48 protein-coding genes and 2 pseudogenes (2 of these 50 cut by a window edge) are annotated in these 57,671 nt (G+C 34.6%); 39 read left to right on the forward strand and 11 right to left on the reverse strand.

Annotation, left to right across the window (positions count from 1 at the left end; all coding sequences use genetic code 11):
- The 10 genes and pseudogenes from H4J73_RS10880 to H4J73_RS10925 form a co-directional block, all read left to right on the forward strand.
- Positions 1-1,155: the 3' portion of an AMP-binding protein gene (locus H4J73_RS10880; protein ID WP_182180955.1), read on the forward strand. 504 nt of this gene lie to the left of the window's left edge; the window shows 1,155 of its 1,659 coding nt (coding positions 505-1,659); its start codon lies beyond the left edge, outside the window; its stop codon occupies positions 1,153-1,155.
- 151 nt (positions 1,156-1,306) lie between these two features.
- Positions 1,307-1,732, forward strand: a complete 426-nt coding sequence (locus H4J73_RS10885) for a DoxX family protein (protein WP_182180954.1) — start codon at positions 1,307-1,309, stop codon at positions 1,730-1,732.
- Between the two features lie 106 nt (positions 1,733-1,838).
- The gene (locus tag H4J73_RS10890) at positions 1,839-2,963 is read left to right on the forward strand and encodes a zinc-binding dehydrogenase (protein ID WP_182180953.1); all 1,125 of its coding nucleotides are present in this window, start codon (positions 1,839-1,841) and stop codon (positions 2,961-2,963) included.
- Between the two features lie 228 nt (positions 2,964-3,191).
- Complete coding sequence (locus tag H4J73_RS10895; protein WP_182180952.1) at positions 3,192-4,250, forward strand: patatin-like phospholipase family protein; 1,059 nt, start codon at positions 3,192-3,194, stop codon at positions 4,248-4,250.
- 120 nt (positions 4,251-4,370) lie between these two features.
- Positions 4,371-5,060, forward strand: a complete 690-nt coding sequence (locus tag H4J73_RS10900) for a hypothetical protein (RefSeq protein ID WP_259366686.1) — start codon at positions 4,371-4,373, stop codon at positions 5,058-5,060.
- Between the two features lie 233 nt (positions 5,061-5,293).
- Positions 5,294-5,782: pseudogene (locus H4J73_RS10905) on the forward strand (AAA family ATPase); the annotation flags it as partial.
- A gap of 92 nt (positions 5,783-5,874) precedes the next feature.
- A complete protein-coding gene (locus tag H4J73_RS10910; protein WP_182223544.1) occupies positions 5,875-7,311 on the forward strand; it encodes a site-specific integrase in 1,437 nt (478 codons plus the stop codon).
- 4 nt (positions 7,312-7,315) lie between these two features.
- A complete protein-coding gene (locus tag H4J73_RS10915; protein WP_182223543.1) occupies positions 7,316-9,718 on the forward strand; it encodes a hypothetical protein in 2,403 nt (800 codons plus the stop codon).
- A complete protein-coding gene (locus H4J73_RS10920; protein WP_182223542.1) occupies positions 9,711-11,861 on the forward strand; it encodes a hypothetical protein in 2,151 nt (716 codons plus the stop codon). Before H4J73_RS10915 ends, H4J73_RS10920 begins: the two co-directional genes overlap by 8 nt.
- Positions 11,862-11,871: 10 nt before the next feature.
- Positions 11,872-12,399 (forward strand): hypothetical protein, encoded by a 528-nt coding sequence (locus H4J73_RS10925; RefSeq protein ID WP_182223541.1) that lies wholly within the window; start codon positions 11,872-11,874, stop codon positions 12,397-12,399.
- A 788-nt stretch (positions 12,400-13,187) separates the two neighbouring features.
- Here the strand turns inward: H4J73_RS10925 and H4J73_RS10930 are convergent.
- Complete coding sequence (locus H4J73_RS10930) at positions 13,188-13,433, reverse strand: helix-turn-helix domain-containing protein (protein ID WP_182223540.1); 246 nt, start codon at positions 13,431-13,433, stop codon at positions 13,188-13,190.
- A 118-nt stretch (positions 13,434-13,551) separates the two neighbouring features.
- Between H4J73_RS10930 and H4J73_RS10935 the strand changes: the two genes are divergently transcribed.
- From H4J73_RS10935 to H4J73_RS10950, 4 genes are all read left to right on the forward strand, one after another.
- Positions 13,552-13,941 (forward strand): hypothetical protein, encoded by a 390-nt coding sequence (locus H4J73_RS10935; protein WP_182223539.1) that lies wholly within the window; start codon positions 13,552-13,554, stop codon positions 13,939-13,941.
- A 588-nt stretch (positions 13,942-14,529) separates the two neighbouring features.
- Positions 14,530-15,381, forward strand: coding sequence for a tyrosine-type recombinase/integrase (locus tag H4J73_RS10940; RefSeq protein WP_182223538.1), 852 nt, complete (start codon positions 14,530-14,532; stop codon positions 15,379-15,381).
- Positions 15,378-16,511, forward strand: coding sequence for an IS91 family transposase (locus H4J73_RS10945; RefSeq protein WP_182223537.1), 1,134 nt, complete (start codon positions 15,378-15,380; stop codon positions 16,509-16,511). The genes H4J73_RS10940 and H4J73_RS10945 overlap by 4 nt, the downstream gene beginning before the upstream one ends.
- 297 nt (positions 16,512-16,808) lie before the next feature.
- The gene (locus tag H4J73_RS10950) at positions 16,809-17,597 is read left to right on the forward strand and encodes a trypsin-like serine protease (RefSeq protein WP_182223536.1); all 789 of its coding nucleotides are present in this window, start codon (positions 16,809-16,811) and stop codon (positions 17,595-17,597) included.
- Positions 17,598-17,629: 32 nt separating this feature from the next.
- Here H4J73_RS10950 and H4J73_RS10955 read toward each other — a convergent pair whose 3' ends face one another.
- Positions 17,630-18,892 carry an IS110 family transposase gene (locus tag H4J73_RS10955; protein ID WP_182223535.1) on the reverse strand — a complete coding sequence of 421 codons (1,263 nt, stop codon included), beginning with the start codon at positions 18,890-18,892 and terminating at the stop codon, positions 17,630-17,632.
- 365 nt (positions 18,893-19,257) lie between these two features.
- Here H4J73_RS10955 and H4J73_RS10960 point away from each other — a divergent pair, with 365 nt between their 5' ends.
- Complete coding sequence (locus H4J73_RS10960; RefSeq protein WP_182223534.1) at positions 19,258-20,127, forward strand: hypothetical protein; 870 nt, start codon at positions 19,258-19,260, stop codon at positions 20,125-20,127.
- A gap of 438 nt (positions 20,128-20,565) precedes the next feature.
- On the opposite strand, the gene H4J73_RS10965 is transcribed toward H4J73_RS10960, so the two are convergent.
- Positions 20,566-21,495 (reverse strand): alpha/beta fold hydrolase, encoded by a 930-nt coding sequence (locus H4J73_RS10965; protein WP_182223533.1) that lies wholly within the window; start codon positions 21,493-21,495, stop codon positions 20,566-20,568.
- 423 nt (positions 21,496-21,918) lie between these two features.
- Between H4J73_RS10965 and H4J73_RS10970 the strand changes: the two genes are divergently transcribed.
- Positions 21,919-22,710: a DUF3800 domain-containing protein gene (locus H4J73_RS10970; protein WP_182223532.1), complete on the forward strand. Its 792-nt coding sequence runs from the start codon at positions 21,919-21,921 to the stop codon at positions 22,708-22,710.
- A gap of 248 nt (positions 22,711-22,958) precedes the next feature.
- On the opposite strand, the gene H4J73_RS10975 is transcribed toward H4J73_RS10970, so the two are convergent.
- Entirely contained in the window at positions 22,959-24,401 is a 1,443-nt protein-coding gene (locus H4J73_RS10975) for an IS1182 family transposase (protein ID WP_182223531.1), read from the reverse strand.
- Between the two features lie 656 nt (positions 24,402-25,057).
- Here H4J73_RS10975 and H4J73_RS10980 point away from each other — a divergent pair.
- Positions 25,058-26,716, forward strand: a complete 1,659-nt coding sequence (locus tag H4J73_RS10980) for a hypothetical protein (RefSeq protein ID WP_182223530.1) — start codon at positions 25,058-25,060, stop codon at positions 26,714-26,716.
- Between the two features lie 12 nt (positions 26,717-26,728).
- Positions 26,729-28,207 carry a toll/interleukin-1 receptor domain-containing protein gene (locus H4J73_RS10985; RefSeq protein WP_182223529.1) on the forward strand — a complete coding sequence of 493 codons (1,479 nt, stop codon included), beginning with the start codon at positions 26,729-26,731 and terminating at the stop codon, positions 28,205-28,207.
- A gap of 433 nt (positions 28,208-28,640) precedes the next feature.
- Here the strand turns inward: H4J73_RS10985 and H4J73_RS10990 are convergent, their stop codons facing one another.
- From H4J73_RS10990 to H4J73_RS11000, 3 genes are read right to left on the reverse strand one after another with little or no spacing between them, the layout of a single operon-like run.
- On the reverse strand, positions 28,641-29,438 hold the full coding sequence (locus H4J73_RS10990) for an ImmA/IrrE family metallo-endopeptidase (RefSeq protein ID WP_182223528.1): 798 nt from the start codon (positions 29,436-29,438) through the stop codon (positions 28,641-28,643).
- On the reverse strand, positions 29,431-29,841 hold the full coding sequence (locus H4J73_RS10995; RefSeq protein ID WP_182223527.1) for a hypothetical protein: 411 nt from the start codon (positions 29,839-29,841) through the stop codon (positions 29,431-29,433). The genes H4J73_RS10990 and H4J73_RS10995 overlap by 8 nt, the downstream gene beginning before the upstream one ends.
- Complete coding sequence (locus H4J73_RS11000) at positions 29,838-30,407, reverse strand: hypothetical protein (RefSeq protein WP_182223526.1); 570 nt, start codon at positions 30,405-30,407, stop codon at positions 29,838-29,840. Before H4J73_RS11000 ends, H4J73_RS10995 begins: the two co-directional genes overlap by 4 nt.
- Before the next feature lie 329 nt (positions 30,408-30,736).
- On the opposite strand from H4J73_RS11000, the gene H4J73_RS11005 reads away from it, so the two are divergent.
- From H4J73_RS11005 to H4J73_RS11060, 12 genes and pseudogenes are all read left to right on the forward strand, one after another.
- Complete coding sequence (locus H4J73_RS11005) at positions 30,737-31,771, forward strand: nucleotidyltransferase (protein ID WP_182223525.1); 1,035 nt, start codon at positions 30,737-30,739, stop codon at positions 31,769-31,771.
- Complete coding sequence (locus H4J73_RS11010) at positions 31,771-33,495, forward strand: ThiF family adenylyltransferase (RefSeq protein WP_182223524.1); 1,725 nt, start codon at positions 31,771-31,773, stop codon at positions 33,493-33,495. Before H4J73_RS11005 ends, H4J73_RS11010 begins: the two co-directional genes overlap by 1 nt.
- On the forward strand, positions 33,482-33,772 hold the full coding sequence (locus H4J73_RS11015; protein WP_182223523.1) for a hypothetical protein: 291 nt from the start codon (positions 33,482-33,484) through the stop codon (positions 33,770-33,772). Before H4J73_RS11010 ends, H4J73_RS11015 begins: the two co-directional genes overlap by 14 nt.
- Before the next feature lie 12 nt (positions 33,773-33,784).
- Positions 33,785-33,967: pseudogene (locus H4J73_RS21010) on the forward strand (hypothetical protein); the annotation flags it as partial.
- Positions 33,960-35,546, forward strand: a complete 1,587-nt coding sequence (locus H4J73_RS11025) for an SAVED domain-containing protein (protein WP_182223522.1) — start codon at positions 33,960-33,962, stop codon at positions 35,544-35,546. The pseudogene H4J73_RS21010 and the gene H4J73_RS11025, both read left to right, overlap by 8 nt.
- Before the next feature lie 68 nt (positions 35,547-35,614).
- A complete protein-coding gene (locus tag H4J73_RS11030) occupies positions 35,615-36,415 on the forward strand; it encodes a hypothetical protein (RefSeq protein ID WP_182223521.1) in 801 nt (266 codons plus the stop codon).
- Positions 36,405-39,290, forward strand: coding sequence for a hypothetical protein (locus tag H4J73_RS11035; protein WP_182223520.1), 2,886 nt, complete (start codon positions 36,405-36,407; stop codon positions 39,288-39,290). Before H4J73_RS11030 ends, H4J73_RS11035 begins: the two co-directional genes overlap by 11 nt.
- The gene (locus H4J73_RS11040; protein ID WP_182223519.1) at positions 39,290-40,660 is read left to right on the forward strand and encodes a hypothetical protein; all 1,371 of its coding nucleotides are present in this window, start codon (positions 39,290-39,292) and stop codon (positions 40,658-40,660) included. The genes H4J73_RS11035 and H4J73_RS11040 overlap by 1 nt, the downstream gene beginning before the upstream one ends.
- Complete coding sequence (locus H4J73_RS11045; RefSeq protein ID WP_182223518.1) at positions 40,653-41,213, forward strand: condensin complex protein MksE; 561 nt, start codon at positions 40,653-40,655, stop codon at positions 41,211-41,213. The genes H4J73_RS11040 and H4J73_RS11045 overlap by 8 nt, the downstream gene beginning before the upstream one ends.
- 70 nt (positions 41,214-41,283) lie before the next feature.
- Entirely contained in the window at positions 41,284-41,514 is a 231-nt protein-coding gene (locus H4J73_RS11050; protein WP_182223517.1) for a hypothetical protein, read from the forward strand.
- A gap of 138 nt (positions 41,515-41,652) precedes the next feature.
- Positions 41,653-42,582, forward strand: coding sequence for a hypothetical protein (locus H4J73_RS11055; RefSeq protein WP_182223516.1), 930 nt, complete (start codon positions 41,653-41,655; stop codon positions 42,580-42,582).
- An 80-nt stretch (positions 42,583-42,662) separates the two neighbouring features.
- Entirely contained in the window at positions 42,663-42,938 is a 276-nt protein-coding gene (locus tag H4J73_RS11060) for an HU family DNA-binding protein (protein ID WP_182223515.1), read from the forward strand.
- 113 nt (positions 42,939-43,051) lie between these two features.
- Here the strand turns inward: H4J73_RS11060 and H4J73_RS11065 are convergent, their stop codons facing one another.
- The 3 genes from H4J73_RS11065 to H4J73_RS11075 are packed head-to-tail and all read right to left on the reverse strand — an operon-like array spanning position 43,052 to position 47,305.
- Positions 43,052-45,076, reverse strand: coding sequence for a hypothetical protein (locus H4J73_RS11065; protein ID WP_182223514.1), 2,025 nt, complete (start codon positions 45,074-45,076; stop codon positions 43,052-43,054).
- Positions 45,003-45,686: a hypothetical protein gene (locus H4J73_RS11070; RefSeq protein ID WP_182223513.1), complete on the reverse strand. Its 684-nt coding sequence runs from the start codon at positions 45,684-45,686 to the stop codon at positions 45,003-45,005. Before H4J73_RS11070 ends, H4J73_RS11065 begins: the two co-directional genes overlap by 74 nt.
- Positions 45,683-47,305, reverse strand: a complete 1,623-nt coding sequence (locus tag H4J73_RS11075; protein WP_182223512.1) for a VPA1262 family N-terminal domain-containing protein — start codon at positions 47,303-47,305, stop codon at positions 45,683-45,685. The genes H4J73_RS11070 and H4J73_RS11075 overlap by 4 nt, the downstream gene beginning before the upstream one ends.
- A gap of 426 nt (positions 47,306-47,731) precedes the next feature.
- Between H4J73_RS11075 and H4J73_RS11080 the strand changes: the two genes are divergently transcribed.
- From H4J73_RS11080 to H4J73_RS11100, 5 genes are all read left to right on the forward strand, one after another.
- Positions 47,732-48,865, forward strand: a complete 1,134-nt coding sequence (locus H4J73_RS11080) for a ComEC/Rec2 family competence protein (RefSeq protein ID WP_182223511.1) — start codon at positions 47,732-47,734, stop codon at positions 48,863-48,865.
- A gap of 61 nt (positions 48,866-48,926) precedes the next feature.
- Complete coding sequence (locus H4J73_RS11085) at positions 48,927-49,217, forward strand: hypothetical protein (RefSeq protein ID WP_182223510.1); 291 nt, start codon at positions 48,927-48,929, stop codon at positions 49,215-49,217.
- A 12-nt stretch (positions 49,218-49,229) separates the two neighbouring features.
- Positions 49,230-50,243: a hypothetical protein gene (locus H4J73_RS11090; RefSeq protein ID WP_182223509.1), complete on the forward strand. Its 1,014-nt coding sequence runs from the start codon at positions 49,230-49,232 to the stop codon at positions 50,241-50,243.
- 299 nt (positions 50,244-50,542) lie between these two features.
- A complete protein-coding gene (locus H4J73_RS11095) occupies positions 50,543-50,905 on the forward strand; it encodes a hypothetical protein (RefSeq protein ID WP_182223508.1) in 363 nt (120 codons plus the stop codon).
- A gap of 41 nt (positions 50,906-50,946) precedes the next feature.
- Positions 50,947-52,173 carry a radical SAM protein gene (locus tag H4J73_RS11100; RefSeq protein WP_182223507.1) on the forward strand — a complete coding sequence of 409 codons (1,227 nt, stop codon included), beginning with the start codon at positions 50,947-50,949 and terminating at the stop codon, positions 52,171-52,173.
- A gap of 8 nt (positions 52,174-52,181) precedes the next feature.
- Here H4J73_RS11100 and H4J73_RS11105 read toward each other — a convergent pair whose 3' ends face one another.
- On the reverse strand, positions 52,182-53,099 hold the full coding sequence (locus H4J73_RS11105; RefSeq protein WP_182223506.1) for a JmjC domain-containing protein: 918 nt from the start codon (positions 53,097-53,099) through the stop codon (positions 52,182-52,184).
- An 826-nt stretch (positions 53,100-53,925) separates the two neighbouring features.
- On the opposite strand from H4J73_RS11105, the gene H4J73_RS11110 reads away from it, so the two are divergent.
- The 4 genes from H4J73_RS11110 to H4J73_RS20790 all read left to right on the forward strand — a co-directional run.
- Positions 53,926-54,339, forward strand: coding sequence for a LexA family transcriptional regulator (locus tag H4J73_RS11110; RefSeq protein ID WP_182223505.1), 414 nt, complete (start codon positions 53,926-53,928; stop codon positions 54,337-54,339).
- On the forward strand, positions 54,327-55,583 hold the full coding sequence (locus H4J73_RS11115; protein ID WP_182223504.1) for a Y-family DNA polymerase: 1,257 nt from the start codon (positions 54,327-54,329) through the stop codon (positions 55,581-55,583). Before H4J73_RS11110 ends, H4J73_RS11115 begins: the two co-directional genes overlap by 13 nt.
- Positions 55,584-55,751: 168 nt before the next feature.
- A complete protein-coding gene (locus H4J73_RS11120; RefSeq protein ID WP_182223503.1) occupies positions 55,752-56,474 on the forward strand; it encodes an NYN domain-containing protein in 723 nt (240 codons plus the stop codon).
- A gap of 150 nt (positions 56,475-56,624) precedes the next feature.
- Positions 56,625-57,671: the beginning of a TerB N-terminal domain-containing protein gene (locus H4J73_RS20790; protein ID WP_220460673.1), read on the forward strand. It continues 1,116 nt past the right edge of the window; the window shows 1,047 of its 2,163 coding nt (coding positions 1-1,047); it begins with the start codon at positions 56,625-56,627; the stop codon falls past the right edge of the window.

Below are 57,671 nucleotides of genomic sequence, written 5' to 3' on the forward strand. Positions count from 1 at the left end.
CTTAGGTATGTAAAAAAACAGGTGCCAAGTTTTAATTTTCCTCAAGCCGTCAGATTTAATAAAGCGATGGAAACAGGTGCTAGCTTAAGTTTTACTCCGGTCGAGGTTACCGGAGCTGATCTGGCCTTTTTGCAATATACTGGCGGTACCACGGGGCCATCAAAAGGGGTCATGTTAACGCACCGTAATATGGTTGCTAATCTTGAACAATCTAATGCAGCAACCAAGAATGTCTATGATGTTGGTCAAGAATTCATGGTTACCGCGCTGCCGCTTTATCATGTCTATGCGCTAACCTCTAATTGTTTATGTTTTTTGCCCTTTGGTGGTACTAATCTTTTAATTACCAACCCCAGAGATATGGCGGGCTTTGTTAAAGAGCTGGCTAAATATCCTTTTACAGTTATCACCGGTGTAAATACCTTATTCAATGCGTTATTGCATACCCCAGGATTTGACCAACTAGATTTCACGCCTTTAAAGCTTGGTTTTGGCGGTGGCATGTCTGTACAGCGGCCGGTTGCAGAGCTTTGGGAGAAGGTCACAAAAACCCGCTTACTAGAAGGTTATGGCCTGACAGAATGTGCACCTTTAGTGACCATGAGCCCTTATAACCAAGCAAGCTTTAATGGGTCAATTGGTGTGCCTGTTTCTTCTACCGATATTCGCCTAATGGATGATAACGGCAAAGAAGTTGCACTTGGTGAGCCGGGTGAAATGTGGGTCAAAGGCCCACAAGTAATGGCCGGTTATTACAACCGTCAAGAGGCAACGGATGAAGTCTTAAAAGATGGGTGGTTAGCCACGGGTGATATTGCCACGATGGATGAGAATGGCTTTTTCAAAATTGTTGATCGCAAGAAAGATATGATTATTGTTTCTGGTTTTAATGTCTTTCCCAATGAAATTGAAGAAGTGCTTGTAATGCATGGTGGGGTACTTGAAGCCGCTGCTATTGGTGTACCTCATGAATCAACGGGTGAGGCGGTCAAAGTTTTCATTGTACGTAAAGACCCGGAATTAGTTGAACAAGATATTCTAGACCATTGTCATGAACAGTTAACAAACTATAAACGGCCTAAGTTGGTGGAATTTATTGATGAGCTACCAAAGACCAATGTCGGTAAAGTATTACGCAAAGCGCTACGTACATAAACGAAAGCTCAGTAACGTAAATTGCTCACTTACGCGGGCTATAAATAAGTCATAAAGGTATGTTAGTGTGGCCTCAATCAAACGTTGAGGCCAATCGCCTTAAAAATTGATAGCAAGTTAACACCGGTTGATACATAAAAAGGATTTACTCTTGAGTATTATTGAAAATAGCTGCCTTTTGCTGGGCCGTTTTTTAATGGGAAGCTATTTCATTCTTCCTGCTGTTAGTAAAATCAACAAATTTGACGGCACAATGACCTATATGGAACAGCATAATGTTCCCATGGTCTCAGTATTATTAGTGGTGACTATTATCATTCAATTGGTTGCAGGTGCTGCGATTATTGTTGGATTCAAAGGAAAAATAGCGGCGTTTATATTAGCAGGTCTAACCTTGGTCATTAGCTTATATATGCATAACTTTTGGGTAATGGAAGAAGGTTTAGCACGTAGTCATGAATTGCAAAATCTATTCAAAAATATGGGTATTATGGCAGGTTTATTAATGATCACGGGGTTAGGTACGGGCAAATATAGTATCGACCAACATAACACTATTCAAAGTGATGGGTATTAAGCCATTAACCTATGTCCGTATTGCTAACTTTAGCCCTGTAGGGCCAATGAAATTAGCGCTATAAACGATTATCATAAAAACGATCACAGATGGAGATCACGCGATAATGAAAACGTCAAAACAACTATTTACCCTTATTTCTAATGAGGGACAACTTGAAATATCTTTAAAGACCCTCGATGTACCTCAACCTAAAGCACATGAAGTCATTGTTCGCATTGAAGCTGCTCCTATTAATCCATCAGATATGTGGCCAATGTTTGGTCCGGCTAATTTGGCGGAAGCAGTACTTAGCGAAGATAAATCAACATTTAGTGCGCCGGTACATAAAGGTATTTTACCACGTATTAAATCACGTTTAGACCAAGTGCTACCTATTGGTAATGAAGGTGCGGGTACTGTGATAGCTGCTGGTGACAGTGAGGCTGCACAATCGTTAATGGGAAAAACAGTCGCCATATTGACGGGGGGCACCTATGCTCAATATTGTTGCGTACCAGTACAAGCGTGTATTGTGCACAAAGAGAGTACGTCTGCGATTAATGCTGCGTCTTCATTTGTAAACCCTTTGACCGCATTAGGTATGGTAGAAACCATGCGTATGGAAGGTCATACAGCCTTAGTGCATACAGCGGCAGCATCGAGTTTAGGGCAAATGCTGAATAAAATTTGTCTCGCACAAGACATATCACTGGTTAATATTGTTAGAAATCAGCAACAGGCCGAGATACTTAAAGAGATTGGCGCGACCTATATTTGCGACTCTTCAAGTAAAACCTTCAAAGCGGATCTTTATCAAGCGATTAACGAAACAGGGGCAACTCTAGCTTTTGATGCTATTGGCGGCGGCGAGATTGTCAGCGATATTCTTACCGCGATGGAACAATCAGGTAGTAAAGACGCGGTAGGTTTTAATACTTATGGCTCTGAATCTAACAAACAAGTTTATATTTATGGCGGTTTAGACTTCTCGCCAAGTATTTTAAATCGTGCTTATGGCATGACGTGGGGCATAGGCGGCTGGTTACTGATGAGATTTTTAGCTAAGTTGCAACCCCAGCAAATTGTTAAGTTACAACAACAAGTGGCTAATGAAATCACCACAACCTTTGCCTGTACCTTTACTGAAGAGCTAAGCTTTGAACAAGCGATGACCCCAGCAATTGTTTTGCAATACAACGCGAAAAAAACGGGTGGAAAATACTTGATTAACCCCAATAAAAACTTATAACTTGGTTGCAGGAAACTCTAATTATCTTGTTATAGTTTCCTTATTTCTCTCGACCTACTTGTTATATATTTCTCAGCGATCCCTTACTTTGTATTCTTTAAAAGAATAATGAGCCATAAGTACTATTCATTTGTTTAATTTATTTCTAACGTTTACCCTACATTATCCTTATAATAATGGTTGTGATTATTACCTAAAAGCAAATGACTCAATAAGATGCCACACAATATGTTAGAAATTTATGCTGGCGAATCAGCCTTAAAGACGATTAAAGAAAAAGGATTTTCACCTGAGTTATTTACCTCTTTTTTAGGGGCAAGTGGTGGCCCTAAATGGTTTACTTTATATGGTTTAGATAAGTACCTCTTTAGTGAATTTTTTAACAATAAAGAACAAGACTTAAATCTTATTGGTTCAAGTGTAGGTGCATTTAGAAATGCCTGTTTTGCGCAAAAAGATCCACTTGCTGCGATAGAACGTTTAGCCAAAAATTATTATGAAACCACCTATACGGATAAAGCTAAATCTGAAGAGGTTAGTCAAAAAGCCGTAGCAATGATGGACGCTGTTTTTGGTGAAACGGGCGAACAAGAAATAATTGATAATCTTCATTTTAAAGCACATTTTATCGTCGCTAAATGTAATGGTTTTGTTGGCTCTAAAAATAAACTTTTACAAGGGATCGGTCTAGCCAAAAGTTATGTGAATAACCGTATTAGTCGCCCGCGATTAAACAGCCAGTACGAGCGTTTTATTTTTCAGTCGAGCCACAGCGACCTGCAGCTCGATGATCCCGATAAAATTTCCACCACACGTGTTTCATTTTCAATAGCAAACATTCGTAACGCGTTACTCGCTTCAGGTTCAATTCCTATGGTAATGGAAGGTATTAACCATATTGAGAACACACCTAAAGGTATGTATCGAGATGGTGGTATTGTTGATTATCACTTTGATTTTGCCATTAAGAATCTAGGGTTAACGCTTTATCCTCATTTTAGCTCAACGCTTAAAGCGGGTTGGTTTGATAAAAATTTATCAAGAAAAGTTAGGCTGAAGCATTATGACAATACGGTGCTGATCTGTCCTTCAGCAAAATTTATTGATGCCTTACCTCATCATAAAATACCTGACAGAAAAGACTTTGTTGTGATGACGCGAGAGCAGCGCATGTTATATTGGCAACAAGTGATGACTGACAGCGAAAAACTCGCTGAATCGTTCGACCAGTTTTACCAAAATCAAGATATAAGCCAGATAAAAAACATCAAGCAGTTGTTGGCTTAGTTTTTAAATGAGTGCCCATTTACTACTTAAATTAACCGCTAAATGGGCACTAAAAAAAGTATCTCAAATAAGAATAAAGTTACCCCCTAAACGAGCACTTTAATTAACATGGAAATAAATATGTCCCCAAAAATTTTACATACTTTGATGCGCAGTGTAGTGCTGATTTTTTTAGTCTCGTTATCTGTTCATGCCGAAACAGAAGATACCCCTCAAGTCAATGTAGTCGTCGGTGCTCATGACAGTAAAGTGGCCAATAAGGCTGCAGAATCTATGAAAGTGAATGTTGATGAAAATAGTTTTCAATGTATAAGAAAAATGTCACCGGTAAGGCATTTTTATGTTGATAATCTTTTGGGTGATATACAAAGCACTATGGCTGCCGCTAATGCACCAGAAGGCGCTAAGTATCCTGTTGGCTCAGTTGTACAACTTGTTCCCACAGAAGCCATGGTTAAGCGAGAAAAAGGCACCTTTCCTGCAACCGGCGATTGGGAGTTCTTTGAACTTGAAGTAAATGAAGAGGGTTCAACCATAGGAAAACGTGGTTTTGTTGATGTCGTGAATCGTTTCGGTGGTAATTGTTTTTCATGTCATGCACCCGCTCGTGAACCTTGGGATTTTATTTGTGAATCAGGCCATGGCTGTGAAACCATTCCTATTGATCATAAAATGACGGGGGCACTTCAGCGTTCAGACCCACGCTGCGAAGTTGCCGTTCCTGAAGATGGCGACTGGATGGCACTTTTCAAACTTAAGAGCATGGTCAGTATTGGTTTAACTAAAAAATGGTTTGAAGATACATTTTAACGTAACCGCATGGCTTTCATTTAGTCATGGTATGACTAAAGGTCAGTATGTGATCGTTAGCTCAATTGTTGACGAAGTAGACATTGTAGTGGTGATAACCTACGCGAATTCCCTAGATAGCTAACGGGCAACGCGGCACTTAACGGAATACCCGTTGCCATTAAAGTCGCATAGATGATAATTTATGCGACGATAACTTATTAGTAAATATTTAAGCCCAAGAGAGTAATGAAATGTTTAACAGTACAGAAAATTATATTGCATCAGACGAACTTCGCTTAGCAGTTAACGCGGCAATTACCCTAGAAAAACCACTGTTGATTAAAGGAGAGCCTGGTACAGGTAAAACTCAGTTAGCCGAAGAATTAGCAAAATCTCTCCATTGTAAATTATATCAATGGCATATTAAATCGACGACTAAAGCACAGCAGGGCTTATACGAATATGATGCAGTATCACGATTAAGAGACAGCCAGTTAGGTGATAAACGTGTGCACGATATCGGAAATTATATTGTAAAAGGTAAACTCTGGCAGGCGTTTGAAGAAGAACAACGTCCCATTTTATTGATTGATGAAATAGACAAAGCGGATATAGAGTTTCCTAATGATCTCCTGCAAGAATTAGATAAAATGGAGTTTTATGTTTATGAAACTCAGCAAATCATTAAAGCGAAACAACGTCCGATCATCATTATTACCTCAAATAATGAAAAAGAGCTACTATGTGCATAAAATTAAGACTGAGAATGTTCGTATTTGATTTTTAAAATATATGACCTAAAATAAGACTAAACTTACGAATGGTCAGTCTTATGGAAGAACCAGATTTTTATAATTTAATAATACCAGTTAAACCCCGTCCTAAAATTATTCAGTCACTGGATAAAAGTACTGGTGTAATTGATATGGAAGTTGTTAAGTCAATTGTAAAACCCCGCAACCTGACCATCATTGTTCAACCCAATTCTTTACCACTTTATCCTCATAATCAATTTCTTTATTCATTATTGAAAGAAGGCAAAGATTCAACAGCCACTGAAGCTCAAGCTTTAATGGCATTTGAACGATTTTTGGCTCCACATAATAAAACATACAAATCACTTACAGAAGATCAAGAAGAAGGAGCACCTTGGTTATTTGCAGATTATCTGTTGGATAATTTGAAAGTTGTAAATCCTGCAACAGGTTTGGTATTAGAAAACCCTAACGGTTACTCTATTTCAACTGCTAGGAGCTATATTGATGTTGTTATAAAATTTTATAAGTGGCTTCACTCAAGTGGTCTCTTTTTTATTAGTGAAACTCATAAACCATTTGAATTTAAGACGGTTACTTTAAGGCGAGGCCAGAAAGTAAATCAGCACGACATTCTTGCACATCTAAATAATAAAAAATTAGCATTATCAGTACAAACAACTGATTTGAAAAAACGTTTCCCGAAGGTGGAGTCAACGCCTGAGCATATGAAATTAAAACCAATGACAGAAGATGATAAAGACATTTTCATCGAACATCTAAAAATTAAATATAGTAAAGGATTTAAAAAAATTAAATCGTTAATGTATAGATTAACCGTAGAAACAGGGCTAAGGATAGAAGAATTAGTAACTTTTCCAGATTCAGGTATCCATTTTCCAATGGAGGGTGCAGACGAAATACCTTTTTTAATATCGCTAGCTAACGGATGTCAGACAAAATTTGATAAACCAAGAATCATTAATATTCCATATGATTTAATGTTGGAACTAGATGTATACCTCAATCGTGACGATAGAAAGGTACAGTTAAATAAAGGAGTAAATAAATTAAAAGGTGAATATAAAAAGAAAGTTACAGCTCGCAAAGAGTATATAGAAAAATATGGATTAGCTAATGCTCCAGAGGAGCCAGTTCCTGTTCATGATGATTATGAACATGGGAGATTATTCATTAGTGCAAGGGGTCTGCCTTACTCAGTATCTACTATTCAATCAGAATTAAGTGTGATTAGAGAAAATATTAAAATGGAATACCCCCACTGGTATTATCGTATACATGATTTACGCTCGACATTTGCGACTCATTGGCTAAAGAAAGAAGCAGAAAAAAGAGGAATCCTATTCGATATTTTAATGCAGGAGCTTGCGGATTTAATGGGGCATGAGTCAACTGTAACCACCCAAAAATATATTACTTTCATGAGAGACAAAGCTGCAAAATTACTCTTTTCTCATAAGAAAAATAAGCTAGCACAAGACGCTTTGGCGTAGAACGATGTCAGAATTTAGAAAAAGCCCATTAACCAGAAATGCTTTAGCGGAAGCACCAATTAAACTAAGAGAAAATGATCTTAGTGATATAGGTCTTATGACACAGCATCTAAAGCTGTCTGATAAAACAACACCAACATTAGATTTTTGGAAATTTATAGGTGGTAATAAATCACCTGCTAGAAGAATGAATACGTACAGAATTGCTAATGCAGTTAAGCAAAAATTAGATGACAAAGGATCGCATGACACAATTTATAATGGTTATTCCTCATTTGTTGTATATTTCGATTACTGCGAATGTAAAGGTAAAGAGCCATTTTCTCTTACAGGATATAGATCATATTTGGGACGAAATGGTGAATTAGTTAGGCTGGTAAACCTTGCTCGTACACCTTTAGATTATCTTTATCTATATAAAAATGGTGATGAAGTAGGTTTGAACTCTAGTTCAGCTAGTTATAGAGCTGGTTATATCCGTCAATATTTGACTGCTGCTGGCATGTATGAACCGTTGTGGGATAGAGACTTGCCAAAGTTTGAATCTAATCCCAACCCAACTAAGGCATATCGTCAAAATGAATATAAAATATTACTTAGGCGACTGCAATTTGTGTTCTTTTCATTATCCAGTCAACTTATTGCAGCCAAAAATAACGGTGAAGGTCTCCCTCATGTTTCAGTTGTTATTGATGAATTAGACAATGGCGAAGTCCTATCTGTTGAATTAGGTATAAACAATAAAGCAAATATTGGAGAAGTTATTTACCAGTCACCATTCAATATGGCGATGATTTCTGCGTTTTATTTATTTTGCCACTACAGTAATTTTAACTCGTCATCTATTGTAGATTTATGTCACCCAATTGAATTTGATTCCCATCGTGACAAAAAATTAAATAGAACAACTAGATTCGCGAATATTAAGGCATGGAAATCGAGATCAAAAAAAGTTGTTGAAGGTACTTTTTCTGAAGAGCCAGGAAAGCTTGAAGAGAACATTACAACAATAGAAATAGATAAAAGAGACGGTTTAGCATTCATTCACGCTTTAAATGAGCTTTCAACACTTTACTATCCAAGTAGTAAACAAGAGCATCATTCTCCATTATTTTTCAATTTGGGAGTAGATAGACAATTCAAAAATTTCAATCTACGCCAATCTACGAGCAATTTGATTAAAATTTTAAACATTTATTCAGATAAAAAAATTCTTCATACAGATTATTTAATAGAACGGTTTAGGGAAGTTCTACATACAAAAGAACTAACAGAAATGTTTGAACGTGACGGTATTGTGGTCAAAAAAGTTAACAAAGTTGGCCCAAGAGAGTACCGGAGAACTTTAACTCGTCTTGCTTATGCTGTTATTCGGTCATTAACGAATATTGAGCTAAAAGGCATGTATATGCCCCTTAGCTATTCAAAGGTTAACGATAAAGGCTCAGTTAAAGTCTCTTTCAAATATAATAATGGCAAACAAGGGAGTTTTAATATTCAAAACCTATTCGTGTCTTTTTTTTACGAACTTGAGTCTTATTCACGAGGAGTTAATGATTATGTTCCAGCTAAAAACCATCCTAACCAAAAGTTATCACCTTTCCTTTTGCCTCTAGGCAAAAGGAATAATACTTACCAGTGGAAAGAAGAAGAGCTTTATATTCGCCCAATACTCAAGAAAATAGGTATATATCTAGGCGATTATTTACTTGATATAAATGCCATGCGCATTCGAGCAACAGCATCAAATAATAACATTAATCCTGACGATGGTGGATTAGAGGTTGCGACTTCTTTACTTCAAAATACAGTAGAAACTCTTCAGAAGCATTACGTTGATGGGGAACCGACTCAAAACCAGGTGATTGCAAACCAAGCAATTGAAGTTTTAGAAGAGATAACAAAAGGTGCATCTCTGGAGGAAGCTAAATCAATAGTGATGAATAGCCGGAATATTGATGTATTGGAATACGATGAATGGAAGGCATTGAGACAACCAACAAACATAAATGGAATACTGTGCGATGGAAAACCATCAGGAAAAGCTAAAAAAGAACATCGAGCTTCTCAGAAAGCGTCTGAGTCTATATTAGGCCAGAATGCTGAAATTTCATGTTATCAATATGATATGTGTACAGGCTGTAACAGTGCAAAGTTAGTGGATGATGTTAACAGTGTATACAAGCTCCTTTCTTATGTAGAACTTCTCGAAGAATCATCAAGCAGTTTTCCTGAAAGACAATTAGAACTGAGTGAAAAAGCAGAAGAACTTTTATTATTAGCTGAAACAAATATTTCAGATTCGGTTTTTGAAATGGCTGAGGACAAACTAGCCATTGAAGGGCGCTACTTCTTACATAATAGTAACTACTTAAATTCAATGGAGACTGTAATCTACAATGCTTAAACTTGATGATGCTAACCAAAATCAGTTATTTCACGAGAATAATAGTTCCGATGATACAGATAATTATTATAGAGATGATCTCCTTCCGTTGATGAAAGCTGGTAACTGGGATGCGGTGAAATCCTCAGTTGCCTTTAAGCTTTCAGATAAAGAAACTTTATTTAGTGAAGATACTTGGGTCATTCCAAATATTATGGACATTGATTCGAAATTACATTTCCTGCTTGCTGGAAAGAGAGTGGAAAGTAATATTACCAATCAAATAAAAGCTTTTTCATTAGCATGTATTTTAACAGGAGGTGAAGAGTTAAGTGGGGAATCCATTCGCGGTGCTGTAAGTCCTCTAATGAAGGTAGCAAAAGCCCTTATTGAAGATGGTTATAACAGTTTTGAAGCTATTGATGACGAGTACGCACTTGGTTTACCAGAGAGCAACCCAGAACTTTTTGAAACCAAAGTTGTAATGAGTGCTCTCAACCGAATGATTGATTATTATGAAGAGCTTCCATTTCAAATTAATTTTAGCAAACTGGACGCGCGTAAACTTGGTGTAGTACTTAAAGATACACAACAAAACTTAGTGATTCCTCCGCGTTTTTTCACTCAAATGATTAATGTGTTTTCTGCTGATATTCAACCTTTGATTAAATACCAAGTTCAATTAGAAAAAGAAATTGAGCGAATGATAAAACTTGAACATCAGCTATTTGTATATAGACTTAGACAATTTCGTAAAGGAGTGATCCCAGCAATAACTACTTTTAAGAGTGGCTTTGCAAAGTTAGAAAAGCATTTTATTGAGAAAGGGATAACTCTAGTAGATAATTTAAGAAGCGAAGAGTCAAATCCTGAAGAATGGATGCAAACTTTTATGGAGATCAAGCCTTCTGTTCGAATCAGTTCTGCTTATTTTATTTATTCAAAACAATGGCAACACAAAGAATTTACCGTAGGTGATCAAAGTCTCAAAACAATTGGGCAGTTCAAGACTTTTCTTACTGAACTTGATATGAAATGCAAAGTTCTTTGTTTACTGTTAAGTGGTATGCGTGTAGACGAACTTAATGCCATGCATCCAAAGTATGGTGCTCAAAGCTATACATATAATAATCAAGAAATTCATATTTTTACTACTCGGCAGTCGAAAATAAAACAAGGAGTCCAAACGAAAGAAGATATTTTTGCTACAACGAAAACAGGACATATTGCTTTTAATCTTATGTCTGTCATTCATCGACCATTTTTGAAACGAGCAGAAGATGGAAGTTCATATTTTGTGTCTCTAAAGCAGACTATATACCCGAAAGTAATATGTAAATCAACTTGGTCAAATACTTTCAGAAAGGCGGTAAATAGATGGTTGTTAAAACATAATGATATTAAGCTTTCTGCGGAAGATGCTAGCTTCCTACATATTACTAATCCAAAAAATAAGAATATTAAAGAAGGAAATTTATTTAAATTCACAAACCATCAAACGAGACGCTCTTTCGCTTTTTATCTTATCGGTTATGAACTAATGGCATTTCCCCAATTAAAGCAACAACTGTCGCATTTGAGTTCTGCAATGACACGTCATTATGCTAACAATGCAACTTATTGGGGAAGCCTAAGAATGGAAGTTGACAATGAACGTACATCACAAAAGTCAGAGATACTGGCTAGAGTTTACAATAGAATTGTTAATAATGAACGAATAGCAGGCGGTAAAGGAAAGGCCCTTAAAACTTTAGCTGGAAACAACAACTATTTTGAGGATGGAGACAATTCAAGGTTGTTAGAAGCTAGTTATTGGCAAAAAATGATCAGAACTGGAAAAAGCCATATTCATGCAATTGCTCCAGGTATGTATTGTACAAACTCTAATTGTGATATGCGTATTAATATAATTCTTGAAGAGTGTATTGATTGCGAATTTGACGTGATACTAGAAGGAATGTACGCAGAAGGTAAACGTGTAAATGCGAGTAAAAATCTGGCTTCACTGGATGAAATGGGGGAGTTAACGCACAGTGTTGCCTCTCAATTGGTTATGCAAATAAAAAGTTGTGAGATTATTTTAAAAGAATTAAATATCCCATTTTCACCGATGGTGATTCCAGAACATATAAATAATTTGCTAATTAAAACTATGAATATTTGAGTAACATATCATGAGCTTAAGAGATATTAAAAAAGAGAAAACTGCCAAAAGAGCAAGGGAAGCGATACAACGTATCATAAATGGTATTCCAACAAATAAAGAGCTAAAAAATAGAAATAAGCTCAAACTAAATCAAAGCACCGTTGAAAAAGAGGCAGGTCTTGGTGTTAGTGCTCTAAAACATCACGGTGATATACTTAAAGAAATTGATGGCATTAACTCGCCAATAACAGAGACGACATTAGACACTTTAGATAGTAACTCGAATGAAAGTGAGAAAGTTTATTTACTGAACAAAAAAATAGAAACGCTTAAAAGTCAAAAGAAAGCTGCTATCACAGCTAAAAAAGCAGCTATTGATCTAAATAAAGAGTATTCGGCTGAGATTGAAAAATTAAAATACGACAACAAGGCTCTTCATAGCCACCACGCTCAAGTAGTATCAGCTATGTTTGAGATTATTCCACTTGATAAGTTAGGTCAGTTTGTCTCTAAAGTAAACTTAGGACAAAATGATAATGTGATACCCATTAAATAACGTAAGGTTGATAGATTTACATTTATAAAGCATTAGGCATTAGTGTTCTTTTTCTATTAAGTTTAGTTCATTGTAAAAACAAGTATAAATCACATTGAGACAAGCTCAACTAATTTTTTCTATTTCTATTCTGTTTATTAACTTGAATGCAGGGGTCATTTTTGCGACTTATTCGATTGATAACAAATTGTTATTGCTGATAGCACTTCAACCAAGCGCAGATTTCAAATACTACTTATGTTGAGGTTTATTAAATTAAGCCAAAAAGCATCTAAGAATAGATGCATAAAATATGAAATATTTGGGAAATAATATAACTGTTAAGTAATTTCAATTATATGTTCACTCACGCAAGCGTGAAATAATTTCTATTTGGTATGTCATGTAGCAGTAGCTTTACTTTTCGTAGGGATTTTTAAACTCAATGCAAAAAAAAGCATCTATTAATAATAGATGCATAAAACATGAAACACTAAGGGAATAACATTACTGTTAAGTAAGAGTGTGCTTCTGCTTTTAAGTTCAAAACATCTATAAAATCGTTGTATAAAAACATGAAGTGACTGACCTTATTGCCAACATTAGAAGTGGCAATAAACATTTAGATACGATAAAAGACTTTTTAGCTATAAATCCTTGAGCAAGCTCAATAAAATATCCATTGGTGGCATTGGGTTCTCAATAACAAAATTAGAACACATCAAAATTTATAATATCTACTCATAATGAATGCGTAATACCATGATGCCAATCGGTCAATATTATTAACAATATTAAGGTTATTGATATTAATTCTTTAGTTTCTTAGCTAGTATTTTAAGTCCTTCAGCAGGGTCTAAACCCAAGGCTTCGCAATATTGTACATATTCGTAAATGTTTAACTTTCGTTGACCAGTCTCGATCTTGCTAATAAATTGAAATGGCTCATCAATTATTAATGCGAGATCTCTTACAGATAAGCCTCTACTCAGCCTCTCTACCTTTAGCCAACTCAATAGCTTTTGGTATTTTTCAATGTTTATTGATTTTATCATTGTCCCTATTCTAGTGACATGCTATCTTGTCACCAAATCGGGGACAGATGTAATAATTAATATAACTGAAATTATATATTTTTTATTAAAATAAATACGGTGAGTAGAGGTTATTCTTATGGAAAGAACATATTTAGATGACGCTGTTTTGATATCTATTCTATCAAATTCAAATAATGACAAAGGTAGTGAAGTAACATTTCTAACGGGTAAAGTTATTAATGACCAAACTAATAATTTTCGAGTTGGAAAATTTTTAATTACAACAGAATTGGAATTGTGTAGCAAAAATGTTTTTTTAACAAAAACCGGGGAGCTATTCGAAACTTCAAATTTCCCTAGTATGACTGAAATGTTTTGTGCAGAATTTTTACTTATGAGAATAAACTCTTTTGAATTAGAGCAAATTTTAGCTATGCGAAGATGTACGGATAATGCGAAGTTAATTTCTGCTTTTGATAATAAGAAGCCAACAATTGAACCGCTTGGGGTAGAGTTATTAGGCTAACTCATGCCACCTAGAACTAATTCACAAGTCAAAACAACCCGGTTCTATGTTCACTTTGTGATACGATAGCGGACGTTAGCATCAATAGATATTCAAGCTGTTTAGAGTGTTCAATCTATCTTGGTCATGACAGAGAAATAAGCCACCAAAGTGGTCATTCACATTTGAAATATTAACGATCACTTTGTGCGCTTAGGAGACCTTAGCCTCAAAATTTTTGCCCTATATTTTCTAATGAATTTTTTCATGGCGTATTACTGAGAAGTCTTAGTAATAATCATAAAACAACCTTGTGTTATTCTAATTTATTGATATTTAAGATAATAACATTGATTTTAATGTTAGGTATTACTGAGAAGTCTCAGTAATACCCATGTTCTAACAAAAATAAAAAATTTGTATTTCCTAAAGCTCTGAAATTATGGGATATTAATTTCAATTAAATAATATTTATGGGACGGACATTACTGAGAAGTCTCCATAATAAGCGTTGAACTAAACCGCTTCGCGGGGAGTGCCAACTCCCTGACATATCACTGCATTTCAACCACACTTAACTTGCTACTCAACCTTTTTTGGAGGCAAGTTATGACACCACTCAGACAACAGTTACTTGACTGTATGCAAGTACGACACTTTTCAATTAGAACACAGCAAGCCTATGTTCGTTGGGTTTACGACTTAGCGAAACACACTCATCGATCCCCTGATACGTTACAAGACAATGAGTTAAAAAAGTATCTTTGGTCGTTAACCTTAGAGCGCCATTTATCGTCAAGCACATGTGCACAGGCTTTTCATGCGCTGAACTTTTTTTATGGTCAGGTGCTAGGACGAATATTCACTGAACAGTTGTTACCACCGATGAAGCGACAACAGAAGATCCCTGAGCTTTTAAGTATCTCTGAAGTGAAGCGGATCATTGATGTCTGCCGCAATCCGAAATATCGCATGATGATCACTTTGTGCTATGGCTGTGGTTTGCGCCTTAGTGAAGTCTGCTCGCTCAAAGTGAAAAATATAGCGGGTGAAGAGAAGGTTATACATCTTCAACAAGCCAAAGGGGCTAAGGACAGGCGTATCCCCGTATCTGAATCATTGCTACACCAGCTACGACTTTATTGGCAAGGTATTCATCCCATCATTTACCTGTTTTTTAAGCCTGGAGAAGATAAACCGTTACATCAATCGTCATTACAAAAAGCTTATTACAAAGCGAAAAAAGATGCGGGGATTTTAAAAATAGGCGGTATACACGCCTTGCGGCATGCTTTTGCTACGCATCAGCTAATGGCTGGTATGCCACTACCGGAGTTACAGCATATTTTAGGGCATAAAGATATCCGAACTACCGTGCGATATACCCACTGGCTACCCCATTATCAAGCGGTGGACGGAGCACAATTTGATTTACTCCAGCAACTGGAGCAACAATCATGAACGGCTCATTGCTTCAGCAAATTATCGCACAAGGACTACCACACCTTGAGAAGAAAACCATCACACCAAGGCAATGGCAAGTGTTGCATCACCTTCAGGATTGTCGAACTCAAGCGATGGGCAGTTATCAATGGCACTGCAATCACTGTGAACAAGATACCCAGTGGTATTGCTCTTGTCGTGACCGACATTGTCCGGTGTGCCAAGGTAAAGCACGTGAAAAATGGCTACTCAAAAGACAAGCGGATGTACTTCCTGTCGCTTATCATCATGTCGTGTTTACTTTACCGCATCAGTTTAATGGTTGGGCAACCTTACATCCTGAGATACTTTATAAAACGCTATTCAAGGCTGTCTGGGAAACATTAAGTGAATTTGCAAATGCAAGACATCATATGGAGGGTCAGTTGGGTATGTTGGCGGTGTTACACACTTGGGGTCAAACCTTGTGTAGGCATATTCATTTGCACTGCCTCATTCCAAGTGGAGTATTAACCCAAGACAAGCAATGGTGCAATAGTCGCAAGTCCCACTATTTATTTCCTGTAAAAGCTTTATCAGTGAAGTTCAGAGGGAAAATGCTGAATGGTTTAGAGGAACAAGCCAACGCAGGTGAGCTTCATCGATTAGAGCAACCAACTATTACGCAAGTATTGAATCAAACAGCTCGGTTGAAATGGAATGTTTATAGCAAACCTACCATTGGTCATACCGATACAGTGGTTAACTATTTAGCACGTTACTGTAATCGCGTAGGTATTAGCGAAAGTCGTTTATCTTTAAGGAGCGAGAATAACGTATTAATGCGTTACAAGGACTATCGTACCAATGAGACAACGCATATGGATTTATCTCCGGCAGAGTTGATAAGGCGATTTTTATTACATGTTCTCCCTAAAGGTTTTATGCGGCTGCGTTATTACGGATTCATGGCTAATTCAATAAGGCGTAAATCGTTAACCCTCATTAGAAAAAGCTTAGATAAAGAGACGGAGAAGCTTGAAGATATTAGCACTGACACGGTTAAAGATGAAATAGGGCCTGAATGTCCAAGTTGTCATCATGCAGGGATGATCTTGATAGGAATTCTATTGCCGAACAAACCGTTAGCGCAGTTTCGAACGATCTAGTTGAGTGGTGTAATCTGTTAATTATGCGTTGAAAAAAGCGATAGTGGAGGCTTCGTTTGTCTTGAATAAAGCCCCTGATAAGGTAAACTGGCTTGATAACGTTGAGCAAAATAGAGTAAGGAAGCTACTGATAATGCGTTGTTGGTTAAAACCCTTCCTGTCACTGGAATGACTCAATAAACAAAAACCATATAGACAGTGCCTAACGGCTCAGTCCAACGGGACATTTATCTCTCATGCTTCGACAAGAGATAAATGCTTAATAGTTAGTTACCCATCAATGAACATGGACGTAATATGAAAATTTTATTTCTCTTATCCCTTATTTTCTTTTCTACTATCAGTAATGCTGTTGTGAAGAGGCATGATATTCCCCCTGAAAATTATGTCATAGAAAAAGCACCTGAATACCTAATTGATATGCCACATGAAGGCCATGGTGTACTAATAAATTCACAATGGATTTTGACTGTAGCACATACTATTTTTTATGATTATGTTGGCAAGGATTTAATTGTTGGTTCAAAAGTTTATGAAATAGAAAGCGTTCATATACACCCCAATTACACTCAACCTAATAAAAATTTACTTAAAGGTGATTTAGAGCCTTTAATGAGTTTTTTTAAATCTAGAAGTGATATTGCGTTAATCAAATTAACTTCACCCGTTAATGGTATAGAACCAATCAGTATGTATACGGGTAAAAGTGAAAAAGACAAAATAATTACAGTTTATGGTAAGGGAGCTACTGGGAACGGATTAACTGGTGAAGATCCTGATACTAAATCACTTCGTGTTATGAATCAGTTTCAAAATGTTGTTGAAAGCGCAGAAGGTAACTGGCTGGCATTTAAATTTGACGAACCTGCAAATGCATTATCACTTGAGGGGATGCACGGTTCAGGAGATAGCGGAGGGGCATCTGTTGTATTTCAAGACGGTGTGCCTATTTTGATAGGTTTATCAAGTTGGCAATTGGGGCATGGCGATATATCTTCTTTTAAAGGTGGTTTGTATGGTACTACTGCTTATCAAGTTAGGGTGTCAAATTACAATGACTGGATATTGGGTGTACTGGGTAACTAACAACACGCCCTGAGGTGGACAACAAGTCAACTTTAGCTATTTATTGCAAACTTTAACAAGGGCGAACCTCTTCGTTTTAGAGCCTCTAAGTACTTTGACTCATCGTAGGGTGTATTGGTTTTCCAGCACCTAAATACTATCCTGATCCACTTGAAAGCAAGCGATCTTATGATGCTATTATGTGGTTTCCCTTTGCTCTTTTGTTGCTCATAATAAGCCTTTGCCCAAAATGAATAACGTATTGAAAATCCAGCCCATTCCACAAAGGTTTGCCTTAAAAAGGTCGGGCAACTGTATCGCCAGTGTGTCCACATTTTCTTTCCGCTTCGCTCAATAACAGGCGCAATACCAGCATACTTTTGCAGTTCACTCGCATCCTCATAGCGTTCTCTATTACTCCCAAAAGCCACGAATAATCTTGGCGAAAGTTGTGGGCCAGCACCTGGTAAACTATCAAAAATCACTTTATCATCTTGTGATTTATAGGCCAGTTTTATGGCCTTATCTAATGTCTCAATTCCCTTTAGTAACACCCTGTACTGTACGATTAGCACTTCCACTAATAATTGGTTCGGCTCTATTATGCCGATATCTTCAGATAATGGCATTGCACTTTTAATACTTGAAATACGTGCATCATTTACATGAGCATAATGTGAATTATGGCTATTGAAAAAGTTTAAGAGTGTTTTTTTTCGTGCTCTTTTTGCGTGAGCTAGTGACGGCCATTTACTGATGAAATCGCAGAAGATAAAGGTATCTTTTTCTTTAAACCATTCAAGTGCTTGTGGGTAGTAATTCTTTAGTGTAGCTGTTATTTTATTGGATAAATTTACGCTGTCTTGTACCAAGTTACGTCGATACTCGACCAACTGAGTCAATGAACGTATCGACGCTGACTCGGGTTCAATGACGGTGAGCTTGTCCATGTGCAGTGTAAGTATTTCGACTTGAATAAGTGCATCAGAAGGGTCATCTTTCGCGTTACTTGGCGTAAAGGCTTTACGGTAATTAGCTACGGATGAAGGGTTAATGGTAAATAACGTGAGATGGCTATATTTTGCTAAGGCATAAATAAGAGGGCCTTTTTTGAGTTCGCAAGCAATAGCAATTTGTTGATTTGGGTAGCGCTGTTTAAGGCTCATAGCCCAATTATGTAACGCTTCGGGTTTACTCTTAATAATGCAATAGTGGTACTTTTGTGTATGACTGGGATGTTCACATATATCGTGTTTGGTATCTGCCCAATCGATGCCAATTAAAGCAGCGAAATCATTAATATTATATGCTTTCATTTTGCAGCTCCTTTGAGTAAAGTTATAGGTGGAATGTGCTTAAATCTCTTTTCTCGCAGGTCTTATAGATAGTCGTGGTCGGCAATCCCTGAGTATGCGTTTTGAAATGAGTTGCTCTGTTGACTCGAACGTCTTGTTATAAACATTGAATGTTTGCCGTTAAATATTCGTAACCAACAGAAGCATGTTCCACTTAATATAAGAGTAAGTTACTTTATTAGATTAAGTGGCTTGGTCGAACTATAAGCTGTTAAACAAGGACAAAATACAGTTGGCTTTTGCTCCTTCGTCGCTTATTCTAGCCAACCATATTATTGCCTGTTAACAGGGCGTTATGCGCTTAATCAATATTGAGGATGTACGATTTGATTTTAGGAAGTAAAACTTTAGAGAAGCTTCGAAATCTTATAAATGAAGAAACTGAATATAGATCAGGTCCTAAGATCATTCAGTTTTTTAATGAGTTAGGTTTTGACGATATATATGCACAAGGCTTTCCTTCTCGGTGGGTCTTTACAGATGCGAAATTAAATACCATCAATGGCACTCCAAATCTTGATAAGTGTATAAAAAACTTATTTTCGCCTATTAGGTTTATTGAAGCTCCCGAAAAATTAGATCTCCATATTTTTGAGTTTAATAAATACCTAGCATTTGATAAATGGAAAGTTGTAAGAAGCAACGCTGAAATATCTTTTCAAAAGTTAGGTAAAGTTGAATTTAATGTTCCTAAAGAAAAGAATGAAGAAAAGGGTTTCCTAAACCAAGAGTTTAAAGATTTAAACCTGTCTAATTTGCAATTAGACCACTCAATAACAAGTGTTCTTGAATATAGAGTGAAAGAAATAGAGAGTTGTTTTTCTGCTAATGCACCTTTGTCAGTCATTCTTTTAGCTGGTAGTACACTAGAGGGTATTTTACTTGGAATTGCAATCAGGAATCCTCGGTTATTTAATTGTGCGAAAAGTGCACCTAAAAATAAAGAACAAAAAATAAAGCAATTTCATGAGTGGTCTTTAGCTAACTTTATTGATGTCTCAAAAGAGGTTAACTTATTACACAACGATGTGCATAAATTTAGCCATGCTCTCAGAGATTTTAGAAATTATGTACACCCATTTGAGCAAATGAGTACGGGGTTTAACCCTACAATGCATACAGCTAAAATTTGTCTACAAGTATTGAAAGTTGCTATATATCAGCTAAATGAGAATATTCAGAGTGAAAGCGCATAACAAGGTATTTAAACGGAACAAAAACAGTTGGTTACGATTCGCTTCACTAAACACTTTAGCCCACTATTTTTGTCCGCTTAATGCGGCGTTATCGATACAAAATCTAATCCGAAGTATGCCTTATCTTTAAAAGCTAATGTCCGTTCTGTGGCATTAGTTAGCCTAATCACTCAACACTAAGTCGTTCAATTTTTTGCTTGTAAATGATCAAATGCTTAAGACTTCTTTGTGCGCAAAGGGGAAGTTAGCAACTCGTTAACCCGTATGTCCGCTTCAAGCTCATTGCTGACGTTGGTATTTTATACCTGAACACTAACAATACCACACAGGGAATAAGTGTCAGCAGTGCCTCGGGTTATATTTTGTATCAATAAGGCTCTAATTGATGGAGAAAAATAATTCTTCGATATGTGACACAAGATGAAACCGATTGAACTGCTACGTGTCGGAGTTTATTGCCTTAGTTGGAAATGTTCTCGAAAGCCAATTCTTTATGATCATCACTAGCTTTTTCGGTGTAGCCATATGGATCATATGCTGACTATTTTGAATCGCTGCTACATCTGAATTTTGTTTATCTTTGATAAAACTAGCTATACCAAGATAAGTTAATTTATTCATTTCTTCAAAACATTTCTGGCTTGGGTTTCCTATACCAATGAAGAAGTTTTTTGTTTGTTCTGGTATATGATTAATTGCAATTGCAGGTGCTTCTATTCCAGAATAATATCTATCTTCTTCTTCAGTGAAAAACTTTCCTAAAACGCTTAAGTCAGCAAATGGTAAATAACTACCATCGCTATTTTTAACTCTTTGCGTATTATAAAAATTGTCTTGATAATGAAGTATATCAATAGTTGCGTAACCTAAGTCAGGGCATATTTCGAGGTGACTATCCATATAATTTAAATCTTGAATTGCCTCCATATAAATCAAGCCTTTTACTCTCTCAGGAAAATGTCTTCCGAGATGATTTAACTCTCCTCCTGCAAAAGAGTGACCTGCAAAAATAGCTCTATCAATATTCATTTTATCTAAAACGGTGATAATATCTTTAGTTAATCTAGTTGTTGAAAAATTATTTTTTCTAGATTCAGAGTTTCCATGACCAACACGGCTTATACCTATAACCCTATATGAATCTGTAAACGAGGAGACTAATGGATCAAAAGTATGGGCATTAAGAGCAAGACCAGCCAGAAATACAAGAGGTGTGCCTTCTCCTCCCCAATCAACCACTTCTAGCTTTATTTTATCATCCATTTCCACGTAATGAATTTCGTGCGGTGTTTTATCTAACCACTCCTTAGAGTGAGCGGTGCTTAGAACCAAAATACATAGATAAACTAGCAGTGATAGTGTTTTCATTACTTATTGTCATTCCTTTGTTTGATTGGGGGTATTATAACTAACGTCTGTTAAGCTGCAATTGAATAGTTAACTGTATTTCCCCTTTAACAACTTAAATATTCTTATCATGAATATGACACGAGATTCATTAAAGAAGGGGCAAAGCAATTACAGGTGATGTTTCTAAGTCATCCCAATGCAACTTCGTGACTGGCGGCTTTGGTGGCTAAGCGGACTATTTATAGTGATAAATTCACGACTAAATTAGGTCAGGTTTGTGGCATTTAACGACATTTTAGTGATATTGTTTAAGAAATTGATTTATAAATAAAAACGCTACACATGTGCTACAAATGACATACTTAACTTGTTAGTGTTTTATTTGAAAGTCATTAATAGGGTGTTAGGTGCTGTGCGTTAACTTTACACATTGGAGGTGTTATGCAACAAGGTAAATTAATTTGGCATGTAGCTTGTGATGAGTCTGGTGTTGGAGGGCAAAAATATTATGGGTTTGGCTCTCTTTGGATGAAATACCAAAGACGAGGCGACTTTGTAAGTAAAATACGAGAACTCCGTCAAAAACATAGATACCACAATGAAATAAAATGGCAAAAAGCACATAAAAAAGATTGTGCGGAATTTTACAAAGAGCTAATTGAGTTGTTCTTTAAACATCAATGGCTTGCTTTTCACTGTATTGTTATACGTAAAGGTATGGTGAATAAAGAATTTCATGATGGTGATTATGATTTAGCCATGAGAAAGCACTTTACCAAATTGATGACGACTAAAATGTTTGCTATAAAAAAAGCACATATTAATCGAACATGTGAGTTCCGTGTTGAAGTTGATCCCATAGCTTCAAGGTATAAAAAAGCCGATGAATCATTCCATATAATCGCTAATCGTATATTGAAAAGAGCTTATAAAGGTGATGCGCCAATTAAGTCAGTAGTTGAAAAAGACTCGAAAGAGTCTGAAAACATTCAAATTTCTGACTTTTTGCTTGGCGCAGTAATGAGTGCATTCCAAGGTGATGCTTCTTCTCCAGCTAAATTAAAAGTAGCCGAACGGATCGCTAATCATTTAGGGTGGGAGTCATTAGGTTATGATACTAAGCCCTTTGAACGAAAGTTTAATATCTGGTACTTCCATGATCCTACAAAAGGTCCTAGGGAAGTGGAAACTAGAGATGTTACCTTAAAATACAAATTGCCAAATCGCACCTAAGGCGTTCAAACGGACAATGATCCTTCGTCGCTAATTTTAGCCAACTATATTTTGCCTGTTAATAGGGCGTTATCGATACAAAAACTAATTCGAAATTAACTTTAGCCTTTTAGTGCTAATGTCTGCAAAGTGGCCAGCCTGTGTAAAAACTCATTGTTGTTTGTATAAATTTTAAAATACGTTTTACAGCTTAGTTTGTTTATTTTGGATGAGAGTCGAATTTAAAATAAAAAGATAAGGCTAGAGCCTTATATCTTGGCCTTTATGGCGTTCATTAACCCTTCAATACCCATTATGTTTAACATTCGCTTGAAGTTATAAGCCAGAACATGGAGATTCATTTCGGTTCGGACGTTTTTAAATCGACGAGTGAGTAAATGCGTCATTCCCATCCAACACTTAATCGTACCGAACGGGTGCTCGACACTCTGTTTTCTAATTAGCATCAAGTCTGGCCGTTTTTTCATTAACTTATCCATATTGTCTATTCTGTCTTGATGCTCCCATCGAGTTATCTTTCTTGGTGTTGCACTTTTGGTACATTGTGGCTGCAAGCTACACTGTCGGCAATCTTTGACTCTAGCTCGATAATGCATCAAATATAAATCACGATCTTTTGTCATGGTTTTACCTGGCATTAACTGACTGTTGTTGGGACAAATATAAACATCTTTTTCTTTATCATAGGTAAATTTAGAACGATTAAAGATGCCTTTTTTATCGCTACCTGAGGTATCTCCCTTTGGTACAAGTGGTGTCATACCGGCATCTTGTGTGTCTTTGATATCTTGGCCGCTGAAGTAACCCTTGTCTGCGATAACTGTTAGGTCTTTTCTTTTTAGCGCGTGTTGAGCTAAAACCGCTGTAGGACAGAGTTGGCCTCGGTCAGTGGTATTGGTCACTTCATGTGCAACGATGAGATGATGCTTGGTATCAACAGCACTTTGAATGTTGTAGCTGACCACTCTCGTCATACCTTGAGTTTTCATCAACCTTGAATCAGGATCAGTGGTGGATATTTGTTTTTCTGGGTGGTCTTTGACTTCTTTTTCTAGTATTTTTAATTCAGCGAGTTTTTGTTTTAAATTGCTAATAGTTTCTTGCGTTGCCTTGATTGTTTGGGGGCTATGTTGCTCTTCATCAGCTCTGTCTAGTTTTTCTAAATAGTTACTAATATGTTTTTCAACTCGCTCAATATGAAAGGCCATTTTCTTTGGGGTGTAATTGTTATCTTTGTTGTTGCTCGCTTTAAATTTACTGCCATCAATAGCAATCTCGCCTTCATCAAACATATGAAGTTGTCTACATAGCTGAACGAATGTACGGCAAACATGCTTAATTCCCTTAGCATTATTTTTCCTAAAGTCAGCAATGGTTTTAAAATCTGGAGCAAGTCGTTCAAGTAACCACATGAGTTCAATATTTCTATTCGCTTCAACTTCTAATCTTCTAGAGGATTGGACTCGATTAAGATAACCATAGAGATAGAGTTTTAACATGACAGCAGGGTGATACTTAGGACGGCCAGTAGACTTGATGATCATGCCCGCGAAACCTAACGCTGCTAAATCCAATGCCTCAATAAACACATCAATAACTCTGACAGTATTTTCAGCAATAACAAAGTCATCGAGAGATTCTGGAAAGAGTGTAGATTGGGAGCGGTTAACACCTTTAATAAAGCCTGACATGACACTTACCAATAAAGATTAACTTACTGATAAGTATAGCAAACGTGTGTTTTGTTTGTGGATGAGGTTAAGACCGATTGATCATAACTAGCAGGTGGTTATACGAAAAAGTGATCAAAAGGTTTTCACACAGTCTGTGGCAAAAGTGTGCGTTAGTGGTGTTCAATATATCCAAAGATGACAGGTCTATTAAGATCGAATTATTGTGGCAGGGTTAAATGCAACTGGCTGGCTTAGGTAAATGCAATTAGGTGGAACTGATAATAGAGATTTTCCAAATAAACACGAATAACTGAGAATAATAATGAAAAATGTTTAAGACAAAGTTGTTAAAGTTATCTTTAATGATTCGAAATAATCAGAGTTTTACTGTTTTTGACAGACAGCTTCAATCTCAAAGCAGCCGTTTATCTTTAGGTACGACCGTTACAAAATCTCGTTGATAAGCTATCAATGGAGTTTGTTAGGATATCTATTGATAGTTAGAGCCGTAGATTTTGAGTAAATTTAAAATGAATCTTGCGGACAATTCACTAATAATTATTTATCACGCTCTAACATTCAAAATATAATAACTATTTGTATAATGACGATAAGTTTTAAAGCCTGTATTATTAAAACATCATTAATCAACCAGTAAATTACAATCCATTGATATGAAATTAGAATTCGTTATAGGTGTAACAGGCCATAGAGATATTAGCGTAGACGATAATACTTACGTTAAAGAAAGTTTTAAAAATTATATATTGAATATAAATAAGTCTCATCCAAATATAATTATCAGAGTTTTAACTGGTCTAGCTGTCGGAGCGGATAGGTTGGTTGCTGCCGAAATTTTAGAGTTAAACAACCCTCATATATTATGCACAGGGGTCCTCCCATTAAAAGCTTCTGAATATCTCAATGATTTCGATGAAGGTGAAAAAAAAGAATTCCAAGAACTTTTAAGGCTTTTTAAAGAAAGAAGCTTCGAAATAGTTGAATTAACAGAAAACTCATCACGGCCTGAGTGTTATCAAAACTTAGGGACATATATATTAAATAAATCAGATGTTCTCGTTTCTATTTGGGATATGAATAAAGTAGAAGGCTTAGGTGGTACTTATGACATTACTAGATTAGCGTATGATAATAATAGCTATACAAAAGCAAATGACTTTTACGGATATGAAAAAAAACCTGTTTATGTAATACCTTGTAACCGCGAGAACAAGAACTCATTAAAGTTTGAACGTCAACCTGGTTACTTAATCAACATTGAAGATAAATGTCTTGGAAAAGAGCCTAACTCCCTTATTTTTACCCTTTCACAATTAAGTAGTTTTCAAGATGAAATTTCGAACTATGATTTGAAAACAGCTCAAATATATGCGCCAACCGAACAACTAGACTCATATATTTCATCAGATGCAGATAGGTTATCAAAGTATTTCGGGGTCTTTGATTTATTAGCTAATCAATCACAGAAAAAAGTTAACTTTTTTCATATTTCCCTCGCATATTTGACATTTTTTATTGCATGCACTTTTTTAGTTTACGCTAAGCTTTTTCCTGAAAAGTTTATATTAGGGCTTTACTTAGGGCTATTCGTGTTCGGGTTTACCAGCTTTAAACTGCTAACGCCAAATAAAAGAAAAGAAGATTATGCTTTATTTCGATTAATATCAGAAAGTTTACGGTTAGAGTTTTTTATGATCCAATCTGGAGTAGTAGATTCATTAGGAAATAAGTCTATAAGTACTTTTTTAAATACGAGAGGCTCTAAGTTTGATCAGGCTATAAAGTCTGTCTTAAGACAAGCAAGTACTCTTGGAGGTACATCAAAATCTAAAGAAAATGCAAAAGAAGCACTTTTAGATTGGTTCTTGAACCAGCATAGCTACTATAAAAAATCATACTCAAGGCTACATAATAAGCATCATAAAATAGAAAAACTAGTTAAGGCTTCTATTTATTTACCCATTATTCTTTTATCCATAGTTTTATTTCCATCAATTTACTATTCACTTAAATCAATATTTATTTTGGGTGTGTCAGGCAAGGTATGGGCAGTATTTATATCGGCGTTGATTCCTGTCATTGGACTTGTTTTTGAACAATTAGCTCTCAACAGTTCAATAAAAGAGCATATGCAATTTTCTTTTCAAAAAGTTATATTTTTAGAAAACGTAATCAAAAAAATAAACAGTCTTCCTGATGACTCATCATATGATGAAATAGCCATGATTGCCTCTCAAGAACTATCTGAGGAACACAATCTCTGGTTAAATATCACCAATATGAAAACATTAACAACAGCGCATGGCGGTTAAGAAAATATGAACATGAACGCATTTATTAGCCATTCATCTAAAGATAAAGTTAAAGCAGATGAGTTAGTGGCACACATAGAAAGTGAAGACTTAAACTGTTGGATTGCACCCAGAAATATTCCTCCATCAGCCAGTTATGCAAAAGAAATAGTCAAGGGAATTGATAGTTGTGAGTTTTTTATACTTTTACTTTCGGAAAATTCTAATAGTTCTGATGCAGTTGCCGGTGAAGTCGAAATGGCTTTTAACAGAGGGAAGCCTATTATTCCAGTAAGATTGAGTGAAGTGAGTGCAGGTGCTTCTATAGAGCTTTTTATATCTAGAAGTCAGTGGGTGGATGCTTTAAATCAGTCACAGTTCGCTCTAGCTAAAAAAAAGCTAGTCCACGTTTTGCGAAATGAGAGTATAAGTATAGATGAACCCATAGCTCAAGGGATTAAAAATAGGCTCGTAAAACGAGGTGTAGTAAGCCTTATATTGTTGTTGATAGTGTTTTCTACATACAATTATTATAGTGAATCATTGAAAAAAAAAGAAATTATCAGATCAAATAATAAAGGAGTAGATGCAGGTCTTATTTCTTCTAAATATCCCTCACCATTAAATACTCAGCTAGAAATAGCAAAGCTGAGACTTGATAATTTTAATGACACATTAAATAAAGATGAAATCAATAAGTTAAAGAATGACAAAAACCATGCTCAAATATCAATTGGCAATGCATTAATGTTAAACGATATAGCTAAGTTAAGGTATTTTTATGAGAATGGAGTTCCATTTGATGTATTAGAAAAACCCTATCGTACAAACCATTTGAATAAAACACCATATTTTGTAGATGCTTTGGCAGAAGCCAAGCCAGATGCTTTAGATTTTATTTTAAGTAAAGGTTTGATAAGTTTAACAAAAACTTATAACGTTGAATTTGATATAAGACTACACCCCCAAATATTATCTAAAGCTGGAGAGTCATTTAAATGGATAAAAGAATCTCTTGAAAATCAAAAATATCCTCCAACTTATATTAAAAACAATATTCATACTATAAGAGGGTTAAAGTTGACAGATTCGTTCATTGAAGAAATTAAATTATCTTTTATCAGCGATAAAGAGCTAGAAGTGCTAGGTTTGACAGAACCGCCTAAATTAGATAGGCAGGCACGCAAGGCCGATTTAGCTAAGGCCCTCGATTCGTACATAGAAGAAAGTAAATTATCTTTAAGCAACGAAGGGGCACGCTTGGCAGAGCGGCATAAATTAGAGAACCAAGCGTTCAGGAATAATTATTCATTAATGCAAGACTTGCTTATGATTCCAAAAGAACCTGTGCCTTTACATTCAGACTCTACATTTAATGGGACTATTTTAGCTTATATTAAAGAACTAAATAACAACGAAAATATTATGCCTCTTATATCAAAATATTCTGATGGAACTACATTAAATTTCGAAATTCAGATAGATAAAAAAATTATACTCAATTATATGTAACTCTTTTCAGAAACTATATCCACAGCAGGTTTAGACTTGACGTTAGTGATTATAAAATAGCGTCCACTAAGCCGTTTTTAATAGTAGTTTTAGTTTCTGTAATTTATTACTTTAACCGTAAAAACTAACTTTACAATAATGGGTTATGTTGTAATTATTAACTAGCTTATGTGATTTTTTTAATCATTTTAATTATCAAGTAATTAATAGCGACAATGAAATTCCTGTTGTTAGTTTAACCCACCCTTTAGGTAACACAGTAATAACATTTCTATGCCGGTTTTTGGGGAAGATCTCCATAGAACTAATACTTTATTACCACCTGAGTTTAAAAAGGTGAATAACCGCCATGGTGGCTTTTGCGACTGTCAGGATAGGTTAAAACCTATAAACTCAAAGTGTATATTGAGTTTGAAGCACTACAAATATTATGCTAATTTTCTGCTTCATTTGCTTTCCAAATTGGTTCTTCATCTTCCCACCAGACAATAGTGATGTAATCACCATTGTGATAATGAAAAGCGTGTTCATGAACTACAATATGTGAAGCACTATCATTTCTACACCAAACGCTACCATCTAAAGTTTTAGCCGATTGATCTTTTGTGTTATTAAAAATCAAATCGAAAACACAAGAGTCAATAGGAGCCGTTTGTGGTGGTGAAAAGTTGTAATGTAAATCCGAATTTTTTGAAAAGTATTTACGTTTACCATTAGAGTCATAGCAAGCGAAGAAACCCATGTGATAATTAATGGAAATTGTCTTACGCAAAGAAGCCATAAAACTCGTTTTAAAAGAGTCTTTTATTAAGCCAACAGTATCAAGAGTTAAAGGACTGTCTTTTATGATGTCTTTAACTAGGTAGCTTGGCATGAGAAGCTCCGATGCAAAACTATTAGCAATTTTTTCTTTAGGATCTAAACTTTTGCATCTTGAGTTCATATCATCATGTGAGCATAAGTTACCAATTTTACCCCGGTCTTTGAACCAGTGGCCAAGTTCATGTCCGATAGAAAATCGCTGTCTTTCTCTATCTGATTGACTGTTTACAGTGATTATAGCTTGGTCACCAACGCCAATAATTCTGGCTTCACACCCTGTTAAAGGTTCTCTTTTTACAAAAGCATCTTTATAAAATGCAATTGCTTCGATATCAATTTCAGAAGGAGAGGTAATACCAAGTTCACCAACGTATAAGTTATTAACTTCTTTTATAACGACTTTACTCATCGAGCTTAACTTCGCCTAACTCAATCAAGTTATCAATTATACTGATTGCTTCTTCATCTGATAAATCTTGGCCGTCTCGGAATGCTAAAGTTGTTTTACCTGTGATTAATAATTCAATCAGATAGTCTTTAGCATCAACTTGTTTTTTAGATAAAAACTCTACAATTTTTGTTTTTTTTGATTGATGTTCGTTCTGGTTATCTAATTGTAAACGTGCATTTTTTAATTTGTTTTTCTTTGCCAACAAAATAGCATTTGAAGTAATAATATCGAAAGTGTTTAATTTTTCATCAATGTTAATATTTAATGATGAAAGCTCATCATCTAGTTCACTATCATCCATAGTAAAGATTGAATCATATGATGATTTTTCAATGTTATTTATTGTGCTTTTATAGTTCATACGCTTGCTGCCTCCGTGCGAATTTGCTTTCGTTTTCTCATAAATCGTTTATATGTGGTGTCGTATCTTTTTCTATCACCATCGAACATGATATCTGAAATTTCTTTAGCTTTAACACCTTCTCCTATCAGTTCTATCATCGACAAAATTTCTGTGTCATCACCGAAATGGTCCATAATTAGTTGATGTTTAAATTCGTCTAATGAGTCGTTTTGTTCATCATTTATTTCGGTATTAATTTTATTATTAACAGAGTGAGCATTATCTTCAATACTAGTAGACATATCTCTTAGTTGTTGGCTTTTGGATTTAAGCCTTGCATTTCCCACGCTCTTCATTGCAGTGTAAAGCGAAATAACTATCTGTATTTCTTTAGCTGCTTTTCTTGAACCTGATAATAGTCTTGTGATTGCTTCTTGAAATAAATCATCACCTTCACATTCTAGTGAATAATCACGACAATATTTCATCCCAAATAATAACAATTTCTTTTTATCCGACTGACTTAAACTTGATATGGCGATGATAAATTCATCAACGGTATAATAAGAATATTCCTTCTCCATACTTCTATCCTTTTAAGGCTCCAAATAAATAATTTTCTGGACATGTCCAGAAAAATTAATTTCCCTGCCTATATAAATTAGAGACCAATTCATGTTGGTTAACGTTTGTATTTAATCACAAAGGTACATCAGTAGAAACAATTTTTTCAAGCAAGGAAATACATCTAGTTGTTGGAGCTTAAACTGGTTTTTAAAAATAATAAGCGTGTTTTTTTGGGCTGATAGTGCTCATATTTAAGCAATATAGGTTCGGATTAAACTACACCGAAGAGCTTACCGTTAATTGGTACGTTGTAATATTTAGTTAAATAATAATTCAGGAGGATACTGTGAGTATTCAAGCAAAATTTTTAAACTTTCATGACAAAATCAAACTTGGTCGTGAAGACGATGAATATAAAAGCGCAAGAGAAAAAGACGACAGTATTCTTAAAGCTGTTAAAAAAGCACTCAAAGATGAAGGATATCCAGTAATAGAAGACTTTTTACAAGGATCACAATCAACGGCAACAGCAGTAAAACATCCTGCTGATGATTTTGATATTGATAGATCTGTCGTTATAGCTTTTGATGATGCACCGGATGATCCAGTTAAAGTCAAAAAGATTGTTTTAAAAGTTTTAGAAGATCGCGGTTTTAAAAACGCCAAAATTAAAACTCCCTGTGTAACTGCTGATTATTCAAGCTTGAGTCTACATATTGATATACCAATATACCGTGAACAAAACGGGATATATGAATTGGCTATAGGAAAAAATAATTCAAACGATGAAAATAAAGAATGGTCAAATTCAGACCCCAAAGGGCTGAGGGATTGGATAAATAGTAAAGCTAATTATATTGGCTCAGCTAGTGATAAATTAAAACAATTTAAAAGAACAGTTCGTTATCTTAAGCGTTGGAGAGATGTAAAATTCAGCAGCGCTGTTGTAAAAAAGATTTTTTCTATTGGTCTAACTGTTATGGCAAAAGAGAAGTTTCAGCCTAATTTTGATGATAATGGTAAAACAAGTGACCTAAAAGCATTGCGGGATACAATAAGCGCAATATTAAATGGTTGGTACTTTAATTCCCAAGGAAATGAACAGTACAAAGTGAGTGTTGATCTCCCAACATCTCCTTATAGAGATATATTTGATGGGAGTAGTGTTAATACGGGAACTCAACTTTATAACAAGTTAACTTCTTTAAAGAATAAGCTTGATAAAGTGATTGCTGAAGGTGATGTAATTAAGCAATGTAAGCTTTTAAATGAAATTTTTGGTGATGACTTTGAGGTGCCTAGTAGTACATCAAACGCAAGTACTGCGGCAAAAGCAACTTATGTTACTGCTGGTGTTGCTGGTACATCCCAGGGGGCTTAATGGTTGATATAGATGAGCTTGTTGAACATTTGTGTAGTAGAGATTTTAATTGCCAAAAGTCACCTATTAATCTTTTCAAAATAATATCGGTTAAATTAACAATATCAGGTAAGCCCATTGAGCTTATTCATCTTTTGACTGATGAAATAACAGGTTTACCCGTTTTTAGTTTGTTCTCGCCAAATGACAGTGGTCAATTGGCGCATGTTTCTATTTTTGATTTTAATGGTTTGGATTTGGGTTCTATTTGTGTAAATGATCGAGATTCAGTGTCAGTGAACTTTTCAATGCCATTGTTAGCAATCGAAGAGTCATTACGTAGGCATATCGATATATTAACCAAGGGAATTACAGATCCAGAGTGGAATCGTCATGAATTACTCCGTGAGTTTTCTTCTAATTGGTTAGGTGTTTGTGATTTAAAAAACAAGAGAATGCTGTTAACCAGTGCTAGCGGTAAGCTTGAAGAAATTGATGTTTTACGCCCTTTACCGAATAATAATCACGGGGTTAATTCTTACCACTTAGCTCAATCTCAAGATAGTGATTTATCTGCAATTGCTAGCCTGCATTGGAATAATAATAAGAGTAAAAGAACTTTAGCTGGTAAGGCCATTATTATACCTTTGATAGCTGTAGAACCCGCACCTTTAACAAAAGAAGAGCTTAAAAATTGGTATCTAAATACTCTGATAAACATCGAACCTGAAAATAAACAACTCCTTAATGAACAATATGGTCGTTGGAGTAGTCGAGAGTATTGGATTATTTTCAATGTTGATGTACCTTCAGGAAAAACTTGGTTTTGCCTACATTTCCAAGCGAATAAAAAGCATTCTTTGCCTCTGACAACAGAACAAATGAAACATTGGAAAATTAAAGCAATACCACTGAGATTATTTAATAAAGAAAATGTTCTACCTAGAGGTGGTGCCAACCTTGATCTATCTTATAGAAGAGTTGCGTTAATAGGTGCTGGATCTGTTGGTGGTGAGATAGCGCAGAAACTATCATCTGCGGGTATTCAAAACTTAGATATATTTGACCCTGATTATTATTCAATAGATAACCTTTATCGACATGTTTTACCTGAAGAGTTTTTAGAGTTATCGAAGGCACATGGTTTAGGGTGGCAGTTACAGCGTCAATTTCTTTGGTCAAAAGCAAAAGGTTCATCTAGAAAGCTATTATCTTTGCGTAACAGACAAGAATTAATGTCCTATGATTTGATCATTGTTGCCATTGGTAGTCCCACACATGAACGGTTATTTAAAGAGTATTTGATAGAAAATGATGTTGATGTGCCAGTTATTAATACTTGGTTAGAAGGCTTTGGTGTTGGAGGTCATGCAACGCTTGACATCCCAGCTAGTAAAGGTTGTTTACTTTGTGCATATGTATGCCAAGAAACATTAGCTAGAGGTCTTAATTCAAACCTAAATTTTATTGAAGCTAATCAAAATGTAACTATAAACCTTGCTGGTTGCGGTGAACAATTTATTTCATATGGTGCTTTATGTTCAGCTCAAACTGGAATAATGGCAAGTGACTTGGCTATTAAGTTTTTAGAAGAAAAGATCATTACATCATCGAAAGTCAGTTGGAAAGGAAGTGACTATGATGCTAACGATAATAGTATTCAATTAACTCACCGATATCATCAATTTTCTGATTCACTTCAGATCAAGCCTCTACATGATGAGGATTGTGATGCTTGTAGCTGAAGATAATGTGATATTTAAAAACGCATTAATTACCATCAATGTTAGCCCTGCCGTTTACAAGTGTTGGTTGCAGCATCGACAAATGAATAAATCTGATACAGAACAATTTGGTGTTTTAATCGGCTCTAGATTGCCCGATGGCGGAACATTTTGGATTGATAAGTGCACTACACCTAAAGCAAAGGACAAAAGCAAACGAGCTAGTTTTTTGATGCAGGACCCGTTTCATCAAAAGATGATAGACAAAGAATTTAGAAAATCATCTGGAGAAATGTGATATTTAGGTACATGGCATACACACCCCCAAAGTCATCCTGTACCTTCAGGTATAGATATAAATGATTGGTTGAGCTGTATGGTTCGTAACCCAGATAGATTACTTTTGTTTGTTATTGTTGGACAAAAGCAGACCAATATTTACATCAATTTGAATAATAATTTAGAAATAATAACAAGAGATAATAATGGCTAATGCAACGGATAAATTTTGTAATCAAGCAGCGAACTTTCCACTCGACTCATTAGATAAAGTAGATGAATTTCAGGCTAATCTATCCAAATTAGTGAAGTGGGACACTGTTGGTGTTTTTACTGATGACGGTAATAAAAATACGATTGTTTTGTTCATTCAAGATGATTTGATAGTGGCAAGTCTACGATTTTGTTTAACTACCCCTGTTGCAACAACGGCAATTTCCCATTTGCAGGGAAGTGCAAGCATAATCATTTATAGGAATATCCAAGGATATCAAATTACTGCAAACGATTTATCTTCACTTAATTCTATAAGTAGTCTTTGGATAAAGGTTGCAGATCAAAGTGCATATTTAAACCTTGATGAAGTGACAAACTTATTCGAATGTTTTGAATCCGATAGGAAAAAAACTGGACGAGGAGATGGATTTAAAACTGCAACAAAAAATACTGTGCTTAGAGATAGTCATGGCCGATGTATGTTTACTGGTTGTGGCGAAAATCTTGATTGTGATGATCTTACTGGTACTACAGGAAATTATTCATATCTAGCGCACAACGTAGCATCATCAGAACAAGGTCCTCGTGGTATCACATTGTTATCTGAAAAATTATCTGATGTTCCTGAAAATGTCTTATTACTTTGCGATAAGCATCACCGTTTAATTGATAAAGTTGCTGCTAGTGATTATACCGCGCCAACATTATCAGCCATGAGAAAAGAGTTTTGCATCGTTGCCAATAGCTTATTAGATGGTTTGAAGTATGAACCAATTCCAGTTTATGCGGTACTTTGGCCTGTGAACTCTCAAACTGTTTCTCCACCGACTTATCTTCAAATAGCGAATAGCTTATCTAAAATGAAATTTAGAATGCATGAGCAGTTGAATACATTAAGTGATAACGAAGATTTTTTACGTTCAACTCCAGATTTATTGTGGAATATGATGCCTGCCGTTATTAATAGTTCCGCTGATAGAATACTACAGCAGATTAAAAATCATGGCTATAAAGCAGCTCTTTTCGGATTTGGGCCAATGTCCGCTCTAATTGGGCTTGGAGCTAAGTTAGGTAATAAAAGTTCTATAATTCCTATGCTGAGACATCGAGAAGGTGGGCAATGGTCATGGCCCAATAATACCGCTAGCGGCAAGTTTTATGAAATTGAAGGGTTAGATAATGTACAACTAGGTACTGATTTTGTGATTAATATTATATTTACAGCCGAACCTCCAAATTTGATAATGGCTTCGAAAGCTGTATGTGCCGCAAGGAATGCTCAGATAATAACAATTAGAGCAAATAAAGATGTGATGGGGAATGGTGCAATACAACACCCAGAAGACGGGATTGCTTTTACTGCTGAACTTCAATCTATATTACATAAATTACAATCAGAGTATGGTGCTAAAACTATTCATTTATTTGCTTGCGCATCAAATGCAGCTTCAGTCTTTATTGGTCAAGCATATGATACCCATCACCCTGAAGTTATTGTTTATGACTTTGATGATAATACGATGGTGCCAAGGATACGTTTAAAAAGTGATAATCATGTTTGCCATATATCAACATAAATGAAAAGATAATATGATATAAAACAATGAGTTTATTGGACTAGTGGTATTTTAATTATAGGGAAGTAATGTCAAAACAATTATCAAGTATTCTGGAAAAAATAGATGATGGGAAAGCAGTCAATTTACAAACTTTCCTTAAAACAATTGAACGTGTTGGTCTAAACGCAATTGATATAAAAAATTCATTGCTATTAGAGCGATTTAAAGGGGATTTATATTATGTTTCTTTTAAAGAGCCTGTTATTTGTGAGCAACTGCATAAAGTTGCTTTGAATAAAACAGAAACACATATCAGTGCTGCGCGACAAAACAATAGTCATTCCTACCGTGTTGATTACTCTTTTCTTCTAGCACGTAATCAAAATAATCATCCTTACGTAATAACATTTGACGAAGATGGACAATATTTTTCTCCGAGAAATAACACTTATTCAAAATTATTAGTAATTGAAAATTTGTCTTGTTTTATGAACATAGAAAAATCGATTAAGTTTTTGCAATCAAACTGTGACTACTCACATGATAGTGATACTTGCATCGTCTTTGGTGCAGGTAATCAGATCAATAATGAGTTGCACGAAAAATTTTTAAAGTCATTTTTACAAGTAGATCTATTTCTTGATATTGATGTCGGTGGATTAATAATAGCCAAAACTTTAGCTTCAACATGCCAATCTTCAGTTCGATTTATGACACCTTTAAATATTGAAGAACGATTAAAAAATGTTGAAATAGGTTTAGATGAAAAGCAACGAGAATATGTTTTTTCAACGGGTAATAATACCCCCTTCTTAACGCAAATATGTAGCATCATGCATAAAACGAATAGAAGTATTGAACAACAGAGCTTTATATATGAACGATAATTTATTAAACGAATCACTATTAGAATCTATGCCGTATAAACTGTTAAAAATAGTTTATATCAATTCAGCTAAGCACGCCTATACCGAACTACCCGTGAATGAAAATTTGGCATTGTTTGGTGTTAATAATGTCGGTAAAACAGCAACACTTGCTGGTATCAAATTAGTTCTATTTCCTGAATCAAATTTTAATAGTTGTGAAGAAAAGTTTCACTTCTTAGGTAAAGATGGACCATATTCCAAAGAGGAGTCATACCCATTTTATTTTCCCTCACCTAAATCATTCATTATTGCAGAGATCCAAAACATGTCAGGTGTTTATACAATGGTTCTATATAAGGGGAAAAGTTGGGAATATAGTCGATTTTTTGTCCCTAGATCTTATGACAATATCAGACATTTATTTTGGGCGAAGGATCTTTATGACAACCCTATGTTTACAGATTTATCTTTAAAATCAATTGGTGAGCAGTTAAGAAAAATGAACGCTGTTCAAACTAATGATGAAGAAGAGATCGCAAACATGTTGTATGGCGGTCACCGAGGCCATGCTGACCAAAATAAATTTTGTGCAATACCGTTAAAAAATGGTGCTAGTAAAAAGTCAATTTCCGCTTTTAAGAACCTTTACCAGTTAGCGTTTGATATTGGAAAAACTGAAGGTGACAAAATCCCTAAAGCTATTGCAACTCTGATTGAAATGAATCGAAGTAGAAAGCAAGAAGCTCTTGATATGACGGTAACAGATCAAGTAGAAAAGTATTATCAATTAGCCCAAGAACGAGATTATTTACAAAATGTAGCTAATCACCAAGATCTCTGGCTTGAAATCGATAAAGACTACAAAGCATTAGAAACTGAACAATCCGAAATAATCACAACAGTTTATTCTTTGAAAACTAGTTTGGAGCATAAAAACAATTCATTTGAACAAAAATTTAAAACCGCATCGGAAGATCAATCAAAAGCTCAGAAGGATGAGGGAAAAGCTAAAGCAGCAGTCAAGGTGGTTAAAGAAGCAAACCAACTAGAAAAAGGTGCTATTGGTGAGAAGAAGAAGCAATTTAAAACGCTTTCTGATGATCATAAAAAAGCTTTAAAGATAATTAATGATGAATATTTAGGGCTTAAATCAGCATTAGAAATTGCAGTAGAATTTACCACTATAAAGAAAGAGAAAGAAGTACTTTTAGCTAAACACACAAATCGAGAAAGTTTAGAAAAAGCTCTTGAAGAGAGCGTAAAAAAATCAAATGAACTCAACAACCAGCATAAGCAGTTACTTACTAATAAAAAAGCACTCGAACATACCTTGCTTTATAAACTAGAGCCTCACTCAGCATCTATCTTAAATGCTTTAAACCCTAAGTTTTCTGAATTCCCATTCGAACATGATGAGTCAGCAATAGATACAATAAATGACTTTGGTGATTTGTTTACGATATCACCAAATAAGGAGTTGCTCTTTGGTCAATCAAAATTCGATATTAATGATGTAAAGCCCTATTCATCTGAGCTTCAGCTAAAGCAATTGAAAAAAACTATAGAGAGAGTGGAACTTTTAATTAACGGTTGCCGTACTGAAATTTCAAAAATTCAGACTAGTTTAAAAAATACTGAAAGTTTCAAAGAAAATGTTAAAACTTTAGAAACTGAAATCGCAACTTTTGAAAGAGATATTTTGTTACTTGAATCATTTAACAAAACTAAAATCGATTATGAAAAAACGAAATTTGAGATTGAGGCTAGAGAAAAAGAGTTAGATGTCGAAAATACATATCTCGATAACCTTCAAGACAAATGGAAGTTAACCTTTTTTCAAAAGGGGGAAGCAGAAAGCGCGTTAACAACATTAAATGAGGAGAAAGGCAGATATGTGCAATGGAATAAGAGTATTCAATTGCTAACTAAGACCCTTGATATTAATGATGGTTATGACGGACATGTTGATGATTTAGATATTAACCAAGAGTGTTTGGATAATATTAACGAACGATACTTTAACTACTCAAATAAATTTGAGCCGTTTAAAAACAAAATTCGTCAGTTAATGGTGAATGTTAAAGTGGAAGGTGTTGAACCATTTCTTGATTATTTATCCTTAGCTGATTACTCAGAAGTCATCTCAAAATTTGATTTGTTATTTCTTGAGTATCCTCAAAAGCAGCAATGGTTACTTAAAAATATTCAAAGTCATAACCTGTTTATTGATAGCCAGATGTCTGAGCTTCAGGATGCTAAAAATTTGCTGATTACATTTATTGAAGAATTAAATTCCGATCTAAATCAAACCACTATTTCTAATATCGAAGAATTAAAATTGGAAATCAGGCTAGAGCCGCTGTTTGAAGAGTTGCTTGATATCATGTCAAATTTTGATAAGTCAGATGACCAAGCATTGTTACCAGAAACCTTTTATTTGAAAATATCGACTTTTGCACGAAAGTTTTTTAACAAGAAAAACCGTACTATTAAGCTACAAAGTATTATTTCAACGGTCAATTATTGTTATCGACTTCAAGGCGAGACAAAGTTTGAAACCAAAGGTCAATCAGGAGGAACTACTAGTGCCATAACAGCACTATTGCTTTCGACTCTTTTAAAGCGCATTAGTCCTTCTTATGCTGAAGTAACTATTCCAATAGTAGTTGATGAAATTGGCACTCTCGACATGCATAATATTGATGCGACAATTAAGCAAATTTCTTCAAAGGGTTTTACAGTATTTTGTGCAACACCTCATTTTTCACCTCCAGTGATTAAAGGTTGTGGCAACTACATCACAATGGATCAATTCACGATTGAAAAACCAGTAGTTAAAGGCTGTCAATTACTGGTATTGCCTGAATATATAGAACGATTGAAGGTAAATTAATGAAAATACAAAAAGCCTCATTGTTAATAAAAATTCTGGAATATAAAGATGTATTTTTTACGTTGCTTGATTACGTTAATGACAACGATAATTCAAATGATGTTCCAGAGATAATTTATCTCCAATTATATAATAAATATATTGCTAAAAATGATGATTCAGAAGCCTCTCTGTGGCTAACACTTGAAAGCTTAACTGAAAATGACATCTTTGTTCATAATGATAAGAATGCAGGAACAATTACGTTACAGGCGTTTCTAATTGAAACACTTCGGTTTATTGATATTGAAAGAGCTAAAGAGTTATCCAGTACTGATTTTGAAAAAATTAGAGAGCAATTTCAAAGTGTTTGGGAAAGTATTAATAATTGCAGTGGTATCGATTCAGATCTTTATCACGACTTGATGGCTAATTTTAATGAACTTTTAACAACAACGCTCTCAAAAGTTAAGAGAAATGTAGAAGTCCTGACGGTTCAAGCTGATGATATAGCGACAAAATTCGAGTTAAGGCATGATCATAATACATCATATAATGCTAATGATTTGTACCAAAAGCTATCATCACTGTTTGAAAAATATGTTTACCCATCACTTGAATTTACTAATCCTAAAATGGAGTTATCTGGTTATGGGAAATTAACATTCGTGCAAGTAATTGATGAATTCATCCAATATCACTCAAAAAGTCCTAAAATAGCATCTCAAATTGGCTACAAAAAAACGGCAGTAACTTCTTTTTATAAAGATATAAAAAAGGTATTGGAAAAATTAGAGCGTTATTATCGGTTTGTTGAAATTGATAGGGCTAACTATTTATCTATTGAAAAAGCGTTTAACCATCTTGGCCAAGAAGTTGAGCTATTACGCCATGGTAAATCAAGAAACAAATACCTCACCAATGATTTAGAGGTATTAAACCAGTATCACACGTTTAAGCATTTAGCTTTTCATAAATCTAAATTTTCAAAGAAACTTGCCTGGAAAGCTCCGTTATCAACAATTCATTTTAAGCAATGGTTTGAAGACTTAAAAGATACTGAAATAGTTGAAGAAGTTGATCATGATTCGGTATTTAATGCTCCTTGTATTTCACTTCAAAGGGAGAAAGAAATTATAGAGTGGTGCATGGCCCATGATTGGGATCGTAATGTAGATGATATCCACCAGTACATACAAACGGAATTGAAAAAGGCTTTTTCTAACCAATACCTACTTACTGATTTATTAGCTGGTTTAGAGTCATTCTTCGCCATTGTAGATAGCAAGTTTTATCAACGACACCCTAACAAAGAAAATATTATTGAAGGAAAATATTATATGGATTATTTGATAATTTCATTAACTGTTCAGGAGCCATCACATGTTTGATAAACGTAAAAGTATTGAAATTTATCATCAGCTAATGAATGGGAAAGTGATCAATAAACATAAAATAGTTAATGATGGTACTAGGGCTGAAAATGGTCTTTATAGCGAAATAATTGAAAATCTAGATGACTATTCTAAGCAGTACATTATGGCTGGTTATGAATTTGTTGGTTTAGAAGGACTCCCTTATTTTTATATTAGAGAAGCTGGTACTGATTATATAAGTGATCTTGATCGAAAAATTTATATCTTACTACTCATAATTTTCAGATATGTAAGTCAAAAATATAGTATGGATAAGCTCACTCATGAAGCTGGTGGTCTTTCAGCTTTTGATTTGGAAGAAATCGATAATGATGAATCCTTTAAAGAGCTAGCACACAAAGCCCAAATTGGTGCTGCAAGTATTTCTAAGGGAATTGAAACTAATTTAGTTAACAAGAACTTCATGCTTGCTAAACCTACTGGCGAATTAGTCTTGAGTGATGTTGGACAAGCATTTCTTGAGGAAGTAAAAGGTATTTATTCAAATATTGAAATTGATAATTATTGATATTTTTAAGTTTCTCTTTATCGGAGCTTTTAACTAATCATTACTACTCTTCTTAAGTTATGGATATAGCATGAATAAAGATGTACTAAGAGATAGAGCACAAGATCTAGAAGAAGACAAAATAGTATTTACTTGGGAACTTGATAGTTATTTTGATGAGGTTTCCACTTCACCTAATAAAATTAGTGAATACAATGAATTTCAGATAAGCAGACGCTCACGTTACTGTTGTGTATTTTGTAATGCAAAAATTTTTGTTAGAAACTTGGGAAGTGATCGCCAAACGTGTTTTTTCATCTAAACTAGGGGGAGTGAAGGAGAATCAAATGAGCTTAAATGTACCGGAAGCTGTAGAGAAAATGAGTCTAAAAGTGATTCAGAAAAAGTATTAGCAGATCCTCGGCTACGCAATACTTCAGATCCCAGTTTATTTTTAGAGATGATACCAGTTAATGAACTTATCGATGAAGAAACCACACATGAAGGTTATCCTATAAAAATTCGCAGCGAAAGTACAAAGCCAAGTTCAGGAAATAGTTGTGCTTCTGGAAAAACTAGCGTTTTAGTAAGGGTCGTTCAGTACTTTCTTCAAGATCCAGAAATAAGGAAGCAACATCCACTTATAATTAAATCTGAAGATATTAGGAAGCAAGCAAAAAACTATGCAGACTACTTCACTTTTATGGATTGTGCAGAAGATAGATCGTTTTATAAAAAGCATATCTACTTCGGTCATCTTCATTATAAGATGGATAATGCATTAGAAGTTACTGAAGATAATATAATTATTAATGTATTAGCATTTAAATCTAATGTACCAATTAGACTGGTTATTGATAAAAATAGTTTAGAGTGGGCAGAAGATAGAGTTAGATCTTTCCATCGACATGTTAGAACTGCATATAAACACATGGATGAATTGAAGTGTAGTGAAGGCGAAAAAGGTTATATAACGATATTTGCCTTAGTAAAGCCTTCTGATGAAGATAATAGATTATTCAATGTTGAGAAGTACAAAAATATTTATATATTGGGGACAGATAAGGCTTTGATGCAAAGGCTTAAAAAATCTGTTAATCCAATGGGGACTTTTGTTGATGATAAATCTTATGATCTCGATGAGGAAATGGATACAATAAGTGAGCTGGTTATTGGAGATTCACCTTCAGGCCAAATGCGTAGCATTGAACCTAAATCAATTAAAATACAGGAAATAACTTCGTCAGCAGAGCCTGAAATAAAGATCGAAACTAGCTTAAATATTCCCTTGAATGACGAGTCTGAATTTATTTTGAACGAAATTAAATCCAAAGAGCCAGTTAATGAGTCCTTATTTAACAAAATAGTCAAATTTTTTAAAACAAAATAAATAGGGGGTACTCTACTATTGCTCAACTGAACATTATTTCTTAGTATGTTCATAAAAATAATACACAAGGAGTAACAATAATGAACAAAGGTGAATTGGTAGTAAAAATTGCTGAAAGTGCAGATATATCACAAGCATCTGCTGGTAGAGCATTAAACAGTTTGATTGGCTCTGTAACTGAAGAATTAGCTAGTGGTGGTAATTTTGCTTTAGTTGGCTTTGGTACTTACAAGGTAAATGACCGAGCAGCTCGTACTGGTCGCAACCCTCAAACAGGTGAAGCGATCCAAATTGCTGCGGCTAAAGTACCTGCTTTTAAAGCTGGTAAAGCATTGAAAGATGCTGTTAACGCTTAATGTTAACAAGGCTATTTTGATGGTAGAATCTAGTATTGAAAAAATAAAAAAGCAAACCAATCTATATATAAGTATAAGTACTTATTATATAGATTGTAAGTCAACACTATGAATTAAAAAGTGTTTAAGTGAGTGGTTTCCGACTTTATTTTACGAACTAATGTATCATCATATGGGTAGCGACTTTTATCTAAACTATTTAAAGTTTGCATCTGACTATCTAATTCATCTAAGTCAATCGATGCTTCTTTCAATATTTGAGCAACCCTTATCGGTTCGATGTTGTTTTGGTTAAATATTTGGATTAATCGCCATACATCTACAATATCATTACTGATTCGTCCAATCGTATCTTTGATGGTAGGGGAGCTAGACTCTGTAAAGAAAGAGTTAGTTTCAACTAAACCATTCCAAATAATTCTTCTCATCATTATTTGATTAAATAGAGAGTCGATTCCATCCCTATCAATGAAATAATTAATCTCTCTCATTTCGTTAACTGCTTCAAACAGGCTCGTATATAAAAAATTACCTGACCTGCGCGATATGTCATTATTATCTCCCTTTAAAAAATCCAGTATTCCAATTCCAAAATATAAAAAAGATAATAATATTCTGTGAGCGGTAGTACTGTCATCGTATTTACTTTTACTATTTCCATCAGGGTAACCAAACTCAACGATGTCCTTTATGGATTGTAAATTTATCCAAGTATTTAACCATAATTCATCAGGATTTTTTTCTTGAGAAATAGGATAAGATAAACAATATGCAACTGTTGGAATATTGTCAGATAGCGGAATAAACATTTTTACATTGTTTTTTAATTTTTCACCTTCTTCATTATTCCATGAGTTAACCGTTACTTTCCATAGGTCGATGAAATCACTTACATCGACTTTAGAGGTATATTTTTTCTGAAAATAATGGGATTTCAAGGCGGTATAACTCCATGACTCCCAACTCATAGCATCATTAGGAAGTGATGATTGTGATATCTCATCTCGCAGTACTTTTCCTATTTCATCTATGAGTACAGCATCTAAATATGCTGAAGAGAATATGTCAGATTCATCGTGATCATTTTCAATAAGTATGTTTCTCATTAACCATGCGGACCAACGCTTAAAAATAGGGGTAGAATCATCACGTTTGTTTATGAGTTCAACAACTTCCTTTGCTAATTCAGTAATATTATTTTTTGCTTCTGTTATCTGAGTTTGCTCTGGATTGTGTCTCGGTATTGAGTGAGAGACATTATTAATATTGTTATATGCTGTAACAAGTAACAGTGGAAATATCGGGGACTGATTCCAGCTACTGTCTTCATTAAAAGCTGGAGGGGATATAATCACTATATTGGCCCATGATTCATACTTGAAATCAGTTCCTATTGACCAAAAAACAGACTGGATAAAGAATGGATTAGAGCTAGAGGATATTTGATTGATGAATTCATTTATATTTAATTTGAATAATAGCCTTAACAATGTCGATTCATCTTCATATGAGTTCATTTCATTGTGTCTAAGCCCCCACCATAATTGCTCTAACTTATTTTCCTCCCTACACCAATAATTTTTATTATTAAGTCTTGCTTCATTTTTACGTTCAGATATTGATGGAAGGCCATTGTTGGATAAAGAACTAATGGCATCTTTTGCTAAGTCGATAAATGAATTAGCTGCACAGTAGTTATTCTCTATACAATAAATAATAGTATCGTACAAATAGTTCTCTATATACCAAGAGTTATACGAGATTTGCTTTACATAGTTCCAGCTAACCAAAGTTGGTTCATTAGATAAGGAAAGGGAACAAACATAGGTTATTAAAAGATCTTGATAATCTTTTTGGCTATTTAAGCCTAAAGATTCAATGACTTTATATGCTTCCACCCTTAGTTCTTCAGTAGAGGCAATTTTTTTTTCAATAATAGAGGTTAAACCTGTAAGTTCTTCAATAAAATTGCTGAGTTTATGTAACTCTGTCAACTCAGTTTTCGGATCTAAATGATCATCATTATATGTTTGATTTTCAAAGTTTAGTTTTTCACTTGGCCACTTAATAGTCATTGTTTTTTTTACCCATAATAGCGTCACCTTGCCATGCAAGGTTAAAAAAATCGATTGCGCCATGCTTTACGGCATCCCAACCTCGTGTGACAGCACTTACTTGAGAATGGAAACCACCAACAGTTGCTCCAAAATGCCATAACTCACTATCGATGATTGCGAACCTATCATGTATATAATTAAAATGGGTTAGAAGAGTAAATTTTATTTTTATTTGGCATTTATTACTGGGAGTCCTACCTGAATTTATCGCATCAGAAAGAGCTTCAAACTCTTTATTTATATCTTCGTTTGTTGCGGTATCGGGATCTTCATTATTGCATTTAGTTAAGATTCTAATATCGAATGCATCCATTGAATCAATTAGAAACCAATTAATTATTTTATCTAAACGAGCTTGTTTAGATTCTTTGTCTTTATCAGGGTTAAAAAAGTAAGCATCTATGATCAATACTCGTTTTTTTGCACGTGATACTTCAAAAGAAAACGTATTCAGATGATTTATAGTCTTAGAGTTATTTCTTGCTCGTATAGCTGCAATTCCGGGAAATTTACTTAGGTCACCATTGGGCTGATCACCATAGCCCACTTGTGCTGGCCACAGCATCTCCTTTTCTAGCTTATCCATAGCAGGAGAAGGAGGTGTAACTGTTATTCCTATATTTGGCCTCATTTATCACCTTTATTTAACGCTTTTCTTTTTTTGTAATAACTATCAAAACTCTCAGATTTTTTATGAATAGATGCTAATTCTTCTAAAACAGAATCTGGGTCAGGTAGCTTTATAATCATAGATGCACGATCTCCAAGAGTATTGAGGGAATTTCCCATGAACCACACATCATCATCAACTACTAGGAATCTATCATGTAACTCAGGTTTCTTTCCAGCTAACACATTGACTTTAAGATTGATTTCTTTTTTTATTTCTTCGAGCTGAGTTCTAAAAACATCAAGTTTACTTGTGTGAAGATTGCCGTTTGGTATTTCTGTAGCTTGTTCAGGAGTATTTTTATTTTCAAATGTTAACCTAGATGTAAATATTTCAACACCTACAGAATCAGAGTTAACAGCTAACAAAAATTGTGGCATTTGAAGTACGCCAAAATATGGATCTGCAATCATAACTCGTGATTTAGCACGCCCAATCTTAGATCTAATAAAATTCATAGCCTCATGTCTACTATTTTTACCAAACCATTTTTGATCGGCATTTTTTCCATTTACTTTGTTATCTCGTAATGCCGCAGCCCTTCCAACTCTTATATTTACATTTATTGGGACTTTATTTTCACCAAATGTACTCTTTTTTTCATTGCTTACTTTATTAACAGTGTATTTAGATTCTGGTGAATTTGGTGACTCACCAATTGGAACTCGAACGTCACGAATTTCATTTACAATGCCCATATTAAAATTCATGCTTCTTAGAAAACTAGAAGGAGGCAGAGAAGTTAATATTCCGTGTATTGGGTGAGTTACGACATACCCATATTTACCAACACAAGTACCTTTTCTAATATTGACTATTCCATTTATGGGAATATCAATTGTATCAAAGTTAGTCAATAAATTTGATTGTTCATCAAATGTGGTTAGCTTTAACCCTTCTAAAGTTTTTCCTGGTCGAGGAACAAAGCGATACAGTATATGCTCTTCATCTTGGTCTGATATGAGGAAATTTTCTACGTTCTTAATAATGGGGTCTAAAACGATAAGAGCAAAACTACCAAGGTATTCAGGGTACTCTTTAAGATTAATATTAAGGCGCTTTGTTATGAAATCAATAGCATCATCGTTCTCTAAAAAAGACATAAAGCCTGTTTGAGAGCCGAATCTACGATGTATTCTTGCCGAGGTATTACCAACAAAAGGAGAAGGATGCGATGTACGTTTACCATAAAATAATGTATCTTCAACAGGCAAGCCTAATACTGGCCAAACAGGATCATCTATAAGCTTTTCGACCACTATTGCGGTTCCATCTCCTCTGATTTTATCTTCTTCACTATATGGTATTGGTGTTTGAGGATCTTTATCTAAGCTCCGATACCATTTGATTGCTTCATAAGCGGTCATAACTATTCTTCGATAGTATAATTTTTCAATATTTCTTCTAATTGTGAACGTATCTACATCCAACATTGGAGCTGGTCTACTCCGACCTTTAGGGAGAAGCCTTACAGTAGAAAAAACAGGGAAACTACCTTTTTTTCCCTTTACTGTTACTGTGGCTAATCGTACTTCGGCCCATTCGAAATCTTCTAAAAATTGTAATTCATCAATATTCATAGGTAACCATTTTAATATGAGTTTAAGTGTCTATCGTAATACAAATATTTTTTGTGAGTCATGTAAGGATATATTCAAATTATCATCTGAAATTTTTAATCACATGTCTATAAAAATCTATTATATTCAATTACCTTTCGTGGCGTAAACAACTTAATCATACTGTACCTAAGTCCTTTAAAATTCGTAATATTATAGAAAACTTCTTTGGGAAGCATGGTACATACCAAGACACGAGTGATGAGGTTATTAAATACAGTATCAATGGTAAAGCTTATAATGGAAAAATTTTAAAATACGAGCTTGTATAAAAGCTAGGGACTACCTTTATAAAAGAAACTAAATATGGCAAAGTAAGATAATTGTTGCTTATTATTTGTACATGTTGGAATATGTAATTAACAAATAACATGGATGTAATTGATTATGTTTAAATCTAATATATTAGTGTTTAGCTTTGCAATCATAGTATCTCTTTCTGCTTTTGCTAACATTGCCATAACACCAGTTCATTCTATTAATGAAATCCCCCATACAGCACCATTAAAAGGTAAGTACCGTTTACACTTGCTTGATGTGGGTACTGGACTATCTATCCTTATTCAAGGACATGATTGGAATTTACTCTACGATGCTGGATCTGCTGATGATAAATCAGGTAATCAAAAAAATGGAAATTCACATAGCAGAGTCGTATCTTATTTGTACAAAGCGATTGGGAAGTCTGGTGTGAAAAGCTGCCAACCTGCGGAAGATGGATGGAGTGGGCATACTGGCTTAACTCAAAAGACAATTGATTACGTATTTTTATCACATCCCCATGAAGACCATGGCGTAATGCTGGATGATATACTTGAGTGTTATCAAGCTAATAACATCTATGACTCAGGTCGCATCAATAACACAGTTTTTTATAGACGTTTTATTGAGAGAGTGTCTGAAGAAGTCGGTGCAAAATATAAAACAGCAAAAGTACCAGCAGCTAATAAAAAAGTAAAAATTAAAGGAAAAGTAATAGATCTAGGCAATGCTAATTGGGAACAATTTAAAGTGTTGGATGTTGTCCATCTTGATGATTCTGCATTTTTTACTATTTTACATGCGAACGGTACATCTCATGAGAGTGACCCAAATAGCAATTCAATTGTGATTAGATTAGATCTAGGTGATGTTTCAGTTCTTTTGGTTGGTGATGCTGAATCAGGCCCAAGAAAAATTCCTTCAGCAGATCTTGATGGTCTTGAAAAAGAGCTTTTTGATAATTTCAAAGACTTGATTGATACCGATATATTACAAGTTGGACACCATGGAAGTTTAACATCCTCAAGAACTAAATTTATAGAAGCAGTCTCCCCCCAAATAGCATTAATTTCGGCTGGACCTAAAAAATACGGTTCAGTTGTATTACCTGATGAAGCTGTTGTTGAGTCACTAGAATTTCAAGGCATTCACATATTACGAACTGATGCATATGATGGCGAAATCTGTCCAGTAAAGAATAAAGTTGGTAGGGATGATAACCGTTCTGGTGGTTGTGCTAATTTTATACTGGAATGGTAAAAAAATCGTTTTATTACTTCTAAAATATATAGTTTAAATTTAATGAAAAGGATATCAGTTTATGACTACTAAATTTATAAAGTTCGAATTCAAATCAAGTGATATTGATCAGTACAGTCTTATTATTCAAAAATCTAACGATGATGATTTTCATGAGGAAATGGTATCGAATCCACATACCTTTTCTTTAGAGTCTGATGTTGAATATGTTTATATGCTAAGAGTTGTTGGCAATTCAGGTGACAAATGTGAATTAGTTATCAGTGGTGCAAGCAAGGCTAGAACACCTGTAAAAAGAAAGATAAATGCTGGGCAAAATAGCGATACATATTTAGATCTGTTGATTGCATAGGGAGGATTAATAATGAAACATGGAATATCAATAGGTTTTATCATTTCTTTAATATCACTCCCAAATTATGCAGCAGATAGTGATGCTGTGTCTTTGGGTAATGCACTAAATTCGGTTGGACAAGCTAAGGTCGATAATATTACCTCTGGCAGTGGTAGTTCATTCGAGTTAACTGCTGGAGAAAAGGATAAACGAGTAAGTCTTAAATGGGGTATAAGCTCTCCACAATCTGTTTTTACTACGGTATTTTCTGTTCCAGCAGATTCAGATGGAAATACAGATTTAGCTAACTTAGATGGGTTAGCTAAATATAATAAGGTGACATTGAATTACAAGAGAACATTGTTTGCAAAGCCAACTGTTTCTTTAATTGATTTAAAGACATCTTGTGAAAAAATTCAAAATGAATTAAATCTAAAAACTGATGAAGGCTGCGCATTAAATGATTTAATCGCTAAATATGATGATAATCCTGAAGTATTAAAGCAGTTATTAGAAATAAACTCAAAAGCTTGGGGTAAGACACCCACCATTTTCTGGGGGGGAACAGCTACTTATGGTAGTAAGAAAATGGATTATTTAGATGAGAATACATTTAAAAAAAATGATGAAACCAAATATGGTTGGTCAATCAGTGGCTACATCGGTTTATTTGAAACTCTAGATTCTGTTTGGGCATTAGAACTAAAGCGAGAAGAGTCGTATAAAGATGCAGATAATGATATCAAATGCCCTCCAAACTCAACCAATGATTTTGTTTCTTGCATATCTGGATCAATAGGCACTCCAATTAAAGAAAGTAAGAATATTATTTCTCTTCATTATAGAAAATCATTTAAGTCATTCTCTATTAGCCCAAGTATAAATTTCGATGATAAGTCGGATGAATTCGGTGTAGATATACCTGTATTTCTATTTACAAGCTCAGATAAGCAATTTGTTGGAGGGATTAATTTAGGATGGACTACTTTGGATGATGATTTCACTTTTGGAATATTTGTCGGTAAAGCATTTTCATTTTTTTAAAGTGAAATTGATCAAAATTTCTTATCACTTTAAATCCATTGCTTACACTGATGTTGGCTTTATTTATGGCATTGATTTTAACTGAAGATAATTAGTTTTCAAATATGTAACGAATAAATCAAGATACTCATTTATGTTTTATTCCTAATTAACTAACTGATTTATTAGATATAACACATGGATACTATTTGATTTTATATAGTTACAGCATTACATTGGGTTAAAATAAGTACAATTATTGGTTGACAATTAATCTGTTTGACAGAATATTGATTACTCAATCATAAAAGGAGAACAAAATGAGTGATGAAAGCAATATAAATAATAATGATTCGGAAGACAAAATTATTGAAAAAAACCTAAAAGAGGCTATAGGTAAAGCCATCATATCAGGTTTGATATCACCTAATGAACTTGGTGGAATAGGTGGAATAGGCAAATACGGCCAAAGTGGTAGTTATAATCAAGGTAAGGGAAACTATAATCAATCAGGAGGAGGGAACTATAAACAAACCGGAGGCGGAGACTACACGCAATCTAAGAGAGTTGTGAATTCTGACTTGATAAATATTGATCCAGGGCTAAGTAATATAAATCCAGACGCAATAGATTTTGAAAAACTAGAAAGAATGATAAGAGCTGGTGTATTAAATAAAGGATAACTTTGACTAAACTAGTCAGTCTTATAAGGATTATTTTATAAATGGAAATAAACGTCACAAACTATCCATCATTTCCTCAAAGCATTGATATATTAACAGGAAAAGAACGAGTTCAAAGTATTGATAGGCTGCAAATAATATTCAAGGTAGTAGAAAGATGTAATATAAATTGTTCATATTGTTATTATTTCAATATGGGGGACGAATCAGCTTTATCACGGCCTAGTATAGTAAGTTTCGATAATGCGATTAGTATAGCTATTTGGATCGCTAAAGGTTGTGTAGAATTAAATATTAAAAATGTGGATATCTCATTCCATGGTGGGGAGCCTATGTTGCTGCCTATTAAGCGTTTTAAAAGTATTTGTAAAATATTGAATGATGCTATTTCAAAGTTTGCTCACTTAACCTTATCTATTCAAACAAATGGAACAATATTAAATAAAGACTGGATAGAAATATTTGAAGAATATGAGATAAATGTTGGGTTTAGTATAGATGGATATAGGGAAGCTAATGACCGATATAGGCTTAACAAGGACGGCAGTTCAACTTTTGACATAATAGTCAAAAATATTTTGACTATTAATTCTTCAAAATCGTTGAGTTCAAAATTAAAGCTCTCCACCATTTCTGTAATCGATCCAATGAATGATTATCATAAAGTGTATAAGTTCCTACGTTCTCTAGGAATAATCGAAATGTCTTTTTTATTACCAGATAATAATGTAGATACTTTGACAGATAAGAATTTCATTGATGGTTGTGGGAGGGCAATGTTTGATGTGTTTGAAGAGTGGTTGATTGAGGATAATCCCGAAGTTACTATCCGCCATATTGAAGATGTTCTTCCTTTTTATAATATCCACGTATCTAGATCACCAGCTCAAAAAGCATCAAAAAATCAAATATTAGTTGCTCAAAGTAACGGAAAAATAGCAGTGAATGATTCGTTTATACCTGCTTTGAATTGGTATAGAACTACCCCTGAAATCAATACGAAAGAAAAAATAATGCTTGAGTTTTTGCATGACTCTGTTTTTGATGAAATTGAATACATCATCAATTCTCCTTCAAAAGAATGTTTTTCTTGTAAGTGGTTAAAAGTGTGTGGTGGCGGAGATATGGAAAATAGATTTAGTACTAAAGATGGTTTTAATAATCCTTCAATATATTGTAATGCTTACAAAATTTACTATCAAAGTTTAGAAAAATTACTAGTGAAAAATAAATTTCCAATCGCGCTATTGCCCTTTGGTGACAACTAATAACAAAGTTAATTTACGATATTTAAGCAGCTTTTTATAATTAACTCTTTAGCAAAGCTTATTTTTTCTAAGTCGTCCAAAATTGGAATATCTAAAACAGTAAATTTCTCTTTTTGATTTAGAACAAACTCCAACGCATTAACATATGCATTTGATAATTCAAATTCACTATTTTCGAACCATACATTAATTGTATTTCTTTGAGGAGTATGACTTATATTGTAAGTAGCATTATCCAAAGTAATTAATTCAGTTTCTAAATTAATGCTTTCAAATTTGGAAACTGTTTTGAAATGTCGCCTATCCCCTATTAATGATGACTTTGCATTGTGTTGATGTTCTGTAATGATCAGTGATTTTTTATGTAGTTCATCAGAAAAAAATTGTTTTTCAATTCCATTTAGAAATTGAGTTATTTCAATTTTTGCTTTACTCGAATTCATCCAGCCTAACGGTAACGCTTTCCTTAAGTCAGAATTTTCTAATAATGATATTTGAAGTGCTTTAAACAATAGATCACTGTATGTTTTAGGATGAATACTAATAGTTATATGTAAAGAAGCCACTGCTTCGGAAGCAATTGCTTGATGAACCCATCCTCTAGGTATATATAGCGCGTTACCTTCTTGCATTTTAAGTGCGCTAGTTTTATCAAACTTACTGATGTCTTTTATATTATATTCAGCATGACTTAATGGCAAGTCTGCACCTTTACCGTGTATATACCAATCTTTGGTTCCGAATGCTTGAATAACTATAACATCATGTGAATCATGATGAGCGTTAAGTGCCTGAGAGTTTGGTGGGGTTAAGTAAGCATTGATTTGAATGTGAGAGCTAAGTTCTTTCCTCAAAGACTCACAAATTCTTTTAGCAGGTTCAGAGTACCTTTCTAAACTGTGGAGAATTATAGACGAGCCACTCATGTATGCTCTTCTCAAATCTAAAATACTAACTTTTCCAATATCATCAATAAATTCGCATATAGGTATAATATCTCCATTTTTAACAACTTTAATATCATCTTGGGAAAAAGAGGAGAACTCTAAAATATTCTCAAACTCCTCGACACTTAATAATGGCTTTGATTGGGAATAAACCTCATTAGTATGAAGGTAAAAATTATTTTCAAAAATTTTTTTTTGAAACTCTGTTAAGTCTAATCCTAAAATATCTCGTAACGAATAATTAATATTAATCTCCTAATTAGTCTGTAAAAACTTACAAATACTTGAAGTATATAATTAACTAGTATCCTCAATCCTAGTTTTCTCTTATAGTTTTTTAAGGTTAGCGTTCGACTAGAATTGCACAATTTGTTAATTGGTTAGAATACATTAATCTTTCCACAAATTTAGGTCAACTAGTAGTGAGCGTTATTATATCAAGTTATCTATATTGGAAAACCTCTCTCATCAATGCCACTTAATTACATTTTACAGTGGCAAAGTATTTGGGTTTTGGTAGAGCAGTCATCTTTGAATACTACTAGAGCACACTTTTGCTAAGTGATCTTATTACTGTCAAACCTAATGTTATTCGCTGGCCGTGTTGATTGATAATGACTGGCAGGTTTGATGTAATTATCCCTATATTCAATTACAGCACTGCTTTGCAGTGTATTTTCTATTTTATCATTATCAGTGAAGCTGATATTTTAATCATGCATATTTAGTAACCTGATCCTTTCAAATATACTCTGATCAAACTATACTGTATTTATGTACAGTATAGTTTGGTGGTAATATTTTAATGAAATTTATACCTATCTTGATTCAAGCCGGAATATCTGGTTTTGAATCTCCCGCAGCAGAATATAAAGAACTCGGTTTATCTTTAGATAAGCTTTTGATTTCAAACCCTGACGCTACATTTTTTGGTTTAGCGCAAGGTGAGTCAATGATTGAAGCTGGAATTTTTGATGGTGACTTGTTATTGGTAGATAGATCAGAAAATGTGAAAGATGGTGATGTAATTGTTGCGAATTACAATGGTTGCTTTACATGTAAATATATAGATAAAAAATATGCTAGGTTGCTTTCCGCTTCACCAAAATATCAGCCAGTTACAATCTCACCTGAAGATGAATTTCAATTGGAAGGTGTTGTTACCTGCTCATTTCGACTTCATCGAAAGTTAAGAGAACTATTAGCATGTATGCATTAGTCGATGCTGTTTCTTACTATGCGAGCGCTGAAAAAGTCTTTGATCCAAGCATAAGAAAAAAACCTGTTGTCGTTTTAACTAATAACGATGGCTGCATTTGTGCGGTTTGTCCAATTGCCAGAAGGCTCGGTATACCTAAGTTTGAACCTTACTTTAAGGTAAAGTTGTTGCTACAAAAGCATGGTGTTGTTGTTCGTTCATCAAACTATGAACTGTATGCCGATTTAAGTGAAAGAATGATGAACGTGGTTGGTCGCTTTTGTGATAATCAGTATGTTTATTCTATTGATGAATCCTTTCTTCATTTTAAAAATTATGATTCTCTAATTAAAGATTGGCATCAGTATGGTCATGAAATAAGACGTGCCGTATGGAAAGAAACACGACTTCCTGTAGGTGTTGGTTTTGGAACTACACCAACATTAGCTAAAGCGGCCAACCATGCTGCTAAAAAGTTATCAGGGTACAACGGTGTCGCTGTTATTAATGATGATCGTTCACGAAAAGAAATTTTAGAAAAAATGTCTTTAACTGATGTGTGGGGCATCGGCTCAAAGTTGGGTAAACGCCTTAATATTCTAGGAATAAAAACCGCATGGGAATTATCTATTCAATCACCCAAAGAAATGCGAAGCCAGTTTTCTGTAGTTGTTGAGCGGACAGTGAATGAATTGAATGGTGTTCCTTGCATGTCTTGGGATGAAGTTAGACAAGATAAAAAAGAGATCTTCTCTACAAGGAGTTTTGGGCAAAGAATTACAGAATATAATTCACTTAAAGCAGCGATTACAAGCCATGCCTGTATTGTTGCTCGCAAAGTAAGAAAGCAGCGTTCCCTCATAAAACGTCTGTTAGTGTTTGCTTCAAGCTCACCTCATGATGATTATTATTATAAAAAGTCACTTATTTATGAATTTCCAGTTGCGACTGATAACACATTAAAAATCGCGGAAGGTATTTCATTTGTTTTTAATCAAATATTTTTAAATGGTGTAAGTTTTTATCGGTGTGGCGTTGGTGCTATTGAATTGGAAAATAGTCGGTTTCAGCAACATGATATGTTTAATTCTAGTGTAAATAATCCAGAGCTAATGCAATGCTATGATCATATAAATAATAGATACGGCAACGGAATGGTAGAAATAGCAGCAGCAGGGCAAGCGAAAAAATGGGAGATGAGGCGAAGTTTCCTCTCGCCTGGGTATACCAGCAAATGGTCAGATATCCCGAAAATTATTTGCTGATAATAAGGACATTTAGTTTGTTATTAAAAGATCGTTAATAATCAGAGTAAAGTTATTCTAAAATAATGTATCTATCTATATTCTTAGGAAAAATATTGCTATTTCATGAGGGTATGGCATAAATGTACTAATGGAAAAAAGTCCGATACGTTGAAAAGGAATCACGTTTTGAAAGATAAGGAAAAAATTGCATTATTTATCGATGCTGATAATGCTCCCGCAGCTAAAATTGACATCGTATTATCTGAACTTGCTAGGTACGGTGTTGTTAATATCCGCAAAGCGTATGGCAATTGGAAAAGCCCATGTATTAAGCCATGGGAAGATGTTCTTCATGAATACGCTATTCAACCTATCCAACAATTTGATCTGACTAAAGGAAAAAATGCCAGTGATATTGCACTAGTTATTGATGCGATGGATATTCTGTATACAAAAGATGTAGATACTATCTGTCTTGTTTCATCTGATTGTGATTTCACTCCACTCGTTACTCGCGCATTAGCTGATGGCAAGTTCGTTATAGGCTTTGGTGAACGTAAGGCTCCAATGGCATTTGTGAATAGTTGTTCAAAGTTTCTCTTCCTGGATGATATAGAAACAGATGAAAAACCACGCCAAAAGCGTAAACCGAGCATAAAAAGTGATACGAAACTCATGAATATGCTTCGCCAAGCTATAGAAGCTTCTGAGGATAATGATGGGTGGGCTAACTTAAGTTCTATAGGTAACCATATATCCAATCATGCTTCTTTTGATCAAAGAAACTATGGGTTTAAAAAAGTTAGTGATTTATTTGCTTCAATAGATTTATTTGAAATGAAGCAAACTAATGGCTCAATTACTTGGGTTCGAGATAAGAAAAGAGTTAAACAAAGTGAAACAGCTTAGTGCTGACTTATGAACATATAATTTAATGTATTTTAGGAGGTAAATGTGGGGATATTAATTTTCATTGGTATATGTTTTGTTATATATAAAATATTCAGTAGCTCAAAGCCTAAGAGCAAAGTTCAAACTAAAAGTCCTAGGACTAAAACTGTGATAACACAAAATTCTCCTCAAGTTCATTCTTCGAATAGAAACATAGAAGATGATGACAATTTAGCTACATTTACTATTTCTCATGGTTATGAAGAAGAAGAAAGTAAAAATAAATCACCCGGTAGATGGATTAGTGAGAATGAGACTGTAGAAATAAATGGCAAAGTTTTGTCCAAAGGGAATTTATACTATGGCGGTATATTAAAAGCTTTAGATACTGATTCTAGTTACTTTAGCAACCAAGAAACTGAAGCATCACTAGTTGATGATACCCTTAAAGTTGAAGACACCAATTACTTATTTGCTGATGACAGTTTGGGATATTGGCCAAAGTATATAACCTTATCTCCAAAGGCTAGAGGGGCTTACATTGACTGGCTATTCAGTAGCCGAAATGACCCAGCTACTTCTATTGGCTATGTGTTTATTTATTTTTATGGTATTGAAAGACGAGTCACGGTCGATGCAGCCCAAGGTACAGTTGATGATATTGAATATAAAGCGATATTCAACGAAGTATTAAGGTTAAAGAGTATTTATGGGGATAGTCGTTCCTTCTCAAATTATGCGAGTCGCTTGCTTGAATTAATGTGCTTAGTTAGACCTGAAATTGTATATCTATCTTCTGAAGATTATTCGTTAAACAATAATTCATTATTATTCAAATTCAACCTTGCTACCTCTGTTTCTAAGGGAGAGCCGATCTCACCAGAGATCGCTCTTGCGTGGACTCATTACTACCCTGAATATTCATTGAGAACACCAGCGCGTAGATGTAATGATAAGTTTGCTCAATTATTTAAATCTAAATATGTAGAGAAATATGTTGAAGGTTTTGTAGTCAAGCCTAATAAAACAAAGCTAGATATCCAATATTGGCCTGCTAGCAATACTATTAGTGGCATAACGATAGATCAAAAAGAACTTCCAGATCCGAGTATGCTTAAAGGGCCAACTAAAAAGCTAATTACAATTGCTGATGCATGCACTGATGAATTAGAGGCATATAGCCGTTACCTAGGTAAGAAAGGTACTTCTAGCAAT

This window comes from Colwellia sp. MB3u-41, assembly GCF_014076845.1.
GTDB lineage: Bacteria > Pseudomonadota > Gammaproteobacteria > Enterobacterales > Alteromonadaceae > Colwellia_A.

Coding starts and splice junctions, on each gene's coding strand:
- H4J73_RS10940 (WP_182223538.1), top strand. CDS start 14,530: ATGACACCACTCAGACAACAGTTACTTGACTGTATGCAAGTACGACAC.
- H4J73_RS10965 (WP_182223533.1), bottom strand. CDS start 21,495: ATGAAAACACTATCACTGCTAGTTTATCTATGTATTTTGGTTCTAAGC.
- H4J73_RS11060 (WP_182223515.1), top strand. CDS start 42,663: ATGAACAAAGGTGAATTGGTAGTAAAAATTGCTGAAAGTGCAGATATA.
- H4J73_RS11025 (WP_182223522.1), top strand. CDS start 33,960: ATGGCTAATGCAACGGATAAATTTTGTAATCAAGCAGCGAACTTTCCA.
- H4J73_RS11070 (WP_182223513.1), bottom strand. CDS start 45,686: ATGAGGCCAAATATAGGAATAACAGTTACACCTCCTTCTCCTGCTATG.
- H4J73_RS11035 (WP_182223520.1), top strand. CDS start 36,405: ATGAACGATAATTTATTAAACGAATCACTATTAGAATCTATGCCGTAT.
- H4J73_RS10955 (WP_182223535.1), bottom strand. CDS start 18,892: ATGAAAGCATATAATATTAATGATTTCGCTGCTTTAATTGGCATCGAT.
- H4J73_RS11090 (WP_182223509.1), top strand. CDS start 49,230: ATGAAACATGGAATATCAATAGGTTTTATCATTTCTTTAATATCACTC.
- H4J73_RS10930 (WP_182223540.1), bottom strand. CDS start 13,433: ATGATAAAATCAATAAACATTGAAAAATACCAAAAGCTATTGAGTTGG.
- H4J73_RS10890 (WP_182180953.1), top strand. CDS start 1,839: ATGAAAACGTCAAAACAACTATTTACCCTTATTTCTAATGAGGGACAA.
- H4J73_RS10910 (WP_182223544.1), top strand. CDS start 5,875: ATGGAAGAACCAGATTTTTATAATTTAATAATACCAGTTAAACCCCGT.
- H4J73_RS10970 (WP_182223532.1), top strand. CDS start 21,919: ATGCAACAAGGTAAATTAATTTGGCATGTAGCTTGTGATGAGTCTGGT.
- H4J73_RS10945 (WP_182223537.1), top strand. CDS start 15,378: ATGAACGGCTCATTGCTTCAGCAAATTATCGCACAAGGACTACCACAC.
- H4J73_RS11105 (WP_182223506.1), bottom strand. CDS start 53,099: ATGAGTGGCTCGTCTATAATTCTCCACAGTTTAGAAAGGTACTCTGAA.
- H4J73_RS10975 (WP_182223531.1), bottom strand. CDS start 24,401: ATGTCAGGCTTTATTAAAGGTGTTAACCGCTCCCAATCTACACTCTTT.
- H4J73_RS10920 (WP_182223542.1), top strand. CDS start 9,711: ATGCTTAAACTTGATGATGCTAACCAAAATCAGTTATTTCACGAGAAT.
- H4J73_RS11110 (WP_182223505.1), top strand. CDS start 53,926: ATGAAATTTATACCTATCTTGATTCAAGCCGGAATATCTGGTTTTGAA.
- H4J73_RS10895 (WP_182180952.1), top strand. CDS start 3,192: ATGTTAGAAATTTATGCTGGCGAATCAGCCTTAAAGACGATTAAAGAA.
- H4J73_RS11010 (WP_182223524.1), top strand. CDS start 31,771: ATGGTTGATATAGATGAGCTTGTTGAACATTTGTGTAGTAGAGATTTT.
- H4J73_RS11075 (WP_182223512.1), bottom strand. CDS start 47,305: ATGAATATTGATGAATTACAATTTTTAGAAGATTTCGAATGGGCCGAA.
- H4J73_RS11030 (WP_182223521.1), top strand. CDS start 35,615: ATGTCAAAACAATTATCAAGTATTCTGGAAAAAATAGATGATGGGAAA.
- H4J73_RS10980 (WP_182223530.1), top strand. CDS start 25,058: ATGAAATTAGAATTCGTTATAGGTGTAACAGGCCATAGAGATATTAGC.
- H4J73_RS11080 (WP_182223511.1), top strand. CDS start 47,732: ATGTTTAAATCTAATATATTAGTGTTTAGCTTTGCAATCATAGTATCT.
- H4J73_RS11050 (WP_182223517.1), top strand. CDS start 41,284: ATGAATAAAGATGTACTAAGAGATAGAGCACAAGATCTAGAAGAAGAC.
- H4J73_RS10925 (WP_182223541.1), top strand. CDS start 11,872: ATGAGCTTAAGAGATATTAAAAAAGAGAAAACTGCCAAAAGAGCAAGG.
- H4J73_RS11015 (WP_182223523.1), top strand. CDS start 33,482: ATGCTTGTAGCTGAAGATAATGTGATATTTAAAAACGCATTAATTACC.
- H4J73_RS11095 (WP_182223508.1), top strand. CDS start 50,543: ATGAGTGATGAAAGCAATATAAATAATAATGATTCGGAAGACAAAATT.
- H4J73_RS10990 (WP_182223528.1), bottom strand. CDS start 29,438: ATGAGTAAAGTCGTTATAAAAGAAGTTAATAACTTATACGTTGGTGAA.
- H4J73_RS10995 (WP_182223527.1), bottom strand. CDS start 29,841: ATGAACTATAAAAGCACAATAAATAACATTGAAAAATCATCATATGAT.
- H4J73_RS10950 (WP_182223536.1), top strand. CDS start 16,809: ATGAAAATTTTATTTCTCTTATCCCTTATTTTCTTTTCTACTATCAGT.
- H4J73_RS11000 (WP_182223526.1), bottom strand. CDS start 30,407: ATGGAGAAGGAATATTCTTATTATACCGTTGATGAATTTATCATCGCC.
- H4J73_RS11115 (WP_182223504.1), top strand. CDS start 54,327: ATGTATGCATTAGTCGATGCTGTTTCTTACTATGCGAGCGCTGAAAAA.
- H4J73_RS11055 (WP_182223516.1), top strand. CDS start 41,653: ATGATACCAGTTAATGAACTTATCGATGAAGAAACCACACATGAAGGT.
- H4J73_RS10915 (WP_182223543.1), top strand. CDS start 7,316: ATGTCAGAATTTAGAAAAAGCCCATTAACCAGAAATGCTTTAGCGGAA.
- H4J73_RS11065 (WP_182223514.1), bottom strand. CDS start 45,076: ATGGCGCAATCGATTTTTTTAACCTTGCATGGCAAGGTGACGCTATTA.
- H4J73_RS11100 (WP_182223507.1), top strand. CDS start 50,947: ATGGAAATAAACGTCACAAACTATCCATCATTTCCTCAAAGCATTGAT.
- H4J73_RS11085 (WP_182223510.1), top strand. CDS start 48,927: ATGACTACTAAATTTATAAAGTTCGAATTCAAATCAAGTGATATTGAT.
- H4J73_RS10935 (WP_182223539.1), top strand. CDS start 13,552: ATGGAAAGAACATATTTAGATGACGCTGTTTTGATATCTATTCTATCA.
- H4J73_RS11045 (WP_182223518.1), top strand. CDS start 40,653: ATGTTTGATAAACGTAAAAGTATTGAAATTTATCATCAGCTAATGAAT.
- H4J73_RS11040 (WP_182223519.1), top strand. CDS start 39,290: ATGAAAATACAAAAAGCCTCATTGTTAATAAAAATTCTGGAATATAAA.
- H4J73_RS10985 (WP_182223529.1), top strand. CDS start 26,729: ATGAACGCATTTATTAGCCATTCATCTAAAGATAAAGTTAAAGCAGAT.
- H4J73_RS10900 (WP_259366686.1), top strand. CDS start 4,371: ATGTCCCCAAAAATTTTACATACTTTGATGCGCAGTGTAGTGCTGATT.